General features: G+C 65.5%; 52 protein-coding genes (2 of these 52 cut by a window edge). 13 read left to right on the top strand and 39 right to left on the bottom strand.

Annotated elements, in window-relative coordinates; translation table 11 throughout:
* A protein-coding gene (locus tag GE073_RS09120; protein WP_153783314.1) for an alpha-amylase family protein crosses the window boundary here: on the bottom strand, positions 1-938 show its start. 2,197 nt of this gene lie to the left of the window's left edge; only the first 938 of its 3,135 coding nucleotides appear in the window; its start codon is at positions 936-938; its stop codon lies beyond the left edge, outside the window.
* Between the two features lie 106 nt (positions 939-1,044).
* On the opposite strand from GE073_RS09120, the gene GE073_RS09115 reads away from it, so the two are divergent.
* Positions 1,045-2,112, top strand: coding sequence for a LacI family DNA-binding transcriptional regulator (locus GE073_RS09115; protein ID WP_028599487.1), 1,068 nt, complete (start codon positions 1,045-1,047; stop codon positions 2,110-2,112).
* Between the two features lie 3 nt (positions 2,113-2,115).
* Here GE073_RS09115 and GE073_RS09110 read toward each other — a convergent pair whose 3' ends face one another.
* Positions 2,116-2,769 carry an O-methyltransferase gene (locus tag GE073_RS09110; protein ID WP_101808931.1) on the bottom strand — a complete coding sequence of 218 codons (654 nt, stop codon included), beginning with the start codon at positions 2,767-2,769 and terminating at the stop codon, positions 2,116-2,118.
* Positions 2,770-2,885: 116 nt separating this feature from the next.
* On the opposite strand from GE073_RS09110, the gene GE073_RS09105 reads away from it, so the two are divergent.
* Positions 2,886-4,022: a THUMP domain-containing class I SAM-dependent RNA methyltransferase gene (locus GE073_RS09105; RefSeq protein ID WP_028599485.1), complete on the top strand. Its 1,137-nt coding sequence runs from the start codon at positions 2,886-2,888 to the stop codon at positions 4,020-4,022.
* Between the two features lie 67 nt (positions 4,023-4,089).
* On the opposite strand, the gene GE073_RS09100 is transcribed toward GE073_RS09105, so the two are convergent.
* The 8 genes from GE073_RS09100 to GE073_RS09065 form a co-directional block, all read right to left on the bottom strand.
* Positions 4,090-4,362: a YuzB family protein gene (locus GE073_RS09100; protein WP_228551390.1), complete on the bottom strand. Its 273-nt coding sequence runs from the start codon at positions 4,360-4,362 to the stop codon at positions 4,090-4,092.
* The gene (locus tag GE073_RS09095; RefSeq protein WP_028599483.1) at positions 4,352-4,654 is read right to left on the bottom strand and encodes an iron-sulfur cluster assembly accessory protein; all 303 of its coding nucleotides are present in this window, start codon (positions 4,652-4,654) and stop codon (positions 4,352-4,354) included. Before GE073_RS09095 ends, GE073_RS09100 begins: the two co-directional genes overlap by 11 nt.
* Positions 4,655-4,754: 100 nt before the next feature.
* Entirely contained in the window at positions 4,755-4,994 is a 240-nt protein-coding gene (locus tag GE073_RS09090; protein WP_028599482.1) for a hypothetical protein, read from the bottom strand.
* A gap of 183 nt (positions 4,995-5,177) precedes the next feature.
* On the bottom strand, positions 5,178-6,083 hold the full coding sequence (locus GE073_RS09085; protein WP_052333377.1) for a M14 family metallopeptidase: 906 nt from the start codon (positions 6,081-6,083) through the stop codon (positions 5,178-5,180).
* 88 nt (positions 6,084-6,171) lie between these two features.
* Complete coding sequence (gene racE / locus GE073_RS09080) at positions 6,172-6,981, bottom strand: glutamate racemase (protein WP_028599481.1); 810 nt, start codon at positions 6,979-6,981, stop codon at positions 6,172-6,174.
* A gap of 107 nt (positions 6,982-7,088) precedes the next feature.
* The gene (locus GE073_RS09075) at positions 7,089-8,264 is read right to left on the bottom strand and encodes a sensor histidine kinase (protein ID WP_228551387.1); all 1,176 of its coding nucleotides are present in this window, start codon (positions 8,262-8,264) and stop codon (positions 7,089-7,091) included.
* A complete protein-coding gene (locus GE073_RS09070; RefSeq protein WP_028599480.1) occupies positions 8,261-8,935 on the bottom strand; it encodes a response regulator transcription factor in 675 nt (224 codons plus the stop codon). Before GE073_RS09070 ends, GE073_RS09075 begins: the two co-directional genes overlap by 4 nt.
* A 75-nt stretch (positions 8,936-9,010) precedes the next feature.
* The gene (locus GE073_RS09065; RefSeq protein WP_153783313.1) at positions 9,011-10,315 is read right to left on the bottom strand and encodes an alpha-glucosidase/alpha-galactosidase; all 1,305 of its coding nucleotides are present in this window, start codon (positions 10,313-10,315) and stop codon (positions 9,011-9,013) included.
* A gap of 259 nt (positions 10,316-10,574) precedes the next feature.
* Between GE073_RS09065 and GE073_RS09060 the strand changes: the two genes are divergently transcribed.
* A complete protein-coding gene (locus GE073_RS09060) occupies positions 10,575-11,432 on the top strand; it encodes an AraC family transcriptional regulator (protein ID WP_153783312.1) in 858 nt (285 codons plus the stop codon).
* A gap of 1,643 nt (positions 11,433-13,075) precedes the next feature.
* Here the strand turns inward: GE073_RS09060 and pyk are convergent.
* Positions 13,076-14,497: a pyruvate kinase gene (gene pyk / locus GE073_RS09055; protein WP_228551385.1), complete on the bottom strand. Its 1,422-nt coding sequence runs from the start codon at positions 14,495-14,497 to the stop codon at positions 13,076-13,078.
* A 120-nt stretch (positions 14,498-14,617) separates the two neighbouring features.
* Here pyk and GE073_RS09050 point away from each other — a divergent pair, with 120 nt between their 5' ends.
* Positions 14,618-15,388 carry a helix-turn-helix transcriptional regulator gene (locus GE073_RS09050; RefSeq protein WP_228551383.1) on the top strand — a complete coding sequence of 257 codons (771 nt, stop codon included), beginning with the start codon at positions 14,618-14,620 and terminating at the stop codon, positions 15,386-15,388.
* 217 nt (positions 15,389-15,605) lie between these two features.
* Here GE073_RS09050 and GE073_RS09045 read toward each other — a convergent pair whose 3' ends face one another.
* The 5 genes from GE073_RS09045 to GE073_RS09030 form a co-directional block, all read right to left on the bottom strand.
* Positions 15,606-16,064, bottom strand: a complete 459-nt coding sequence (locus tag GE073_RS09045) for a YtxH domain-containing protein (protein WP_194843329.1) — start codon at positions 16,062-16,064, stop codon at positions 15,606-15,608.
* A gap of 1 nt (position 16,065) precedes the next feature.
* On the bottom strand, positions 16,066-16,575 hold the full coding sequence (locus GE073_RS09040; RefSeq protein ID WP_153783309.1) for a hypothetical protein: 510 nt from the start codon (positions 16,573-16,575) through the stop codon (positions 16,066-16,068).
* Positions 16,576-16,762: 187 nt separating this feature from the next.
* Positions 16,763-17,182: a DUF86 domain-containing protein gene (locus GE073_RS09035; protein ID WP_153783308.1), complete on the bottom strand. Its 420-nt coding sequence runs from the start codon at positions 17,180-17,182 to the stop codon at positions 16,763-16,765.
* A gap of 19 nt (positions 17,183-17,201) precedes the next feature.
* Positions 17,202-17,324 carry a hypothetical protein gene (locus tag GE073_RS25795; protein WP_255309805.1) on the bottom strand — a complete coding sequence of 41 codons (123 nt, stop codon included), beginning with the start codon at positions 17,322-17,324 and terminating at the stop codon, positions 17,202-17,204.
* Positions 17,325-17,351: 27 nt separating this feature from the next.
* On the bottom strand, positions 17,352-17,639 hold the full coding sequence (locus GE073_RS09030) for a Dabb family protein (RefSeq protein WP_028599472.1): 288 nt from the start codon (positions 17,637-17,639) through the stop codon (positions 17,352-17,354).
* A 137-nt stretch (positions 17,640-17,776) separates the two neighbouring features.
* On the opposite strand from GE073_RS09030, the gene GE073_RS09025 reads away from it, so the two are divergent.
* Positions 17,777-18,028: a hypothetical protein gene (locus GE073_RS09025; RefSeq protein ID WP_028599471.1), complete on the top strand. Its 252-nt coding sequence runs from the start codon at positions 17,777-17,779 to the stop codon at positions 18,026-18,028.
* Positions 18,029-18,146: 118 nt separating this feature from the next.
* Here the strand turns inward: GE073_RS09025 and GE073_RS09020 are convergent, their stop codons facing one another.
* The 9 genes from GE073_RS09020 to GE073_RS25025 form a co-directional block, all read right to left on the bottom strand.
* On the bottom strand, positions 18,147-18,833 hold the full coding sequence (locus GE073_RS09020; protein WP_153783307.1) for an ABC transporter ATP-binding protein: 687 nt from the start codon (positions 18,831-18,833) through the stop codon (positions 18,147-18,149).
* Positions 18,830-19,960, bottom strand: a complete 1,131-nt coding sequence (locus GE073_RS09015) for an ABC transporter permease (protein ID WP_153783306.1) — start codon at positions 19,958-19,960, stop codon at positions 18,830-18,832. Before GE073_RS09015 ends, GE073_RS09020 begins: the two co-directional genes overlap by 4 nt.
* A 149-nt stretch (positions 19,961-20,109) precedes the next feature.
* A complete protein-coding gene (locus GE073_RS09010) occupies positions 20,110-20,490 on the bottom strand; it encodes a cupredoxin domain-containing protein (RefSeq protein WP_052333372.1) in 381 nt (126 codons plus the stop codon).
* A gap of 157 nt (positions 20,491-20,647) precedes the next feature.
* Complete coding sequence (locus tag GE073_RS09005) at positions 20,648-21,043, bottom strand: phage holin family protein (protein WP_153783305.1); 396 nt, start codon at positions 21,041-21,043, stop codon at positions 20,648-20,650.
* A gap of 86 nt (positions 21,044-21,129) precedes the next feature.
* Positions 21,130-22,308: a Ger(x)C family spore germination protein gene (locus GE073_RS09000; protein WP_194843328.1), complete on the bottom strand. Its 1,179-nt coding sequence runs from the start codon at positions 22,306-22,308 to the stop codon at positions 21,130-21,132.
* Positions 22,301-23,821: a spore germination protein gene (locus GE073_RS08995; RefSeq protein WP_153783303.1), complete on the bottom strand. Its 1,521-nt coding sequence runs from the start codon at positions 23,819-23,821 to the stop codon at positions 22,301-22,303. The genes GE073_RS09000 and GE073_RS08995 overlap by 8 nt, the downstream gene beginning before the upstream one ends.
* Complete coding sequence (locus tag GE073_RS08990; RefSeq protein ID WP_101808921.1) at positions 23,818-24,933, bottom strand: endospore germination permease; 1,116 nt, start codon at positions 24,931-24,933, stop codon at positions 23,818-23,820. The genes GE073_RS08995 and GE073_RS08990 overlap by 4 nt, the downstream gene beginning before the upstream one ends.
* A 162-nt stretch (positions 24,934-25,095) precedes the next feature.
* Complete coding sequence (locus tag GE073_RS08985) at positions 25,096-25,854, bottom strand: SDR family NAD(P)-dependent oxidoreductase (RefSeq protein ID WP_153783302.1); 759 nt, start codon at positions 25,852-25,854, stop codon at positions 25,096-25,098.
* A gap of 132 nt (positions 25,855-25,986) precedes the next feature.
* The gene (locus tag GE073_RS25025) at positions 25,987-26,133 is read right to left on the bottom strand and encodes a hypothetical protein (RefSeq protein WP_164820197.1); all 147 of its coding nucleotides are present in this window, start codon (positions 26,131-26,133) and stop codon (positions 25,987-25,989) included.
* A gap of 211 nt (positions 26,134-26,344) precedes the next feature.
* On the opposite strand from GE073_RS25025, the gene fabV reads away from it, so the two are divergent.
* Positions 26,345-27,532 (top strand): enoyl-ACP reductase FabV, encoded by a 1,188-nt coding sequence (gene fabV, locus GE073_RS08980; RefSeq protein ID WP_028599464.1) that lies wholly within the window; start codon positions 26,345-26,347, stop codon positions 27,530-27,532.
* Positions 27,533-27,897: 365 nt separating this feature from the next.
* Here fabV and GE073_RS25790 read toward each other — a convergent pair whose 3' ends face one another.
* Together GE073_RS25790 and GE073_RS08970 are read right to left on the bottom strand one after the other, a co-directional pair.
* Entirely contained in the window at positions 27,898-29,691 is a 1,794-nt protein-coding gene (locus GE073_RS25790) for a methyl-accepting chemotaxis protein (protein ID WP_153783301.1), read from the bottom strand.
* A gap of 206 nt (positions 29,692-29,897) precedes the next feature.
* A complete protein-coding gene (locus tag GE073_RS08970) occupies positions 29,898-30,971 on the bottom strand; it encodes an NAD(P)/FAD-dependent oxidoreductase (protein WP_028599461.1) in 1,074 nt (357 codons plus the stop codon).
* Between the two features lie 193 nt (positions 30,972-31,164).
* Between GE073_RS08970 and GE073_RS08965 the strand changes: the two genes are divergently transcribed.
* From GE073_RS08965 to GE073_RS08945, 5 genes are all read left to right on the top strand, one after another.
* Complete coding sequence (locus GE073_RS08965; RefSeq protein ID WP_028599460.1) at positions 31,165-32,130, top strand: iron-hydroxamate ABC transporter substrate-binding protein; 966 nt, start codon at positions 31,165-31,167, stop codon at positions 32,128-32,130.
* A gap of 101 nt (positions 32,131-32,231) precedes the next feature.
* A complete protein-coding gene (locus tag GE073_RS08960) occupies positions 32,232-33,248 on the top strand; it encodes a FecCD family ABC transporter permease (protein WP_101808918.1) in 1,017 nt (338 codons plus the stop codon).
* Positions 33,245-34,264, top strand: coding sequence for a FecCD family ABC transporter permease (locus tag GE073_RS08955; protein WP_028599458.1), 1,020 nt, complete (start codon positions 33,245-33,247; stop codon positions 34,262-34,264). Before GE073_RS08960 ends, GE073_RS08955 begins: the two co-directional genes overlap by 4 nt.
* A 1,247-nt stretch (positions 34,265-35,511) precedes the next feature.
* Positions 35,512-35,898 (top strand): ArsR/SmtB family transcription factor, encoded by a 387-nt coding sequence (locus tag GE073_RS08950; RefSeq protein WP_084136720.1) that lies wholly within the window; start codon positions 35,512-35,514, stop codon positions 35,896-35,898.
* Entirely contained in the window at positions 35,895-37,286 is a 1,392-nt protein-coding gene (locus tag GE073_RS08945; RefSeq protein WP_028597845.1) for an aldehyde dehydrogenase, read from the top strand. Before GE073_RS08950 ends, GE073_RS08945 begins: the two co-directional genes overlap by 4 nt.
* Before the next feature lie 234 nt (positions 37,287-37,520).
* Here the strand turns inward: GE073_RS08945 and GE073_RS08940 are convergent, their stop codons facing one another.
* Both GE073_RS08940 and GE073_RS08935 read right to left on the bottom strand, forming a co-directional pair.
* Positions 37,521-38,414, bottom strand: a complete 894-nt coding sequence (locus GE073_RS08940; protein ID WP_028597844.1) for an AraC family transcriptional regulator — start codon at positions 38,412-38,414, stop codon at positions 37,521-37,523.
* Positions 38,415-38,602: 188 nt separating this feature from the next.
* Positions 38,603-39,733 carry a serine hydrolase domain-containing protein gene (locus GE073_RS08935; protein ID WP_052333007.1) on the bottom strand — a complete coding sequence of 377 codons (1,131 nt, stop codon included), beginning with the start codon at positions 39,731-39,733 and terminating at the stop codon, positions 38,603-38,605.
* A gap of 110 nt (positions 39,734-39,843) precedes the next feature.
* Here GE073_RS08935 and GE073_RS08930 point away from each other — a divergent pair, with 110 nt between their 5' ends.
* A complete protein-coding gene (locus tag GE073_RS08930; protein WP_153783300.1) occupies positions 39,844-40,713 on the top strand; it encodes a protein kinase domain-containing protein in 870 nt (289 codons plus the stop codon).
* A gap of 129 nt (positions 40,714-40,842) precedes the next feature.
* Here GE073_RS08930 and GE073_RS08925 read toward each other — a convergent pair whose 3' ends face one another.
* Both GE073_RS08925 and GE073_RS08920 read right to left on the bottom strand, forming a co-directional pair.
* Positions 40,843-41,034: a hypothetical protein gene (locus tag GE073_RS08925; protein ID WP_028597841.1), complete on the bottom strand. Its 192-nt coding sequence runs from the start codon at positions 41,032-41,034 to the stop codon at positions 40,843-40,845.
* A 52-nt stretch (positions 41,035-41,086) separates the two neighbouring features.
* Positions 41,087-43,783 carry a glycoside hydrolase family 78 protein gene (locus GE073_RS08920; RefSeq protein WP_153783299.1) on the bottom strand — a complete coding sequence of 899 codons (2,697 nt, stop codon included), beginning with the start codon at positions 43,781-43,783 and terminating at the stop codon, positions 41,087-41,089.
* A 155-nt stretch (positions 43,784-43,938) separates the two neighbouring features.
* On the opposite strand from GE073_RS08920, the gene GE073_RS08915 reads away from it, so the two are divergent.
* Positions 43,939-44,892 carry an AraC family transcriptional regulator gene (locus GE073_RS08915; protein ID WP_194843327.1) on the top strand — a complete coding sequence of 318 codons (954 nt, stop codon included), beginning with the start codon at positions 43,939-43,941 and terminating at the stop codon, positions 44,890-44,892.
* On the opposite strand, the gene GE073_RS08910 is transcribed toward GE073_RS08915, so the two are convergent.
* From GE073_RS08910 to GE073_RS08875, 8 genes are all read right to left on the bottom strand, one after another.
* Positions 44,889-46,202, bottom strand: a complete 1,314-nt coding sequence (locus tag GE073_RS08910) for a family 43 glycosylhydrolase (RefSeq protein WP_153783297.1) — start codon at positions 46,200-46,202, stop codon at positions 44,889-44,891. The two genes, GE073_RS08915 and GE073_RS08910, sit on opposite strands and share 4 nt — an antisense overlap.
* Before the next feature lie 38 nt (positions 46,203-46,240).
* Complete coding sequence (locus tag GE073_RS08905; RefSeq protein ID WP_153783296.1) at positions 46,241-48,100, bottom strand: cache domain-containing sensor histidine kinase; 1,860 nt, start codon at positions 48,098-48,100, stop codon at positions 46,241-46,243.
* Complete coding sequence (locus GE073_RS08900; RefSeq protein WP_153783295.1) at positions 48,093-49,730, bottom strand: response regulator; 1,638 nt, start codon at positions 49,728-49,730, stop codon at positions 48,093-48,095. The genes GE073_RS08905 and GE073_RS08900 overlap by 8 nt, the downstream gene beginning before the upstream one ends.
* A gap of 6 nt (positions 49,731-49,736) precedes the next feature.
* A complete protein-coding gene (locus GE073_RS08895) occupies positions 49,737-51,266 on the bottom strand; it encodes a DUF3502 domain-containing protein (protein WP_153783294.1) in 1,530 nt (509 codons plus the stop codon).
* A 231-nt stretch (positions 51,267-51,497) separates the two neighbouring features.
* On the bottom strand, positions 51,498-52,871 hold the full coding sequence (locus GE073_RS08890) for an ABC transporter substrate-binding protein (protein WP_153783293.1): 1,374 nt from the start codon (positions 52,869-52,871) through the stop codon (positions 51,498-51,500).
* 146 nt (positions 52,872-53,017) lie between these two features.
* Entirely contained in the window at positions 53,018-53,995 is a 978-nt protein-coding gene (locus tag GE073_RS08885; protein ID WP_153783292.1) for a carbohydrate ABC transporter permease, read from the bottom strand.
* The gene (locus GE073_RS08880; RefSeq protein ID WP_153783291.1) at positions 53,992-54,888 is read right to left on the bottom strand and encodes a carbohydrate ABC transporter permease; all 897 of its coding nucleotides are present in this window, start codon (positions 54,886-54,888) and stop codon (positions 53,992-53,994) included. Before GE073_RS08880 ends, GE073_RS08885 begins: the two co-directional genes overlap by 4 nt.
* A protein-coding gene (locus GE073_RS08875; RefSeq protein WP_153783290.1) for a DUF5696 domain-containing protein crosses the window boundary here: on the bottom strand, positions 54,885-55,918 show its end. Its footprint extends 1,174 nt past the window's final position; only the last 1,034 of its 2,208 coding nucleotides appear in the window; its start codon lies off the right edge, out of view; its stop codon occupies positions 54,885-54,887. Before GE073_RS08875 ends, GE073_RS08880 begins: the two co-directional genes overlap by 4 nt.

Genomic DNA, 55,918 nt, shown 5'->3' with positions numbered 1-55,918 from the left:
TCCGCCGCGATCGGCAGCGCGACGCGCTCATAGTCGGCCAGCGCGCCCGAGGCAAGCTCGAGCTCGCCTCCAGCCACGACCTCGCGCGCGCCGCCGCGCTCGCGGCTCACCTCGTAGCGGACGCGCCACGCGCCGTCGGCGCGCTCGTTCAGGCGCTGGCGCTGGAACGTCAGCACCGGCTTCTCGCCCGGCTCGTAGCAGGCGTAGTTGGGCTTGAGCCACCACTCCGTCACGCCGCGCGCGGCATAGTCGCCCCAGGCGGCAAGCGCCTCGGCGCCCCTTCCCTCCGCCCAGAACCTCGCCCCGGCCTCGCGGCAGGCGAAGATCCAGCGGCCGCCGGCAAAGTCGCCCTTCGTATTTTCCAGCAGCACGACCGGCGCGCAGCGCTCGCGGCCGTCCTTGTCCTCGCCCGTCAGCAGCGGGTAGATGTGGGCGTCCATCGGGCCTCCCGAGCCGTTCTCGCCCGGATGGTCATGCGAGCGCGTCACATGCAGCGCCAGGCCGTAGGTCGGCGCCCCGTCGAACAGCTCCTCCGCGCCGTCCAGCAGCGGAATCGCGGAAGACGCCTTCCAGCGGACGACCTTGGAGACGTCTGCGCGCAGCGCTTCGTGGATGCCGATCGCCTGATGGTAGTTCGTCTGCTCCAGCTCTTCCTTCCAGCCGCTATCCGTCGCCGCGACCGGAACGCGCAGCGGAATGCCGCCGATCGTCACGAGGCCGCCGCCGCGCTGCAGATGGCCCAGAATCGCCGGCCACGCCGCCTTGGGGAAATAAGGCCCGTGCAGCAGCAGCAGCGCCTCCGGGCGCTCCGTCTCGAGCCGCGCCGCCAGCTCCTCCGCCGTCGCGACGGAGCCGCTCAGCGCCGCGAGCTGCTCCGGCTCGGGGCGAACCCCGGGGAATGGAAAGCCTCCATCGTAAAATGCCAGCCATGTCGCCATGAACCAACTTCCTCTCTATGCAAAAGTTTGGCTTGCTTGAAATCGTTAGGTTTGTTAGGCTAAAAGCATCCGAATTTCAACCAAACTTTAGAGGGTGCATGATGCGATGTCAAGAGGAGGAAAAGTGACGATGCAGCAGATCGCCGATCGGCTGCATGTATCCAAATATACGGTTTCCCAGGCGCTCGCCGGCAAAGGCGGCGTCAGCGAGGCGACCCGCCAGCGGGTCATGGAGACGGCCCGCGCGATGGGCTACGAGGCGCCTTCGTCCCGCCCCCCGCTCGGGGCCGCCGTCTACGACTCGGCTCTCGCCCGGCCGTCGGCCGCCGGCGATGCCGACGGCCGCTACATCGTCGTCTGGATGTCCCGCATCCATCAGGAAGAGCCGATGTACTGGCAGCGCGTGCTCGGCGGCATCCAGGAGGCATGCCGCCTGCACGGCTGGGGCGCCGTCGTGCTCGCGCCCTTTGACGACGGGCATGTCTCCGACATCCTGCCGCCTTACCTCGACCGGACGCGCTGCGTAGGCGGCCTCGCGGTCGGCTCGTTTCCGCTGAAGCAGCTCGCCGCCATGAAGCGCACGGCCCTCCCGGTCGTGCTCGTCGACCATCAGGAGCCGTTCTCCGGACTCGACAGCGTCGCCAACGACAACATCGCGGCGGCGCGCATGATCAGCGGCCTGCTGCTCGACCGCGGCTGCCGCAGCTTCGTCTTCGTCGGGAGCGACCGGTTCTCCGTCAGCTTCCGCGAGCGCTGGCTCGGCTGCCGTTCGGCGCTGGAGCAGACGTTCGCCCAGCGCAAGGACGGCGAGCTGCGCCGCTGGACGATCCCTTATTCGCGCGAATGGATCGACACGCTGCAGGCGCGGCTCTCGCGGACACGCCCGGACGAGCTGCCCGACGCGTTCGTCTGCGCGAACGACGACATCGCCGCCGAGCTGCTCAAGCTGCTGCTGCAGCGCGGCGTTGACGTTCCCGGCCGCTGCCGCGTCGCCGGCATCGACAACATCGAAGGCTCGGCCTGGACGCGTCCGCCGCTGACGACGATGGACCTCGGCAAGGAGCAGCTCGGCCAGCGCGCCGTCGAGGCGCTCGAGCGTCGCATCGCGCGGCCGTCCGCGCCGGTCGAGCGCGTCGGGCTCGTGCCGGAGCTCGTCCTGCGCGCGAGCACCTGACCGTCAGCCCTTCACGCGCATGACGGCCAGCCCGTCATAGGCGGGCAGCAGCGTGCCCGCAAGCCGCGGGTCCTCCGCGAGGCGGCGGTTGAACTCCCGCATCGCGAGCACGGACGGGCCGGTGCGCGCCGGATCGGCGACGCGGCCGCGCAGCAGCGTGTTGTCGGCCACGATGACCGCGCCCGGCTCCGCCAGCTCGATCGCGGCGTCCAGATAGCGCGGGTAGCCGCCTTTGTCCGCATCGATGAAAAAGAAGCCGAAGCGCCGGCCCTCCGCCTTCAGCGCCTCGAGGCTGTCTCCCGCGTCGCCGACCCGGTATTCCGTCCGGCCGCCGAAGCCGGCCGCCTCCAGATGCGCTGCCGCCAGCTCCGCGTATTCCGGGAGCAGCTCCAGCGAGGTCAGCCTGCCGTCCGGAGCGAGCCCGCGCGCCAGGCAGATGCCGCTGTAGCCGCCGAGGGCGCCGATCTCCAGCACCTGGCTCGCTCCGCTCATCGCGACGAGCAGCGTCAGCAGCCGGCCATAGCCGGTCGGCACGGAGATCTCCGGCATGCCGCGCTCGCGGATGCCCTCCAGCACCCGGCGCAGATCGGGATCGGGGGGGAACAGCTCCTCGATGTAGCGCTCCATCTCTTCGGGTCCAAGCAAACGTTCTTTCATGGTTCGTTCCTGCCTTCCTCGTTGTGCTGGATCGGTACGATCGCCTATACTTGATTGTATGATGACAGGCCGGGAGACACAAACGCCCCGGCCGGATATGGAGTGAACGCAAACCGATGCAACAGCTTGAACTGATCGCAACCTCTCCCATGGGCCTCGAGGCGGTCGTCGCCCGGGAGCTCAAGGACCTCGGCTACAGCGAGGCGAAGACCGAAAACGGACGCGTCACCTTCAAAGGCGGCCTGGAGGACATCGCGCGCGCGAACCTGTGGCTGCGCACGTCCGACCGCGTCCTCGTCAAGATGGCCGAGTTCCCCGCCCTCACCTTCGAGGAGCTGTTCGAGGGCGTGCGCGCCATCGACTGGCCGGACTGGATTCCGGAGAACGGAGAATTCCCGGTGAACGGCCGCTCCCAAAAATCGCAGCTGTCGAGCGTGCCCGCCTGCCAGTCGATCGTCAAAAAGGCGGTCGTCGAGCGCATGAAGGACAGCTACGGAACCGAGTGGTTCTCCGAGGACGGCGACCGCTACGTCATCGAGGTGAGCCTGCTGAACGACGTCGCGCTCATCACGCTCGACACGACCGGAGCGAGCCTGCACAAGCGCGGCTACCGCAAGCTCGTGACCGAGGCTCCGCTCAAGGAGACGATGGCCGCGGCGATGGTGCTGCTCAGCCGCTGGAATCCGTCGCGGCCGCTGTACGATCCGTTCTGCGGCTCCGGCACGATCCTGATCGAGGCGGCGATGATCGGCTGGAACGTCGCCCCCGGCCTGCGCCGCGAGTTCAACAGCAGCAGCTGGGACATCATGGGCCAGCGCCGCTGGGAGCTCGCCCGCGAGGAGGCGATGGACGCCGTCCGCGACGACGTCCCGCTCGAGATCGCCGGCTCCGACATCGACCCGGAGGCGATCGAGGTCGCCGAGGCGGCCGTGCGCAAGGCCGGCTTCGCCCGCGACATCAAGCTGCAGACGCTGCCGATCGCGCGCGTGCAGCCGGCCGGCAAGTACGGGTGCATCATTACGAACCCGCCTTACGGCGAGCGGCTCGGCACCGAGAAGGAAGCGGACAAGGTCATCCGGCAGCTCGGCTTCATCGACGCCGTCAAGAAGGACTGGTCCGTCTTCGCCCTCAGCCCGTCCAAGACGTTCGAGCAGAGCTACGGCCGCTCGGCGGACAAGAAGCGCAAGCTGTTCAACGGCCGCATCGAATGCCAGCTGTACCAGTACCTCGGCCCGCTGCCTCCGCGCGGCTAGACCCCGATCCCCAAAAAAACCGGCTCCCGCCGGCAGGACCTGAAGCGTCCCGCCGGCGGCGCCGGTTTTATTTTTTGATATGAGGCTTGACCTTCTCCAGCACCTCGTCCTCGGTCGGGGCGGTCACGTAGCGGCCGTTGACAAAGACGAACGCCCGCTTGCCGCAAGGGCCGCAGTACGACTTGCAGCCGACCTTGATGTCCGCCTCCGGGTCCAGCTTCTGCAGCTTGGGCAGCAGCGTCTTGACGCGGGTGAACTTGCATTTGTCGCAGATGCGGATGTCGTTCAGCGAGGTCGGCTCTTCCGTCCCGAGAGGAGCTTCCAGCGTCTCAGTGGTCACCGTGATTGCCCTTGGCAGGGTTCGTCACGACGAAGCCCTCCTCCGGAGAATACAGGTAGTCGACCTTCACGCCGTCGAGCAGGTCGACGCCTTTTTCGAGCAGCACGTCGATCTCCTTGTCGGTGGAGACGAGCTCGTCCTTGTCGCTGCGCTCGTCGATGCCGAGGCCGTAATGCGCGTGGTCGCCGTGCGCATGCGTAATGTAGACGCGCAGGAACTTTCCTTCGTGCTCGGGCTTGTCCAGCTCCGCCTTGAGGATCTTGGCGGCGTTGCGGGTGATCTTGCAGTTCATCGGGATATCCTCCTTGGGTCTATGTCATCCATCCGCCTGCCGGGCGGGGGAATCTCGTCGATTTTCGTCTCTATCATTTTATAGAAAGCCCGTCGAAACTTCAACCCGCCGGATACTTGCCCTCCATCCAGCGGGTGAAGCCCTCGGCGGCCAGCATCGTGACGGCGATGTCGTCGATCGGCATGAACGGCATGACGTCGGGCAGCACCCAGTACAGCGCGACCGGCACCAGGAACAGCAGCTTGTGGACGGGCTTCACGTCCCGCGAGCGCAGGATCCGGAAGATCCGGGCGAATACATGCTTCCAATGGCGAAGCGAGAGCAGCTTGCGCATCGTCATTCCTCCTCGGTTCAGCTTCGCCGGCGCAGCAGGCTTTTAAACCGGCCTTCCCTTATACGAATAGAGATTCCCCGAGGTTGCGAAAGGAAAAAAGAGAGCCCGCAGGCTCTCCCGTTCCGCGGCGGAAGCCGACATCCAGCCGTCCGGCATGCCGCTATCCACCGCCCGGCGATCCTTTCTCCGCTACCGCGCCGGTCCATCCTCCTCGCGGGCCAGCCGCAGCAGCTCCTCCAGCAGAGGACGCAGACGCGCCACAATGTCGTCCTGCTGCTCCAGCGGCAGCGGGTTCGCGCCGCAGCCGAGCTCGATCGTGAAGCCCGGCCGGCGGAAGCGCTGGATGAACCAGTCCTTGTAGCCGGCGTCGCTGCCCTCCAGCTCGACGGCCGCATAGCCCGAAGCGCGGGCGAGCCGCTCGGCCATGCCCCTCGCGCAGGCCGGCTCCAGCCCCCTGTAGTTCCAGTAGATCTCCTCGCCCTGCGTATGCAAGGCGGCGACGACGTCGAACGACTCCCGCTCCGTCAGCGCCGCCGCCGCGCGCGCCTCGGGCTCGCTGAGCGGGCTTTCGCCCGGGTAGTCGCGCGGTCCCGGTCCCTCCATGCCCCGCCGCCTGCGCTCTTCGTCCCAGTGGGCCGGGAACTGGTCGTTCAGGTCGACGCCGCGGATGTTGGCCTTCCAGCCGCTGAAGTCGGCACTGCCTCTATTCCACTCCAGCAGCTGGCGCCCGTACGGATGCCCTTCCGGCACGCCGCGCAGCGCAAGCTCCACGCCGTCCGGGTTGACCATCGGCAGCAGCCAGAGCGACAGCCCGTCTGCCGGGTCGACGCCGGCGGCGCGCCGCTCGAGCAGCTCCTCGGTCCACCTCATGAGCGCCAGGCTGGTGATCCATTCGTTTGCATGGAACGAAGCGTTCAGATGCACATGCCGGCTCCCGCGGCCGATCCGCAGCAGCTCCAGCCGCTTGCCCATGACGCTCGCGCCCGCCGGCTGGCGCTGCAGCTCCGGATAGCGCAGCTGCAGCGCCGCCAGATCCTCGTCCAGCTCCGCCGGGCCGTACGGCCGCGCCTGCACGATCTTGCCGGTCCTTGCCATGCCGCTCCCCTCCTCCGAATCCGATTAGAGATGTATATGCGGCCGCAAACGCAGCTATCCCCGTCCGCTGCGCGGACGGGGATAGCTCTCAGCCGATCTGCGGGATCTGCCAGACGACCGGCGTCAGCTCGATCTGCTCGCCGAGCCACTGCTGGGCGATGCGCTTGAACAGGCGGGGATCGCCGCTGCAAAAGAACTGATGCACCGGCAGCTCCGGCTGGGAGGCGAGCTTGCCGGTCTCCTGCAGGATCGCGCTCATCTCCCGCGCCGTCTCGCTGTCGGAGCTGATCAGCTTCACGCCCGGCCCCATCACCTCGCCGATCGTGTCGGCGAGGAACGGGTAGTGGGTGCAGCCGAGGATGAGCGTGTCGAGCGGGATCTCCTTGAGCGGCTCCAGCGAGCTGCGGATCGTCTCGAACGTCTGCTCGGAGCGGAAATTGCCCTGCTCCACGAGCGGAACGAACTGCGGGCAGGCGAGGCTGGCCACATGGATGTTCGGGTTGAGGCGCTTGAGCGCTTCCTCGTACGCCTGGCTGCGAACCGTGCCGATCGTGCCGATGATGCCGACGATGCCGGACTTCGTGCTCTTGATCGCGGCCCGCGAGCCGGGATTGATGACGCCGATGACCGGGACGTCGACGCGGCTGCGGATGTGCTCCAGCGCGACGGCCGTCGCCGTGTTGCAGGCGATGATGATCATTTTAGGCTTGAACTGCATCAGATAGGTTACGAGTTCATCCGTGAACCGGACCACTTCCTCCGCTGGCCTCGGTCCGTACGGCGTCCGTGCGGTATCTCCGAAGTAGATGACCTTCTCGCGGGGCAGCTGCCGCATCACCTCGCGCACGACAGTCAGGCCTCCCACTCCGGAATCTAGGATGGCTATCGGTCTTTGCACGTACACACCGCTTTCCTTGAACGAATTGACGTCAGCTATTCGCTAAGACAGCATATGAATCCGGGCTGCCGAACGTACCTTCATCTTAGCGGATTGCTAGAGTCGGTTCAAGCAGGCGGACGCCCATCCGGCGCGGAGGAGCCGTCCCGCGGCGGCAGCCGGACCGGCAGCCGCACGGTCAGCGCCGTGCCGCCCTCCTCGTCGCTGCCGGCCGCGATCGAGCCGCCGTGCAGCTCCACGATCTTGCGGCTGATCGCGAGCCCGAGGCCGCTGCCTCCGCCCTCGCGGGTGCGCGACTTGTCGACCTTGTAGAAGCGCTCGAACAAATGCGGCAGGCTCTCGGGCGGGATCGGCGCGCCCGTGTTGGACACCGTCGCCACCGCTTCGTCGCCTTCGCGGACGAGCGAGATCGAGATGCGCTCCCGCTCCGGCGAGAACTTGACCGCGTTGTGGATGAGATTCGTCCATACCTGGCGCAGCAGGTCCTCGTCCGCCTCGATCTCGAGCGCTCCGGCCTGGACTTCCAGCTCCTGCTCCTTGGCGCTCCAGAGCGGCTCGAGCGACAGCGCGGCCGTGCGCAGCTGGGCGTCGAGGCGAAGCCGCGCCGGGCGGAACGGATGATGCTCGGAGTCGAGCGAGGCCAGGCGCAGCATGTTGTCCGACAGGCGCGAGAGGCGCTCGCTTTCCTCCTCGATGATCGCCAGATAGCGCCGCCGCTGCTCCTGCGGCAGCTGCTCGTCCTGCAGCGCGCGGGCGAAGCCGCGGATCGAGGTGAGCGGCGACTGGATCTCATGCGAGACGTTGGAGATGAAGTCCTGCCGCATCGTCTCCATCCGGCCAAGATCGGCCGCCATGTCGTTGATCCCTTGGACGAGCCGGCTGAACTCGTCGCCGCTGTCATGCGGACGGGGAAGGATGACCTGGACGGTGAAGTCGCCGCGGGCGATGCGGCTCAAGGCGTCGAAGATCGCCTTGAACAGCTCCATGTTGCGCTCGTGCATGAAGCGGCCGACGATCGCCATCGACAATCCGAACAGCAGGAATCCTCCCGCTGTCGCGGACAGATGGGCGATCAGCGGCGGCGGCGTCCAGCCGGAGAGGTCGATGGCATAAAACGAGGCGGTCCAGCAAAGGGCGATCCAGGCCAGCACAGCCGCGACGAGAGCGGCCCGCTTGATCCGCATGCCCCAGCTTGCCGGCTGCCTGGCAGGCGAGCCCCGCCTGGCCATGCCGGATGCAGCGCCTCCGCCGCGCGCCGGGGCGCCGCGCTCCCGTCCACTCACGGCCGCTCCTCCAGCCGGTAGCCGAGGCCGCGGATCGTGCGGATCTCGACGCCCGAGCCGTCCGCCAGCCGGTCGCGCAGCCGCTTGATATGCGTGTCGAGCGTGCGCTCGTCGCCCTCGTAGTCGTAGCCCCATATCTGCTCGAGCAGCTGCTCGCGAGGCAGCGTGCGTCCCGGATAGCTGGCGAGCCGGAACAGCAGCTCGAACTCCTTGCGCGGCAGCGTGTCCTCGCGGCCGCCGATCCGGCAGGTGTACGTCTCGCGGTCGAGCGTGACGGCTCCCGCCTTGACCTGCCTGGAGGAGGCGATCCGGCTGCGCTTGAGCAGCGCCTTGACGCGGGCGACGAGCTCCGGCGGATCGAACGGCTTGACGACATAATCGTCGGTGCCGAGCTCGAAGCCTTTGACCTTATGCATCGTCTCGCCCTTGGCGGTCAGCATGAGCAGCGGCAGCTCCCGGCTGTCCTCGCGCAGCCGCCGGCACAGCTCCCAGCCGTCCATGCCCGGCATCATCAGATCGAGGATGACGAGATCGGCCGGACGATCCTCCAGCCGCGCCAGCGCTTCCGACCCGCTGGCCGCCTCCGTCGTGTCGAAGCCTTCCTTAGCCATGAAATGGACGACCAGCTCGCGGATATGGCGGTCGTCGTCGACGATGAGCAGATGGGGCATGCAGCATTCTCCTTTTTATCTCGCTGATGCCCCTAGTCTACCCCGCCAATGTGAACGGAAGTTGGACTCGCGGAATCAGCGGTACTCCGGCAGCCAGTCTCCGTGCGCCTCGATCAGATCATCGCACAGCGAGACGATGTCGTCCATCGACAGCTCCGCCGACGTATGCGGATCGAGCATCGCCGCGTGGTAGATATGCTCGCGCTTGCGCGTGACGGCCGCTTCGAGCGTCAGCAGCTGCGTGTTGATGTTCGTCCGGTTGAGCGCGGCCAGCTGCGGCGGGAGCGCTTCGACCTGCAACGGCTGGATGCCTCCGCGGTCGACGAGGCAAGGCACCTCGACGCACGCTTCGCGCGGCAGGTTCGGTACGAGCCCGTGCGTGTTCATGACGTTGCCGCCGATTTTGAACGGCACGTCGGTCTCGATCGCTTCCATGATGTAGGAGGCGTATTCATGGGAGCGCTCATGCGCCAGGCCGGCGCTTCCGAGCAGCTCGTCGCGCTGGCGGTTCCAGTTCGCGATCTGCTCCACGCAGCGGCGCGGGTATTCGTCGAGCGGGATGTTGTAGCGGTCGACGAGCTCCGGGTAGCGGCTCTTGATGAAGTACGGATGGTATTCCGCGTTGTGCTCGGACGATTCCGTCACATAGTAGCCGAATTTCAGCATCAGCTCGTAGCGGACCATGTCGTGATGCTTCTCCTTCTGCTTCTCTGCCGCGCGGCGCTTGATCTCCGGATACAGGTCCTCGCCGTCCCGGGTCGCCTCCAGCAGCCACGCCATATGGTTGATGCCTGCGATGCGCGTCTTGACGCCGGTCGGATCAAGGCCGAGGTCCTTGAACAGATGCGGCACGCATACCTGCACGCTGTGGCAGAGGCCGACCGTCCGCACGCCACCGTACGTATTCATATAGTTGGTGAGAACGGCCATCGGATTCGTATAGTTGAGGAAAAGCGCGTCCGGACATACCTCGCGGATGTCGGCGGCGAAGCCCTCCAGCACCGGAATCGTGCGCAGGCTGCGGAAAAGGCCGCCGATGCCGATCGTATCGGCGATCGTCTGGCGCAAGCCGTATTTTTTCGGAATCTCGAAATCGGTCACCGTGCAAGGCTCGTATCCGCCGACCTGGATCGCGTTGATGACGTAGCTCGCGCCGCGCAGCGCCTCCTTGCGGTCCGCGTATACCTTGATCTCGCAGCGGCTGCCGCTCGTCCGCTTGATCGCGCTCAGCAGCTGCTCCGACTCCTTCACCCGCTGCGCGTCGATGTCGAACAGCGCCAGCTCGAATTCCTGCAGCGCCGGCGTCAGCATCACATCGCCCAGCACGTTGCGGACGAATACCGTGCTACCCGCGCCTAGAAACGTAATTTTCCCTTTCATGTTCCTGCCTCCTCGACCTTCATGATTGTCTTGCGGCGGCTTCGGCGGCTCGCTTGCCGACTGAACGCTTCCCGGCTGCGGAAATCATCCTGCGCTAGATCTGAAAGCGATTTCCATTCCCGTGCTGCCTGCCCGCCACTTATCTCGATCATACGGAAGCGGCGCAGCGGCGAGTAGAGCTGGAAGAAGGAAAGGCATGGACATTTGTCTTCATTTTCGGTACGGTATGGGAAAGGAGACTTGCACGGGAGGGAAAAGGATGGAGACGCCCGATCACTATTCGTTTCAAGTATGGGACAATCCAAGCGAGGCGTCCGCCGGCGAGCTGTACGTGCTGTTCAGCGGCCAGGGCAGTCCGCTGCCGGGGCATCGCAACGGTCCCGGCATTCACGACTATGCGCTCATCCACACCGTCTCGAGCGGACGGGGCGTTTTCCGCTGGCGCGACGCCGAGCATCGGCTGGAAGCGGGCGACACGTTCGTCATCTTTCCGGGTGAGCTGTTCTTCTACGAAGCGGACGAGCAGGAGCCGTGGACGTACGAGTGGGTCGCCTTCCGCGGCTATGCCGTGCGGCCCTTGCTGGCTGCGGCGGGACTGGATCCGGCGAGCCCGGTGCTGGCGGGACGAGGCTGCGGCGACGCGCCGCAGCTGTACGGCCGGCTGCGCGACGCGCTAGCCGGCGGCAGCAGCGCCGCCTTGTCCGACCTGGAGGCGGCCGGCTGGCTGCGGCTGCTGCTCTGCGAGCTCGCGCGGTTCCAGCCGGAGCGCATGCGGACGCCCGCCCGCTCCACCGACGCGGCGAGGCGCCAGGTCGATCAGGCGGTCCGCTGGCTGCAGACCCATTATGCGGAGCCCGTCTCGATCCAGGAGCTGGCCCGCCGCCTCGGCTACCACCGCACCCATCTGTCCAAGCTGTTCCGCGCGTTCACCGGCCTTTCGCCGATGCAGTACCTGGGCGAGCTGCGGATGAGCCGGGCCAAGGACCTGCTCGCCACCGACTTGTCGGTCGAGCAGATCGCTTCTTCGTGCGGCTACGCGGACCCGCTCTACTTCTCCCGCCATTTCCGGCGCAGCTTCGGCTTGTCGCCTACCGCTTACCGGCAGGGGCTGGAGTGAGGCCGGAGCCTGAGGACGGTTCGCGGGGCGGGGAGCGGGGCGGGGACCTGCGGACGGTTCGCGGAGCGGGGAGTTGCGACCTGGTAACGCTTCGCAGGGCGGTGAGCGTTGCGGGAACCTGAGGACGGATCGCGGAGCGGATGTTCAACCGCGAACCTGCTTCCGCTTCGCTCCTGGTTGCGAGCGGAAGACCAAGCTGGAACCCGTATCCGCTTCGCGGGGCGGGGACTCGTTCCGATCTCCCTGGAGCCCAAATTCCTTTGATCCCATTCCCCAGCAGGGGTGCAATCCGGCCTCCAAGGGAACCGCTGCCGCTTCTCCACGAGCTCCCCGTCCCGCTTCGCTCTCTGGTTTCGACGATAGGTTCGCTGCCTTCGCTCATCACCGGCTAGCCCTATCACCGATACAATCGGTTAGAAGCTGATGCCGAACCCGCCCCCGCTTCGCTTCGTAAAGACTCGTTCCGATCTCCATGTAACCAGGATTTCTTTGATCGCATTCTCCGGAACCCTCGAAAGCTTCTATAACGAGCTGAACCCCCGGGAAAATCGGGTTCTAGCTGCCCGCAAGCTCGTCTCTCTGCCCTAACCCGAATAAATCGGCTTACAGCGGCTCACTAGCCCGTCTTTCAGGCTCCAACCCGAATAAATCGGGTTGCAGCGGCTCGCCAGCCCGTCTTTCAGGCTCTAACCCGAATAAATCGGCTTACAGCGGCTCGCCAGCCCGTCTTTCAGGCTCTAACCCGAATAAATCGGCTTACAGCGGCTCGCCAGCCCGTCTTTCAGGCTCTAACCCGAATAAATCGGGTTGCAGCGGCTCGCCAGCCCGTCTTTCAGGCTCCAACCGACACGCCTGCCTACCGGAGTTACTTGATTTGACCTCGCATCTCCGACCGGTTCGGCTCCTGCTTGCCTGAGTTACTCGGTTTTTCCGCGCATCTCCGACCAGTTCGGCCCCTGCTTGCCTGAGTTACTCGGTTTTTCCGCGTATCTCCGACCAGTTCGGCCCCTGCTTGCCTGAGTTACTCGGTTTTTCCGCGCATCTCCGACCAGTTCGGCCCCTGCTTGCCCGAGTTACTCGGTTTTTCCGCGCATCTCCGACCGGTTCGGCTCCTGCTTGCCCGAGTTACTCGGTTTTTCCGCGCATCTCCGACCGGTTCGGCCGCGTGCCGAGCGAGCTGCCGTTTCCCAGGTATGCGGGGGACGGCCCACTCTCCCAAAAAATGGGGAGGAGGCGACGCAGGGACAAGGCAAGCGGAGCGAGACGATGCCTTTCGGAGAAGCGGCAGCGGTCCTCTTGGAAGACGGATGGCTTCCGCCTAGGAGGTCGGGCAATCCGGGCATCCGGCTTCCAGTGGAATCGGAGAAAGGCTCGGCTCGCGCAGCGGCCTCTTCGTCCCCAGGGGCTTGCACTCGTTTCGCGAAGCGTATGTTCGTCCCTTGCATACGGCTCGCGCAGCGGCCAATTCTCCCATCCGGATCCCCCAGCGGGCTGTTCGTCCCCGGCAATCGGTCCACGCTGCGGCAGCGCTGCCGCCATGCCAAAAAGCCCTTCCCGACATCCGCTTGCCACGAAGGCTCGCATCCGTCGAAAAGGGCTTTCCAGCTTGCGCTGCAAGGGTAGCCGGTAGCGGAGCGGCCGGCTTACACTTGCATGATTTTGATCAGGTTCGTGGCGCCGGCCTTGCCGACCGGCACGCCGCTGGAGATGACGACGAAGTCGCCGTCCTGCAGCAGGCCCGTCTTGCGTCCGCCGTCGACGGCCGACTCGAACATCGCGTCGGTCGACTCGGCGCGCTCGCCGAGCACCGGGATGACGCCGCGCAGCAGGCATAGCTTGGCGATCGTCGTCGGCTCCGGCGTGATCGCGATGATCGGAGCTTTTGGACGGTACTTGGACACCATGCGGGCCGTGAAGCCCGATTCCGTCGGCGTCAGGATCGCCTTGGCGTCGAGGTCAAGCGAGGATCCGACCGCCGCTTGGCTGATCACCTCGGTCGTCGTCGTCGCATGCAGCACCTGGCGCGTGCGGAACTGCAGGCGGTGATCGGCGAGCGATTCGGTCTTGGCGGCGATCGACGCCATGCGGCGCACCGACTCGACCGGATACTTGCCCGCCGCCGTCTCGCCGGACAGCATGATGCAGTCCGTGCCCTGGATGACGGCGTTCGCGACGTCGCTCACCTCGGCGCGCGTCGGCCGCGGGTTGACTTGCATCGACTCCAGCATATGGGTCGCGACGATGACCGGCTTGCCGGCCAGATTGCATTTGTGGATCATCTCTTCCTGCAGCGCCGGCACGTCCTCGACCGGAATCTCGACGCCGAGATCGCCGCGCGCGACCATGATGCCGTCCGACACCTCGATGATCGCGTCGAGGTTCTCGACGCCCTCGTCGTTCTCGATCTTGGAGATGATCTGGATGTGGCCCGCCCCATGCTCCTCGAGAATTTGGCGGATCTCCATGATGTCCTCGGCCTTGCGGACGAACGAGGCGGCGATGATGTCGACCTGCTCGCGGATGCCGAAATGGATATGCTTCACGTCGCGCTCCGTCACGCCCGGCAGGCGGGTGCGAACGCCGGGCAGGTTGACGCCCTTGCGCGGCTTGAGCGCGCCGCCGCTGACGATGCGGCAGCGGATGTCCGTGCCGCCGGATTCCAGCACGGACAGCTCGATCAGGCCGTCGTCGATCAGGATCGTGCTGCCTTCGGACACATCCTCCGGCAATCCGGCATAGTTGACCGAGATGCGCGAAGCGTCGCCTTCGAGCTCGACGGTCGTAAGCGTCAGCTCTCCGCCGGGAACGAGCGTCACATAAGGCTCCTTCAGCTTGCCGATCCGCACCTCAGGGCCTTTGATGTCCATCAGCACCGGCACGACGGCGCCGGATGCTTGCGATGCCTCCCGCACGGCGCGGATGCGCGCGGCATGATCCTCCAGTTCTCCGTGCGCCATGTTGATGCGCGCTACGTTCATGCCGGCCTCCATCAGTTGGACGAGCACTTCCGGCGATTCGCTCGCGGGGCCGAGCGTACAGACGATTTTCGTTTTGCGTAGAGTCACAGCGATAGCCTCCTCATCTTCTGCCCCTATTGTACCTCTCTCTTCGCCAAGATTCGACATCCTATAGTATAATAAAAAACCTATAGTACGATTTTTAGGACGAGAAGTGGAGGCGGCAAGATGGAGTGGACGATCAGAAGGCTGCAAGGGAAGCTGGAGGGCATGACGCTGGCGGCAGGCTCCGGCATCGGTCTGCTGCTGCTGGTGGCGTACGGAAGCCTGTCCTTGCGATTGGACGCTGGCGGAAAGGAGCTGGAGCTGAAGCGCGGCGATATCGCCTATGCGCCGCCAGGCTCGCGCCCCTCGCTTCAAGCGGGGAACGGCAGGATGCAGGAGCTGTTCGTGCTTGGCATCGAGGCGGGCAGTCCCTCCTTGCGGGAGCTCGGCTTGCCCGCGGAAGGAGCCTCGCTGCGGACGCAGCGGCTCGATTGGATGATGGGCCGGCTGCGGACGCTGCTTGAGGAAGACGGCGACCGCGAGCCCGGCTACCGGGTGCGCGGCGAAGGCATCGCACTCGAGATCGCCGCGCTCTGGAGCCGCGAGGCGCGGGCCGGGCGGCCTGCGGCTGTCGCTGCGCGCCATCTGGAGCGGATGAAAGCCTTTATCCAGGACAACTATCGGGAGAAGATCACCAAGGAAGACCTCGGACGCTGCATCGGACGCACGCCCAATTACGCCGCCACGCTGTTCCGCCGGGGAACCGGGCAGACGATCAGCGGGTACGTCCATGCCCAGCGCATGCGGACGGCCGTGTACATGCTGTCGGAATCGCTTCTGACGATAGAAGAAATAGCCGATTATCTCGGCTATGGGGAGGTTTCGTATTTTCAGCGGATGTTCCGGCGCGCGTACGGCATGCCGCCTTCCCGCTATTCCGGCCGCTCGGACTAGCCTGGACCGCCGCTGCCGGGCAACACGACCCGCCTGGCGCGAGAGCGAAGCTCCAACCGTGAGATATGGCTCATGCTCCAACCATTCGCTATCCTGCATGCTCCAACCATTCATTATCGCGCATGCTGCCGCCGGCAAAGACGAAGCTCCGCCGCCTCCCGAAACGACAGCAGCCGGAGCCGGAAGGCTTCCGGTCCGGCTCCGCTCCCGCGCTCGCTCAGATCTTGATGTCTTCGTCGGTTTCGGCTTCGGCTTCTTCTTCGCTCCAAAGCTCCGTCGCCTGCAGTCCGTCGGTCAGCTCCTCGATCGAATCGGCCGCTTCAACTGCGGACGAATCAGCGCTCGTCGAGGCGATGGAGACGATCGGCTCCTCCGTCTTGCGCTCCCAGAACTTGATGCCGGAAGCCAGATGATCGGCCGTGTGGATCGCCTTCTCCTTCAGCACGGCGGCGCTATCGGCCGTGTGCCGCGCCGCTTCGGCCGCCGAGCTGCCGATCCGCGAGCCGATCTCGCCCGCCTTGTCGGCGGCGCGAGCCGCGCGCTCGCCGATGTCGCTCCGCAGCTCGCTGCCGGACTTCGGCGCGAACAGCAGCGCGGTCACCGAGCCGATGACGCCTCCGGCCAGAGCTCCGAGCAGGAAGCCCCCGCCGCGTTTCTTCGTTTGCCATTTGACCATGTCAATCTCTCCTTTCGTCATTAGGGTTCCCTTGTTCCCCGCCGGAACATGCAGGCGATCTGAATCGGGAAGCCGCCGAGCGCACGTACATCCAGCCCTCGAGCGCGGCATCGGCGATGGCGATCGCTTCCTCGAGCTGCGGCCGGTACTTTCCGGCCGCCGAGCGGGCTCTAGCCGCCGCCGCTTCTGCGGTGCCGACCGCCTGCTCGGCGATTCGCCGGGCAGCCGATCCGGCCGTATCCGCCGCTGCCTGCAGCGAACCGGCCGCTTCCGCCAGCGGAGCCAGCCTCTCGAGCTGCCGTCCGGCCAGGACGGCCGCCTGCTCCGCCCTGCCCACGAGCCCGCGCAGCTCGCCGGCCAGCTGCGCCGTTTCGCCAAGCGCCTGCGACGAAGCCCGCTCCAGCTCCGCCGCCGTCTCGGCCAGCCGCCGCATCAGCGCCCGCGCCTGCCACGCGGCCGCGGCCGTCGACAGGCATAGCAGCGCCGCGCAGCCCGCATACCACCATTCCATCCAGCCTCGCCTCCCGCTGCATCTGTTGCCGGACCGGGCGGGAGCCCAGTTCCTGCTTTCAGTAGATGCGGCATAGGCGCCGAGTGACACAAAAAAATCGGGCTGCCCGTAAAAGAAGGGCCCGCCCGATCCTGCGAAAAAAAGCCGCATCGGCGGTCCCGCAGGACGCCGATGCGGCTGGATGCCGCTACTGCTCTTTTTGCAAATACGCTTCGACCTGCTCATTGAACTGCCGCAGCCAGCCGGCGAGCTCCGCCGTGAACGGATGCCGCTCGCCGCGCGGCCAGCTGAAAAACTCCTGCACGAGCGGACGGCGCAGCGCCGTCAACTGCTTGAGCCGCTCGGCCAGCTCCGCGTCCAGCACCTCTTCGCCGCCGATGATCTCGATGATGTCGCTGTAGCTGCTCGCCTCGCGCATGATGTAGCCGTCGATCAGGCAGCTGCCGACGTCGGTCACCGTCTCGATCGCCAGGTGGAGCAGCCGCTCCTGCGCGAGTCCGTGGAGCGTCGAGCCGTTCCAGGATGCCGCGAGCTCGTCGAGCGCGTCCGCCAGCTCCGGTATTCCATCCAGCCGCAGCCGGATGTCCTGCACGTTCACATAATACATGAAGCGCCTCCGTGAATGCTTATTTCTTCTTTTTGCCGCGACGCTTCAGCCAGACGATCATGATGACGCTGCTGATGACGACGACAAAAAGATAGGTGATCATCATATAGAAGTCTTCCCCGAGCGACTGCTGCTCTTCCATGAATGAATGCTTCCTCCCCGGCTCCGCTTAGGATTCGTAATCGACGGCGACAGACGATTCCCGCGCCTCGTTCATATGGCGGATGACATCCTGATGGACCGGATGGACCTGATACTCGCCCAGCGCCTCGAGAGAGTCGAACTTCGTCACGAGCGCGATGTCGTAGGAGCGCTCCGAGTGGACGACGTCCTTGCCGACCTCCAGATGGCGGAGAACCTCGATCTTGCCCTCCATGGCGCGCAGGACGGCCGCCGTGGCCTCGACGCTCTCGGGAGAGCGGTCCTTCAGGCGGAAAAAGACGATATGAGTCAACATTGCCGCGTATCCTCCAATCCAGTTGTGCCCGCAGGCGGAAGGGCCTTGTCCGCCGTCTGCATGTCCGGCGCCCTTTTGACCCATAATAACGCAAGCCGTACGATTCGGCAATGCCGGCGGAAGGGAGCTTTGCCCATATGCGCTATCCGGTCACGCTTGCTGCGACTGCCCTCGGCCTGATCCTGTGCCTGTTCAGCTCGACGGGCTACGACCCCCATAATGTGTTCTTCTTCATGTTCAGTCCGGTCGCCTGGATATCCGACGTGTTCTACGACATCCACAAGACGCCGGTCATCGTCATGTACGCCTTGACGGTGCTGTGCTACGCCGTCATCGGCTATGCCTGCGATCGGCTGATCGCGGCTGGCCGCAGGCGCAGGCGCGTCTGAAGCCGCATCGGCGGCCCCCCCCCATGGACGCCGCGCTCCGCGCGCGAAGCAGCCCGGCAGCGAAGCTCCTCCTCTAAAAGAGGAGCGCGCCGCCGGGCTGCCGCCGTTTCCGCCGCCGTCAGGCCGGCTTCAGCCTGCCCGCGTCCAGCACGAGCACCCGGTCGCAAAACGAGAGCACCCGCTCGTCATGCGTCACGACGACGCCCGCCTTGCTGCGCGCCTTCACCTCTGCGCGCAGCATCTCCATGACATCCGCGCCGCGCGGCGCGTCGAGGCTCGCCGTCGGCTCGTCCGCGAGGATGACCTCGGGCCCGTTCATCCAGGCCCGGGCGATCGCCGCCCGTTGCTTCTCCCCTCCCGACAGCCGCTCCGGATACGCCTTGCGCCAGCCGCCGAGGCCGAGCCGCTCCAGCAGCTCCCGCGAGCGCGCCGCCGCCTCCGCCCGCGGCATGCCGGCAAGCCTGGCGACGAGCAGCAGCTGCTCCTCCACCTTCAAGTAAGGGATCAGGTTCGCCGATTGAAAGATGAAGCCGAGCTTGCCGAGACGCAGCTGCGCGAGCCGCATCGCGTCCATGCCGGACAGCGGCTGCCCGTCGATGCGCACCTCGCCGCCGTCCGGCGACAGCAGCGCCCCCGCGATCGACAGGAACGTGCTCTTGCCGGAGCCGGACGGCCCGGTCACCGCGACCAGCTCGCCCTCCCCCACCTCGAGTGACAGCCCGTCCAAAATCGTCCTTTCCTTCTCCCCGTCCGTGAACGCATGCGTGATTCCGTCCAGCACGAGCTTCGCCTTCGTCCTGTTCATGCCGTTGTCCTCCCTATCGCTTCCAGCGCATCGGCGCGGGCTACTTTGACGATCGATACGAGCGAGCCGGCGGCCGATGTCGCCAGGAACAAGCCGCAGGTGGCGAGCAGCGTCATCTCGTCCAGCCGGAACGGCAGCGAGGCCGGCAGCACGGCGCAAAAGCCCGCGATCAGCAGCAGGCTCGCGGCCAGGCTCGCCGCCGCCAGCAGCAGCACCTGCCCCGCGACGCTGCGCGCCAGATAACCGGTGCCGGCGCCGATCGCCTTGAGGATGCCGAACTGGCCGAGCTTCTGGAGCGTCATGACATAAAAGAACACCGCCAGCACAAACGCCGAGATGACATAGAGGAACGCGATCATCATCGACAGCGAGCCTTGCTCCGCCGAGTAGCCTGGGATCGCCTCGATCACCTGGCGCTTGCTCAGCAGCGCCGTGTCCGGCAGCTCTGCCGCGATCGCCTCCAGCCGCTGCGCGTCGCCCTGCAAGGCGATCGCATTGTACGGCGCCGAGCCCGCCGGCTCGCCGCCGCCGCTGGCAGCTCCGCCGAGGACCGGCCGAGCCAGCTCCGCCCATTCGGCCGGACTGACGAACAGCGCCGGCGTATGGCTGAACGATTCGTCCTGCGTGAAGCCGACGATTTCCCAGCTCCGTCCGCTGGCCGTATCGGTCAGCACCCCGCCGATGCGCGCCCCCGCAGCCTTCAGCTGCGCGTCCGCCATGGCCTTGCCCGTATCGCCCGGCGCAAGCGCAGCGCCCTCTACCACCGGCGGAGCGAGCCAGCCCTCCGGATCGACGGCGAGCACCGCCGCGTCGGCCTTGCCGGCTCCGTCGACCTCGACCGCAGCCATCCGCACGCCGAGCGCCTCCGACTTGCCTTCCCCAGCCAGCTCGCGAATCCGCTCCGCCTGCGGGGCGGCCAGCTCCGAGCGCGCCAGCCGATGCTCGGCATCCGCCGACAGCAGAAATGCGTCCGCCGGCATGTTGACGACCGAGGACGCGTTCGCGTAGCTCAGTCCTTTGGCCAGCCCCGTCACGAACAGCACGAGAAAGGACACCAGAATCAATATCGCCGCCATCAGCGCGTACCTCAGCTTCGCATGCCTCATTTCCCGAAGCGCCAAAAACATCCTTCATCGCCTCCTTGTCTCGATGCATTCAGCTTAGGGACGGCGTATGAACGGAGCGTGAACCGCTGGTTACATCGGCGATGGCGCACGAAGCGCGCAAAAAAAAGCGCCCCCCGAAGGGAGCGCTTGATCCGGCGGCGCGGTGCGGATTATTCGACGACGAGCGTCGATTTCATGTCGGCATGGCCGATGCCGCACATGACCGAGCAGTGCATTTCATAACGGCCGGGCTTGTCGAAGGTCACTTCCTGCTCCATCGTATCGCCTTGAAGGTCGATGCCGAGCTCCTCGATGCCGAGTCCGTGGATGCCGCTCTTGTTATGCAGCACCAGCTTGTACTTCTGGCCGGCTTTGACGACGTATTCCTGCTTGTCGAAGACAAAATCGTTGGAGGCGGTCACCTTGAGCAGCTCCACGCCTTCAGGCAGATCCGCCGTCTCGTCCTTCGGTCCTTCCGGCAGGCCGAGCGTAAGCATGTAGATGCCGACGCCAGCGGTAATGACGAGCAGAATTGACATAATCCATTTCATGAGGTTCTTGCTCCCCTTTGTGCATTGATGAGAATCCAGTTTTGTCCATAGCTATTTCTTACTATAACGAATAAAGGGGGTCCATCACAAGCTTCAACCGCTTCCATGCGGACATCGAGGGCGAGATTTTGACAATTCATTGAACATTCCGTGTCGTTCAGTCGTCCTTGCGGCGAAAGATTTCGATTGCCGACCGCAGCTTTTCCGGCAGCGGCAGCCCGATGCGTCCGCAGTTCTCCACGATGGACAGCAGCTCGTTGCCGATGTAGAAATAGATCGCGGCGCCCATCACCGCGCTTCCGCCGCCGAGCAGCTCGTCGATCCGATGCGCGATCAGAATGATGAGCAGCGTCAGTCCTTTGCGCGCGAGTCCCCAGGAGCCGACGATGCTGCTCAGCCCCCGCCGCTCCTTGAGCGAAGCGGAGATTCCGGTGATATAGTCCACCGCCATGCAGACGAGCAGCAGCGTCAGCGACTCGTGCCAGATGCCGAAGGCAAAGCTGACGATCGAGCCGATGACGGCGGCGAGCGGCACGGCCAGTCCGTCTTTCATGGCGCATTCCTCCTCTATCGGGTTCGATAGAACAGTTTATGCGCCGTCTTGTCCTGCGGACTGTTTGTCCGCCTGCACGCCGCAGGTCAGCTGAGGTTGAATTTGCCCGTGTGGATGAGCTCCAGCTTCACTACCGCCTCGAGCTGGCCGGGCTTCGGAATCCATTCCCGCCCGCTGTTGAGCTGCTTCCAGACGTGATACTGGTCGCGGTACAGCTTCTCTCCAAGCAGCAGCACGTCCACTCCGGCGGCGCAGCCTTTGCGGAACGTGTCCATGATCTCGCTTCGGATCGCCTCCTCCACTTGCCGCGTGATCTCCTGCTCGTCCAGATTGCCGTCCAGCTCGACGACATGGCCCTTCAAGCTCACCTCCATCCTGAAATGCGGTTCCCCATCGGATACGTCCATGCTGACGCGCGGCCGGGAGCGGTTGATGCTTACGCTCGCGTTCGGCTGGCCCTGCTTGTCCCCGTCTCCCCCGTCCTCTTCCGATTTCGTATTCACCACATACTGCAGGAAGGAAGGATCGATCCAGCGGAAGCCCTCCGTGTCTTCCAGCGGCAGGAACCGCTTGAACTTGCGGTGGTTGAATGCGAACAGCCCGTCGTACGCCTGCACCTTCAGCTCCCGGTCGGACTGCAGCCAATTGCCTTTGTCGAGCTTCAGGGAAGGAAGCATCGCCGTGAAGCCTTCCTCGTCGAGGAAGCGGACGAGCTCCTGCATGCTGATCGGCCGGATATAGCTGCTCTGCGCGTACTGGCTGCTCGGGTTGTACAGCACGCTGAGCAGCGGCGAGGAGCCGAAGAACGATTCCGTCTGGAGCAGCTCGGCGATCGGCCCCCGCGTGCCGAAGACGAGCGTCGTATAGCGGGAAGCCCGCTGGCGGTTGTTCGCGTCGAGAATGTCGCTCATCAGCGGCAGCGCCCGCTCGTGGACGATCATCGCCTTCAGGTGCTCCATATTGAGGACGAACTGGCTCGTCCGCTGCAGGTTGCCCATCGCGGTCAGCAGCGTCTTTCCTTTGGCGGTTCCCACCCATACGTTGCCGTTGCCGGGACCCGCGCCTTTCTGCTTGGCGATCGCCTTGAACTGGATCAGCTGCGTGTAGACGACATACTGGCCGTCGACGTAGTCGACTCCGAGCGCCGACACGTACCCTTGATCGGTCATGTCGATCTCGTCCCAGCATCCCTGAAGCAGCAGCGCCGGCAGCAGCGCCGCGACGAGCCGGAGCCAGGCGGCGCGGGAGGCGCGCCGGCTAGTCATGGCTTCCGCCTCCGCCTTGCAGCCTGCGCTTCTTCCACGGCAGCTGCAGGAAGCTCGGCAGCATGTTCTTGAATTCCATCGTCGCGAGCGGAGCCATGTAGGGGCGGCCGAACGACTCCAGCGAGCACACATGGACGACGATCGCCAGCAGGCTGATGAAAAAGCCGAACATGCCGAGCACGGAGGCCGCGGCGAGCACGGCGTAACGCAGCACCGTGACCGTCCCGTTCAGCGTCTGGTTGACGAGCGAGAACGTCGCGACGGCGGTGACGGCGGCGACGACGAGCATCGTCGGCGACGTGAGGCCGGCTTCGATCGCCGCGTTGCCGACGATCAGCCCGCCGACGACCGACACGGTCTGCCCGACCGCCCGCGGCAGCCGCACCCCAGCCTCGCGGAACAGCTCGAACATCGTCAGCATGAGGAACATTTCCATCGTGCTCGAGAACGGCAGTCCGCTGCGCGAAGTGGAGATCGTCGCCAGCAGGTTGAACGGGATCTGGTCCGTGTTGAACGAGCAGAGCGCGATCCAGAAGCCGGGAGCGAACAGGCTGAGGAACAGCCCGATGAAGCGCAGCGTCCGCTCCAGGGAGACATAGAAGTACGGCATGTGCAGGTCTTCGGGCGACTTGAGGAGGAAGGCGAGATCCGCCGGCGCGATGACGCAGGCAGGATTGCCGTCGACGAGGATCGCGATGCGCCCGGCCATCAGCGACGAGGCGACGAAGTCAGGGCGTCCGCTGTAGTGGACGAGCGGGAACATCTTTCCCTTGCCGTCGGAGACAAGCGCCTCGATCTGCGTGCTGCTCTCGATGGAGACGACCGAATCGGCGATGTTCTCCAGCCTGCGCCGCGCGCTCTCGACGATCGCCGGCTCGGCGAGGCTCGCCATGAACAGAAGCGCGATCTGCGTGCGGGACTCGCTTCCCGCCGTCAGCAGGTCGATCTGCAGGTCCGGCGTCTTCAGCCGCCGGCGCACGAGGCTGATGTTCTGCTGGATGTTCTCGACAAAGCCGTCGCGCGGCCCTTTGAGCGATACTTCCATGACCGACTCGTCAGGCTGCCGGACCGACAGGTTGGCGATGTCCGACAGGTAGATCCGCTGCTCCTCTCCCTCGCCGGCGAGGATAAGCACCGCTCCGCTGAACAGAGCCTCGAACAGGTTCTGGACTTCGTCCGCCGGATCGAAATGGAGCAGCTTCGTGTCCGAGCCGGCTACGATCCGGCCGCCATGCTGCCTGAGCTCGCTCAGCACGGACAGCTGGAACAGCGTGGAGTCGATGAGGTTCGGACAATACAGCAGCACGACATCCTTCTGCCCGCCTTGCTCGGTCATCAGCCCCGAATCCAGCATCTCGACGTCGCCGCAGCCTTCCAGCTTGTCCAGCAGCTCTTCCTTCGTCCAGCGGCGGCGCCGGACGCCGTCCCGCTCCCGGGACCGGTCCTGGCCGCTGCCGCGCGCGCGGCCGATCGAGAACGCCGACCGGCTGCCCGATTTTCCTTGTTGGGTCATGTCTGTCCTCCTTTGCTTCCGCCAGCCGGCTTCGAACGGCTGCTTCGCGCCAGCGCCGCCACGAGCCAGCTGCCCAGGCTGACCAGCAGCAGCAGCAGTCCGGATGCCGGGAAATAATACACCATCAGCTCGCGATACGGAATCATATGGTCCGTGACCAGCTGGGCCAGCGGGGTCAGCGCTGCGAACAGCAGCCAGCCGTACGCCGCCTTCGCCTTGGGCCGCCGGATCCCGAGCAGCTCCTGGACGAGATAGAGGCTGATCGCGATGCGGATGAGCGACCCGGACAGCCACTGGTAGACCGCGAAGAAGTCGAGATGCTCGATGTACTTGCCGATCTGGACAAGTCGCCACTGCGAGAAGGCCGGATAGCGCATCTTGGCCGCCTCGGTCGGCCCGAACTGCGTGATCGCTCCAAGCAGCGGCCCCATCGTCAGCAGCACGAGCGCCACCATGAGCAGGAGGAGCTGCCACAAGGCGAACTTCTGCCGGATATGGTGCTGATACAGCACGAGGATGTAGATCTCGACGAGAGAGCAGCCCGCAAGCAGCGCCCCGTGCCACACCGGGGTGAATCCCTGCACGAGGAACGGCTTGAGGAACTGGTAGTCCTTATGCGGCATGTTCGCTCCCATGACGAAGTCTCCGAACAAGACGACGAACGGCAGCAGGACGCATGAGGCGAAAGCGATCGTCCGCAGCCCTTTGGAGACGGCATAAAGCGAGACGCCGAGCAGGCAGATCGCGAACATGAAATTGGGCGTAGCCGGCAGATAGGTCGACTTGCTCCAGGAAATGGTGTCGATGAGCGAATTGAATGCGGTTGCCAGCAGCACGACAAGCACCGGCAGCTTCAGCGCCCATGAGCCGGCCTTGCCGAGCGTCCGCTCCGCCGCCGACCAGAACGGCTCGCGCAGCCGCTTCATCGTGCCGTAGACAGGCAGGCATATCCACAGGACGCCGAGCACGCAGGCGAGCAGCGGACTGATCCAGCTGTCGCGGCCGGCGACACGAAGGATAATGGGCAAGATCAGGACGTGATTGACGAGTCCGACCGACAGCACGAGAATGAACACGGCCGGCAAGCGGCCGATCTGGTTCGCGGCCTGCATGCGATCCCCTCCTTTTGGGGTTAGATTATCCCTCTATCGGCAGGAATATCCAAAAGCGAGGCCGGCAGGCTTCAATTCAAAAAGCCTTCCCGCTCCGGCAGCGCCGGGCGGGAAGGCTTTTGAATGATGCGGCCAGGCCGCGGACTCGGCGAAGAGCCGAGCCTATTCGGCATAGATCATCTTGCGCGTCATGCCGCCGTCGACCGTAATGTTCTCGCCGGTGACGAAATCGTTGGCCGAATCGGTCAGATAGAAGCAGGCGCGGGCGATGTCGTCCGGACGTCCGACGCGGCCGGACGGATGCTGCTCATGGTCGCGGACGCTCAGCTTGGCCGTGTCGCCGGTCTCGATCCAGCCGGGGCTGACCGAGTTGACCCGGATGCCGTGCGGAGCAAGCGAGAGCGCGAGCGCATGCGTCAGCGCGAGGATGCCGCCCTTGGACGCCGCGTACGCTTCCGAGTCGGGCTCGGACATGAACGCCCGCGTCGAGGCGATGTTCACGATCCGTCCCCGCACGCCCTTCTCCCGCATCAGAACGGCCGCCTCGCGGCTGCACAGGAACGTGCCGCGCAGATTCGTATCCAGCACGACGTCCCATTCCTCCACCTCCAGCTCCCAGAGGGGCTTGAAGGCGCTGATGCCGGCGTTGTTCACCAGCACGTCGGCCGCGCCCCAGCTTTCCCGGACGCGCCCGAACAGCTCCTTCACTGCTTCCGGGCGGCTCAGATCCGCCTCATGGACCTGCGCTTTTCCGCCTGCCGCCTCGATCAGCCGCAGCGTCTGCTCCAGCCCTTCGCGGCTGCGGTCGACGAGCAGCACCTCGTCCCCTTTGCCGGCATAGGCTTGAGCGAGCGCCCGGCCGATGCCGGAGCCCGCTCCCGTGATGATCGTCCTGTCCGTCTCCGTCCGCCTGCTCTCCATCGCTCTCATCCTTTCGCTTCGGGCCGGCCGCCAAGCCGCCCGGGGTATCTACCTCTATACCCCGCTGCCCTCCGGATCTATCGGCCGGCATCCGGCCGAGCGTCCGGGGCCTAGGCCCGTCCTGCCTCCATTTTAACCGGTCGAGGGCTGGTTCGGAACATGTCCCTTCTGATTGCGGTTCTCGTCGCTGCCGGCAGCGGCCCGATTTTCCGCTTCCTTGGACCGCTGCGCCAGCGACTGCTGCTTGCTGTCGAGGCTGATCTTGCCGCCTTTGGCCATTTTCCATCCGCCTCCTTCCGCGGGCTTGATCCGGCGGTCCCCGCAGGGCCGCCGCGCCGCATCCGGTAGCTTGCCCCTCCCTCCGCTTCTCCATCAGGCGCGTCCGCAAGGTTTCCCTTTTCCCCTGAATCCCTTACAATGAAAGTCGGATGCCGGCATCCGCCGCTTCCGAACCATTCGATCCCGCCGCTAGGAGAAAGGATGCCTGATCATGATCATCAAACCGAGAACACGCGGCTTCATCTGCACGACCGCGCATCCGGAAGGCTGCGCGCGCCAGGTCCGCGAGCAGATCGAGTACATACAGCAGCAGCCCCGCTTGGAAGGACCCAAGCGCGCCCTCGTGCTTGGCGCGTCGACCGGCTACGGCCTGTCCGCCCGCATCGCCCTCGCTTTCGGCGCCGGCGCGGCGACCGTCGGCGTCTTCCGTCCGTCCGCCGCGACGGACAAGCGCACCGCATCTCCCGGCTGGTACAACTCCGCCGCCTTCGAGCGCGAGGCCGCCGAGGCCGGCCTGACGTCCATCAGCGTCACGGGCGACGCCTTCGCCGACGAGACCAAGGACAAGGTCATCGAGACGATCCGCGAGGAGCTCGGCCAGGTCGACCTCGTCGTCTACAGCGTAGCCGCTCCGCGCCGCACCGATCCCGACACCGGAGAGACGTTCTCCTCCACGCTCAAGCCGATCGGCGATCCGTATACGAACAAGACCGTCAACTTCCACACCGGCGAAGTGAGCGAGGTGACGATCGAGCCGGCCGAGGACGACGACATCCGGCAGACGGTCGCCGTCATGGGCGGCGCCGACTGGCAGCGCTGGATCACCCGCCTGCAGCAGGCCGGCGTGCTCGCCGAAGGCGCCGTCACGATCGCCTACTCCTACATCGGCTCCTCGATTACGCAGGCGATCTACCGGGAAGGCACGATCGGCAAGGCCAAGGACGATCTCGAGGCGACCGCGCTGGAGCTCCAGCGGCAGCTCGCTCCGCTCGGCGGACGCGCCTACGTCAGCGTGAGCAAGGCGCTCGTCACCCAGTCCAGCTCGGCGATCCCGGTCGTGCCGCTGTACGTGTCGGCGCTGTACAAGGTCATGAAGGACAAAGGCCTGCACGAGAATACGATCCAGCAGACGGCGCGCCTGTTCGAGCTGCTGTATGCGGATGGCGGCACCCCGCTCGACGAGAAGGGCCGCATTCGCATCGACGACTGGGAGCTGCGCGCAGACGTGCAGGACGAGGTCGCGCGCATCTGGGCCGAGGTCGACAGCTCCAACATCGACGAGCGGACCGATCTCGAAGGCTACCGCAAGGAGTTTTTCCAGCTGTTCGGCTTTGAAACGGCCGGCGTCGACTACGAGCAGGACGCCGATCCCATCGTCGACATCCCGTCGGCCCGCTGAGCGTTGCCCGGCGCCGATCCCATCGTCGACATCCCGTCGGCCCGCTGAGCGTTGCCCGGCGCCGATTCTATCGTCGACATCCCGTCGGCGCGCTGAGCGGCGCCCGGCGCCGATCCTATCGTCGACATCCCCTCGGCGCGCTGAGCGGCGCCCGGCGCCGATCCCATCGTCGAGATTCCTTCGGCCCGCTGAGCGCGGTCGGAGCTTAAGAAGAAGCAGCCCGTCCTGGGAGCCAGGAACGGGCTGCTTTTAGGTTTGCCGCGAGCTGCAAGGAACCGGCGGATGGAGCGTCCGGCCAAGCCGGAGCGTGCGCGGGCCCGCGCACGCCTTATCCGTCAGCGGCGGGGTCCGCTCCCTGCCTGCGCTCATGCCGCCGCTTCGCCGTCTCCGTCCGGCCGAGCCCGCCCTCCGTCAGGCTTCGCCTCCTCGCCCTCCTCCTCGCGCAGCAGGAATAGGCGGATATCCGCCGCCAGCCGCTCCGACAGCTCATGCACGTCCGCCGCCTGGCGGGCCATCCGGCGGATCTCCTCGTCCTGCATCGTGCCCGACGCGAGCACCTGCTGCGCCGCCGCGGCCGCGCTATCGGCGATGCCCGACACCTGGGCGGCGAGCTGCCGAAGTCCGCCGCAAGCGTCGCGCGTGCGGTCCACCTGGGCATGCACCTCGTCGATGCTCTTGCTGATGCGGGTCATCGACCCGCCGATCGCCTCGAAGCTGCCGAGCGTCGCCGCGACCTGCTCCTGCTGCTCCAGGAGCAGGCTGCGGCTGCCTTCCATCGAGGAGCGGAATTGCTCCATGCCCTGCTGCAGCCGGCCGATCAGCCCTCCGATGACCGTCGTCGACTCCTTCGTCTGGTTCGACAGCCGCCTGACCTCCTCGGCGATGACGGCAAATCCCTTGCCGTACGCCCCCGCCTGCGCCGCTTCGATGGAGGCGTTCAGCGCCAGCACATGCGTCTGCGAAGAAAGCTCGATCATCGACTTCGTAATGCCGGAGATTTGGCTCGAGAATCCGCTCAGCCGCTCCAGCTCCTCAAACATGCAGGCGATGCTCTCCTCGGTCTGCCGCGACGTCTCCCGCAGCCGGCCGACCGTCTCCTGTCCGCGCCGCGTATCGCCCTCCGCCGTGCCGCGCAGCTTCAGCATCCCGTCGGCCAGGCCCGCGATCGCCTCCACATCCGCGCCCAGCCCGTCCATCAGCCGGCTCGTCTCCTCGGACAGCTCGCTCTGGCTCTCCGCGCCGGCGGCGATGTCCCGGATCGAGCGCAGGATCTCCTCGTTCGCCGCTGCCGTCACGTCGGCGGACACACGGAATGCGCCCGACCGGCTCTCCAGCGAAGCGGCCACGGCGCGGCTCCGCTGCAGCATTCCGTGCACCCGGTCGACCATCACGTCGAACTGACGGCTCAGCCGGCCGAGCTCGTCCGTCCGCGAGGAGCCGATCCGCTCCCGCAGATCGCCCTCGGCGAGCCTTCCGACGGCCCGCTCCAGCTGTCCGACGCTCGCGCGGAACGAGCGGACGAGCAGGAACGCGACGACCACGGTAAGCGTGATGACCGCCAGCGCGGCAGCGCCCGACATCGTCAGCGTGTCCTGCAGCCGCTCGAACGAGAGCGCCTGGGCGGCGCCCGCATTGCGGTCGGCGGCCGCGCTCAGCCGGCTGCTGATGTCGAGCATCGTCACGTTTTCCGCGGCGGTGCGGGTATGGAGCAGATCCATCTGCTCCAGCAGCTCCAGCGGATCGGCATTTTCATCCAGGAGCAGCGCGGCCATCTTCTCCACCTCGCCGGCGTAATGGCCGGACTTCGTCCGCAGCGCCTCGAGATCCTCCTGCGCGGCGGTGCTGCCGGAGAAGTCCAGCCGACTCAGCTCCGTCTCCATCGCCTGATGGACCGTGCGGAACGGCTCGATGCGCTCCGCGTCGTTCTCCCGCTTCAGCTCGCCCTCCAAACGATCCAGCTCCTGCAGGAACTGGCTGATCTTCGCGGTCGACAGCCGCTTGTCCATCTCCCGCTTCTGCTCGGTCATCGAGCTGCGGACCTGGCTGATCCGCTCGAATTGATAGACGGCGAGGCCGACCAGCAGCAGCGAGACGATCGCGAAGCTCGCGATCAGCCTCGTCTGCATGTCCGACCAGCCGCTTCCCCTGAAAATGCGCATTCTGTCTTCCTCCTCCGAAGTCCCGCTTGCATTCGAGTGGCTCAAGTCTACGGAAGGACGATTAAAACCAGCCGGTCGAATCGTCAACGGAGCGTTAAACAAAGGAAGGAGCAGGAAGTCGCTATCGACTTATCGCAGAGTAGAAGCGCGCGAAAAAGGCCGTCCGCATGCGGATGCGGACGGCCTTGATGACGGCGAAGCGGCGTTCAGCTGTTCAGCAGCTGCTTGACGATTTCTTTGTTGCGGCTGCTGAACACGTCGTTGTGCGAGGAAACCATGGCGTAGCTGTCGGCATCGGGATTCAGATGCATCTTGGCCCGGTTGACGGCGTTGGCCGCGTCCTGGAACGTGCCGGCGATGAGATGGAGCTTGCCTTCCTGCATGAGGATGTCTCCCGCGGCGTAAAGCCCCGGCACCGAGGACTCGCCGCTGCCGTTGCCCGCGATGTAGAAGCTGTCGATGCGCTTGAGGTCCAGCGGGCTGTTGTCGAGCAGCGAGCTGTCGCGCTCGTAGCCGTGGTTGATGACGACCTCCTCGACCTCCACCTCCGCGATCTCGCCCGTTGCGATATGGGTCAGCTCGACCTTGCCGATGCGGTCCGATCCGGGCTCCGCAAGCAAGCGCGTGATCGACGTCTGGAACAGGCATTTCGCCGAGCTGCCGAGCAGCTGGGCGACCTTGGCCTCATGGCCGGTGAGCGATTCCTTGCGGTGCACGACGTACACCTGGCGGGCGACGGCGACCAGCTCGTTGGCCCAGTCGACGGCCGAGTTGCCCCCGCCGGAGACGAGCACGACCTTGTCCTTGAACTGCTTGAGCGACTTGACCGTATAGTGGAGGTTCGACACCTCGAAGCGGTCCGCTCCCTCGATCTGCAGCCGCTGCGGATTGAGGATGCCGCCGCCGACGGCCACGATGACCGTGCGCGAGCGGTGGATCCGGCCCGAAGACCCTTCGAGCAGAAAGATTCCTTCCTCGTCCTTCACGATGCGCTCGATCTTCTCCCCGAGCACGACCTCCGGATCGAAAGTCAGCCCCTGCTGCACGAGCTGCTCGATCAGCTGCGCGCCTGGCACGGGCGTCAGCCCGCCGACATCCCAGATGATCTTTTCCGGGTAGATGTGGATCTTGCCTCCCAAGCGAGGCTGATACTCGACGATCTTGGTCCGCAGCCCTCTCAGTCCGCTATAAAAGGCGGAATAGAGCCCGGCCGGCCCTCCGCCGATAATGGTCGTATCGAACAGCTCCTCGGTTTCCCGACCTTCGCGATTCCCGTTCAATCCGGTTCCCCCCGCTCCATTGATTATCATTCTCATTTACTTTACCGTCTTTTTTCTCCCTTGGCAACGCCCGCTTCGGCAAGGCGGTTTTCTCGCGCCATCTTCGACTCCAGGCTTGACAGATCCCGCGGACAGCTCTATAGTGAAGAACGTCATTGATAATCATTATCATTCATTTAGGGAGAGATCATCGTTGAAAAAGATATGCCTGCCGCTCATCCTGTCGCTCCTCCTTCTCTTGACTGCATGCGGCGGTCAGAAAAGCTCCAACGCCGGCACGAACGAAGGCGCCGCCGGAGCTGAAAATGCCGCTGCGGCGAATGCGAACGGCTCCGCAGCCGCGACGGAAGGAACGATTACATACGAGTCCGAGAACGGACCGATCGAAGTGCCGGCGAACCCGCAGCGCGTCATCGTCGTCGCCTCTTATGCGGGCAATGTCATGGCTCTCGGCGTGCCGCTCGTCGGCGTCGACAGCTGGTCCAAGATGAATCCGCGCTACCAGGACCATCTGGCCGGCGTCGAGGAGATCAGCGAGGAGAACATCGAGAAGATCATCGAGCTCGATCCCGATCTGATCATCGGCTTGTCCACCACCAAAAACCTCGACAAGCTCAAGGAAATCGCCCCTACCGTGACCTACACCTACGGCAAGGTCGACTACCTGACGCAGCAGCTGGAGATCGGCAAGCTGCTGAACAAGGAGAAGGAAGCCCAGGCATGGATCGACGACTTCAAGGCTCGCGCCGCAGAGGCCGGCGAGCAGATCCGCGCCAAGATCGGCGACAAGACGGTTTCCGTCATCGAGAGCTACGACAAGCAGCTGTACGTGTTCGGCGACAACTGGGGCCGCGGCACCGAGGTCCTTTATCAGGCGATGAAGCTGAACATGCCGGAGAAGGTCAAGGAGATGGCGCTTCAGGACGGGTACTACGCCCTTTCCGCCGAAGTGCTTCCGGAATATGCCGGTGACTACCTGATCATCAGCAAATACCTCGACCAGGAGAACGCGTTCCAGCAGACGGAGTCGTACAAGAACATCCCGGCGGTGAAGAACGGCCAAGTGTTCGAAGCGAACGCCAAGGAGTTCTACTTCAACGATCCGATCACGCTCGACTACCAGCTCGACTTCTTCAAATCCCATTTCCTCGGCAACTGACCAAGGATGATCCGACTGGAACTCTTGCTCGTTCAAGGGTTCCTTTCGCTGTTTAGCCGACCGGCTCGAACCGCCGGACGATCGATCAAGGAGGTTCCCCCATGCAGCAACCATTGTCCCGGCGAAGAGGCGCTTATTTCGGCTGGAAGCTCGCGGCCTCGCTCGTCGCTCTCGCCTTTTGCTTCTTCTTCGCCCTCACCTTCGGCGCGGCCGACACCAGCTTCCGCGACGTGCTGATGGCCCTGTTCACTTCCTCCTCGGAAAAGGCCGTCCTCACCATCCGCGAGCTGCGCCTGCCGCGCGAGCTGGCCGCCATGGCGGTCGGCTCCGCGCTCGCCGTAGCCGGCGCGGTCATGCAGGGCATGACGCGCAATCCGCTCGCCGATCCCGGCCTGCTCGGCCTGACGGCCGGAGCGAACCTGATGCTCGCGCTGACGATCGCGCTGTTTCCGAACATCGGCTACATCGGCATCATGATCGGCTGCTTCATCGGCTCGACGGCCGCCGCTCTGCTCGTCTTCGGCATCAGCGCCTCCCGCAGCAACCGCTTCTCGCCGCTGCGCATCGTGCTCGCCGGCGCCGCGATCTCCGCGCTGCTGTTCGCAGCCTCCGACGCGGTCAGCCTGCACTTCAAGATCTCGCAGCAGGTCAACCTGTGGAACGCCGGCGGCGTCATCGGCACGACCTGGAAGCAGCTCGCCCTCGTCACGCCGTTCATCGGAGCCGGCATCCTGGGGGCGCTGCTCCTATCCCGCCAGCTCACCGTGCTCAGCATGAGCGAGGAAGTCTCGACCGGCCTCGGCCAAAATACCGCGCTCGCGAAGACGCTGCTGTTCGTCGTCGTCGTGCTGCTCACCGGCGCCGCGGTGGCGCTCGTCGGCAATATGGCCTTCGTCGGACTGCTCGTGCCGCATGTCGCGCGCGCGATCGTCGGTCCGGACTACCGCTTCGTGCTGCCGGTGTCGGCTGTCGGCGGAGCCGCGCTGCTGCTGCTCGCCGATACGTTCGCGCGCACGGTCAACTCGCCGTATGAGACGTCGCTCACGGCGATCGTCGCCATGCTCGGCCTGCCGTTCTTCCTCTGGATCGTCAATCGGAAAGGAGGCGCGTTCCGATGATCGAATCGCTCGCGCGCCGGCGGCAGCGCATCGCGCTGATCGTCCTGCTGCTGCTCGTCGCCGTCACGATGCTCGTCAGCGCCAGCTGGGGCTATTCCAATCTCGGCATCAAACGGGTGCTGCCCGTCCTGTTCGGCGACGGCTCGCGCAAGGAGGAGTTCGTGCTCTTCTCGATCCGCCTGCCGCGCATCGCCATCACCTTCCTGGCCGGCGTCGGCCTCGCCCTCTCCGGCGCGATCCTGCAGCGGGTGACGCGCAACGACCTTGCCGATCCGGGCATCATCGGCATCAACACCGGCGCCGGCCTCGGCGTCGCCGTATTTTTCCTGTTCGCCCCGATTGAGCCGGGCAGCTTCGTCTATCTGCTCACGCTGGTCGCCTTCGCCAGCGCGATGCTGACCGCTTTTTTCATCTACCTGTTCTCGTATCGCAAGGGCGAAGGACTGAATCCGGTCCGGCTCGTGCTCATCGGCGTCGGCTTCTCGCTGTCCATCTCCGGCATCATGACGGTCGTCATCTCCTCGGTCTCCGACCGCGAGAAGGTCGACTTCATCGCCAAATGGCTGTCCGGCAGCATCTGGGGCACCGATTGGGTGTTCATCTGGGCGCTGCTGCCGTGGCTGCTGCTGCTCATCCCGTTCACGCTGTACAAAGCGAACCAGCTCAACCTGCTTGAGCTGAGCGAGCCGGTCGCCGTCGGCATCGGCCTGCCGGTGCAGAAGGAGCGCATCTGGCTGCTCATCGCGGCCGTCGCGCTCGCCGCCTCCTCCGTCTCCGTGACAGGCGGCATCAGCTTCATCGGGCTCATGGCGCCGCATATCGCCAAGGCGCTCGTCGGCCCGCGCAACCAGCTGTCGCTGCCGATCGCGATGCTGATCGGAGGCTGGCTGCTGCTCGCCGCCGACACGATCGGCCGCAATCTAGCGGACCCGAACGGCGTGCCCGCCGGCGTCGTCGCCGCTTTCATCGGCGCGCCTTACTTCGTCTACCTGCTGCTTCGGCGGACGACTTCCTAGTCCGGAGCTGAAGCTGCTGCGCTCCGGGTACGACAATTCCAGTTCGGCTGGCCGCTGCTGCGCTCCGGGTACGGCAATTCCAGTTCGGCTGGCCGCTGGCTGCGCTCCGGGTACGGAACCTCTTTCCGATTCCGCTGAAGCCCAGATTCCTCTGATCTCCCTTCCCGAAACGGAAGGAATCCGGCCTTCAAGGGAACCGCTCCCGCTTCTCCAAGAGGTTTCCGTCCCCTCCGCTCCTGCTGAACGCCCCACACCATCTAGTAAATGCCCTGAAGAGAGCGGACTTTGTAGCCGCTCTCTTTTCGTATGTACATCTCGCAAGGTTTTCCGCGCGTAGAGCGCCGCGTCGCGTCGGCTTCGCTGGCTACGCACAGTTTTTCCGCGCGTAGGGCGCCGCGTCGCGACTCCTGCTCCGGCTACGCACAGTTTTTCCGCGCGTAGAGCGCCGCGTCGCGTCGCCTTCGCTGGCTACGCACAGTTTTTCCGCGCGTAGGGCGCCGCGTCGCGACTCCTGCTCCGGCTACGCACAGTTTTTCCGCGCGTAGAGCGCCGCGTCGTGTCGGCTTCACTGGCTACGCACAGTTTTTCCGCGCGTAGGGCGCCGCGTCGCGACTCCTGGGCCAGCTACGCACGGTTTTTCCACGCGTGTAGCGCCGCGTCGCGACTCCTGCGCTGGCTACGCACGGTTTTTCCACGCGTAGAGCGCCGCGTCGCGTCGGCTTCGCTGGCTACGCACAGTTTTTCCGCGCGTAGGGCGCCGCGTCGCGACTCCTGCTCCGGCTACGCACAGTTTTTCCGCACGTAGAGCGCCGCGTCGCGACTCCTGCTCCGGCTACGCACAGTTTTTCCGCGCGTAGAGCGCCGCGTCGCGTCGGCTTCACTGGCTACGCACAGTTTTTCCGCGCGTAGGGCGCCGCGTCGCGACTCCTGGGCCAGCTACGCACAGTTTTTCCGCGCGTAGGGCGCCGCGTCGCGACTCCTGCGCTGGCTACGCACAGTTTTTCCGCGCGTAGAGCGCCCCGCCGCTCCTTCAAGCGCACCGTGCCCATCACGTATAGCTCAGCAACTCGGTTTTTCCGCGCAACTCCCCCGGTCAGACTCCTTTTCAGCCGCTCGTAAGAGCGGCTCCCCTGCACTTCAGGCGGAGAGTAGCGACTCCGTCAGCCATCCGCTATACTAAAATGGTCGAAGAGTTTAAACGCATCAACGTATAAGCCTGACTTTCTCTACCTTAAGGAGGCTCTGCCATGGGCAAGCTCGCCATTCAGCTGTTCCGCCAGTGCCTGCCGGTGTTCCAGACGCTGTCCGATCCGCATCGGCAGGACATCCTGCTGCATCTCCACGAAAACGGCCCGCTGTCCGTAAGCGATCTGACCGCGCGGCTCAGCTTGAGCCGGCCCGCCGTGTCCCATCATCTCAAGCTGCTGCTGCAAGCCGGCCTGCTCGCCTGCGAGCAGCAGGGCACGCAGCGGATCTACTCGCTGCGGCTCGAAGAGCCTGCCGCCCTGCTGCGCGAGCTGCTGGAGACGGTCGAGCGCGAATGCCTGGCTCCCGGAGCCGGCGGCGCATCCGTTCCGCCAGCTCGATCCCCCAACGCATCCGACACCCCATCCGACAAGGAGGAACGATCATGAAGCCCGTCACCCCTGCCGAGGTCGCGGCGATGCTCGCCGAGCACAAGCGCTTTTTCGATACTGGCGCCACCCGCCCGATCGACTGGCGAATCGAGCAGTTGCATCGGCTCGCCGCCGCGCTCCGCAAGTTCGAGCAGCCGTTGCTCGATGCCGTGTTCAAGGATCTGCACAAAGGCCCTGCCGAAGCATATATGAGCGAAATCGGCTTCACGCTCGCCAGCATCAAGGACACCGCCAAAAAGCTGCGCCGCTGGGCGAAGCCGGAGCGGACCGGGAGCAAGCTGTTCCAGTTCCCCGCCCGCAGCCGCATCTACCGCGAGCCGTACGGCACCGCGCTCATCATCGGGCCGTTCAACTATCCGATCCAGCTGCTCGTGGAGCCGCTCGTCGGCGCCATCGCGGCCGGCAACTGCGCCGTGCTCAAGCCGTCCGAGAACACGCCCCATGTCTCCGCCGTCATCCGCGACATGATCGCCGTTACGTTCGAGCCGGGCTTCGTCCGGGTCGTGGAGGGCGAGCGTGAGACGACGACGGCGCTGATCGAGTCGCCGTTCGACTACATCTTCTTCACCGGCAGCGTGCCGGTCGGACGCATCGTCATGCAGGCCGCGGCCAAAAATCTCGTGCCGGTCACGCTGGAGCTCGGCGGCAAGAGCCCGGTCATCGTCGACCGCACCGCGGATCTGAAGATCTCCGCCCGGCGCATCATGTGGGGCAAGCTGATGAACGCCGGCCAGACCTGCGTCGCTCCGGACTACATTCTCGCCGAAAAGGAGATCAAGGAGGAGCTAATCCGCCAGATGCGCGAGGCGGTCCGCGACTTCTACGGCGACGATCCGTCCCGCGCCGAGTTCGGCCGGATCGTGAACGAGCGCCAGTTCGACCGGCTGGCGGACATCCTGGAGCGCGATCGCGAGAGCATCGTCTTCGGCGGCAGGATCGACCGCGCGACGCTGTACATCGAGCCGACTGTGCTGAACGCAGACTTCCACCACTCGGCGGCGATGGAGGAAGAGCTGTTCGGACCGGTGCTGCCAATCATCGGCATCGACAGCGTCGACGAGGCGATCCGCCTCGTGAACGGCAAGCCGAAGCCACTGGCGCTGTATCTTTTCACCAAGGACGACGAAGCCGTGGAGAAGGTCATCGCGCGCTGCTCGTTCGGCGGCGGCACCGTGAACGACACGATGATGCATCTGATCAACCCGGAGCTGCCCTTCGGCGGCGTCGGACCTTCCGGCATCGGGGCGTATCACGGGCGGCACAGCTTCGAGCTGTTCTCCCACCGCAAGAGCGTCGTGCGCCGCAGCTTCCGGTTCGCGAGCAGCCTCACGTTCCCGCCGTACACGCCCGAGAAGATGAACATGATCCGAAAATTCCTCGGCTAGGCCGCCGAAACGGCGGCGGATCGCCGAAACGGCGGCGGATCGCCGAAACGGCGGCGGATCGCCGAAACGGCGGCGGATCGCCGAAAAGACCGGAGCGGGCGCTCCGGTCTTCTTTTCGTCTGCAAGAGGGCCAAGTGGCCGAATAGCCGACAAGGAAAGCGGCTGCCCCTCGCCCGCCTGCCTATGCCTACGCCTTGCCTTCCCGCCGAGCCGCGCGGCTTTCCCGCCGCCCGCTCAGCCCCGCGCCTCTGCCGGCCGTCGCACCGGGATCCAGATCTCGCTGCGATAGTCCGGCTTGGACGTGTCCGCGGACTCGTTCCAAAGCATCTCCGGTCCCGGGACAAGCTCATAGCCCGAGGACGGGAACCACTCGGAGTAGATCCGTCCCCAGACGTTTTGCAGCGCGGCCGGGAACGCACCGACCGCCTCGAACACCGCCCATGTCGACGAAGCCACCTCCAGCGTCTGCCAGCCTGCCGGCGCGCTCCTTGTCGTGGCCGCTCCGATATGATGGTCGAGCTCGCCCTTCTCCTCCATGCGCTCCTCGGAAAAATTCGTCGATGCGCTGACGAGTCCGGACGGCTCGCCGTCACTGAGAGCCTTCAGCTCGGCGACGCCTTCCGGAGTCAAGCTGCCCCACATCTCCTGAATCGCCGGATTGACGCCTTCAAATTGAATCGGCACCCGCCGGCCGAGGCCGACGATCCGAAACGCTCCTTTTTCAACTATCCGCACCTTCATCTCCATGCCGCCTCTCAAGCTCAAGTGAAAGGTCATCCTCGGAAACGCCTTCAGCTGGACGCCGCCCGAGCGCGCCTCGCTCGGCGTCGCTCCGTGCTGCGCCTGGAACGCGCGCGCGAAGGCGTCCGGCGACGCATAGCCGTGCTTGACGGCGACGTCGATGACCTTGGCCCCCCGCTGCCGCAGCTCATCCGCGGCCAGCGTCAGCCGCCTGCGGCGGATGTACTCCGCAAGCGGGACTCCCGACAAGTAAGAGAACATGCGCTTGAAGTGATGCTCCGAGCAGAGCGCGATCCGCGCCGTCCGCGCCAGGTCGATCTGTTCGCCGGCGAAGAGGCGTTCCTCCAGATCGTCGAGCGCCAGGTTCCAGGCTTCCAGCATGCCGATGGACCTCCTTTCCTTTCCCTAGGATAGCGACTGCAAGACGAGAGCGCCCGACCGGCACGGTTCCGAAAAAGTCGGATCGGGACGCTCGGACGAAGGCGCCGCCAGCGCCGCATAAAGGGTGGAGCCGGATGCGGATCGGCGTCGGAGCGCTTGCGCCGGCTCCGGAGCCGGCGCAAGCGCTTCGACGCTCAGCCGGGCAGCTCGTCGGCGAGCCGGCAGGCGGCGTCGTGGAACTCGCGCCGCAGCGGACCGAGGTCGACGCCGCGCCCGAAATGGACGCGGTTCGTCAGCAGCACGACGGCGAGGCCGCGCTCCGGATCGACCATGAGGCTCGTTCCGGTGAAGCCGGTATGGCCGAACGCGCTGCCGCTCGCCAGCGAGCCGAAGCAGTCCGCCTTGTCGCCGCGCAGCACCCAGCCGAGGCCGCGCCGCTCCTCGTCCCGCCCGGACGTCTGCAGCCGCAGCGCCTCGCGGCGGATCGGCTCCGGCAGCACCTCCGCCGCGGCAGCTGCGCTCGCCAATGCGTCGCCGGAAGCAGCGGCTCCGGCCGGCGGCTCACCCAGCCACATCGCGGCATAGCGCAGCAGATCCTGCGCCGTCGAGAACATGCCCGCATGGCCAGCGACGCCTCCGAGCGCGCGAGCGTTCTCGTCATGCACGACGCCTTGCCAGAAGCGGCCGCTCGCGGCATCGCGCTCGGTCGGCGCGCATACTGGCCGCTCCTCCGCGCGCAGGCCGTAGGAGGTCCGCTCCATTCCGAGCGGCTCCCAGACGAGACTCCGGACCGCCTCGTCCAGCGGCAGGCCGGCCGCCCGCGAGGCCAGCTCGCCGAGCAGCAGGAAGCCGATGTCGCTATAGACGGCCGACGTCCCCGGCTCCGCGCGCAGGTCGCGGGCCGCGATCCGGCGGAGCGCCTCCGCCAGCGGCGCCGGCGGCGAGTGCAGGTTCTCGCTGGACGGCAGCCCGGAGGTGTGGGCGAGCAGCTGGCGGATCGTCACGCCGCAGGACGGTCCGGCGGCGAGCTCCGGCAGCAGCCGGCTAGCCGGCTCGTCCAGCCGGAGGCGTCCCTCTGCCGCGAGCCGCAGCGTCAGCGGCAGCGTCGCGGCCACTTTCGTCAGCGAAGCGCAGTCGTAAAGCGTATCCGCTCCGACCGGCCGGGCGTCCGCCGGCTCGGACGAAGTCGCCCCGACCGCGACGCTCCAGCTTGCTCCGCGGACATGAACGGCGGCCGCGGCTCCCGGCGTCCATTTCCGCTCCACCGCCTCGCGAAGCGGCTTCAGCAGCCGCTCCAAAACAGCGTCTTCCGATTTTTCCGACATAGGCGATTCCTCCTTTTGCTTGCCTCCATTGTACCGGATCCTCGCGGACGGCAGAACCCTTTTCGGCTGAGAGACGTATAGAAAGCATTCCAGCATGGCCGGGAGGTACGATGAACCGATTGCTTCTGCAAGGAAAAAGACTGCTCGCCGACTGGCTCGACCGTCCGCTGCGCGGCGGCGTCATCGTCGGCCGCCGCTATCGGATCGACGAGCTGCTCGGCATCGGCAGCTACGGCCTGACCTATCGCTGCACCGACCTGCTGCGCGGCCGCCCGGCCGCTCTCAAGCAGGCCAAGCCGAGCAAAGGCGCGGCCGCCCGCGAGCTGCTCCGCCGGGAAGCCGGCATGCTGGAGCGGCTGGACCATCCGGCTATTCCGCGCGCGCTCGCGCTGCTGGAGGAGCGGGGGCAGCTGTTTCTCGCGAGCGAGCTGGCTGCGGGGGTGACGCTCGAGGATTGGATCTTCGAGCAGGGACGGACATTCTCCGAAGCGGAGGCGCTTCGGCTCGTCCGCAGCCTAGCGGAGATCGTCGGCCATGTCCACAAGAGCGGCTATGTCCATCTGGACGTGCGTATCCCGAATGTATTGGCCAAATTATCCAGCAGCGAATTCGGAGCGCCAAACAGCGCAGCGCGGGCCGGATTCGCCAGCGGAGTCAGCCTCTCCCTCATCGACTTCGGGCTCGCCCGCCGCATCGGCGAGCCTCCGCTCGCGCTCGCCTCCGCGGACGAGCATGACCGGCGCCGCGCTCCGGCCGAGCCGGCTTCCGACCTGCATGATCTCGGCGAGCTGCTGCTGTTCCTGCTTTACTCCTCCTACGAGCCCGCGCCCGGCGCTCCCGAGCGAGGCTGGGAAGAGGAGCTTGAGCTGACCCCGCAGGCGCGCCGGCTGCTCCGCCGATTGCTCGGCTCCGATGGCCCGCCGCTAAGCGGCGTGCCGGAGCTGCTGGAGGAGCTGGACCGGATGCTCGCGGCTCGCTGAACGCAGCGGACGATAACGGCCGCTCAAGCCGGCGCCGCCCGCCCGATCGGACAAAAAGACCGGCCCGAACCCCCGCATCGCGGAGATTCGGGCCGGCCTTCTTGGATCGCCGATCGGCGGGCGGCCTCCTCAGCTTGAGCTATGCTTGCGGCCCTTGTAGTAGCCGTGGCCGCGGCCATGCCCGTACTTGCGGTCCGAGGAGCTGTAGCGCTTATGGCTGTAGCCCCTGCGGCCGCTGCTCGAGCTGTAGCGCTTGTAGCCGCCGTAAGGCTTCCGATGACGGGACGAGCCGAGCAGCCGTTCCAGCAGACGTCGGATCATAAATCATTCCTCCTCGCTTTTTCCCGTTCTACGAAGAAAAAGCGGCTTGGTTTCAGACGGCTGCCTGCGCGCCGGCGGCTCGCGTCTCGAAGCGGTACGTGCCGGAGCCGAGCCGAAGCTCCAGACCTTCGTCCGCTTGAACGACCTCCGATACGCCCTCGGCCTCTCGCACCGGCCGGCCGGATTCGGTCGATCCTTCCTCCTCCGCGCCCGGCAAGCACACGCGCGCGGTGGCGCCCGCCGGCACCTCGAACTCGTAGGCGAAGCCGCCGTCCGGCCGGCGCGACCAGGCGGAGCGGATCGGACCGTACGGCGAGTCGAGCTCCGCTTCGGCGAACGAAAGCGTGCCGCCCGGCACCGGGCGGAGGCGGATGCTCCGGTAGCCCGGTCCGCTTTCGTCCGCGTCGATGCCCGCCACCGAGCCGAACAGCCAGTCGCCGACCGCTCCGTAGGCGTAATGGTTGTACGAGTTCATGTCCCGGCTCCAGAAGCTGCCGTCCGGCTTGATGCCGTCCCAATGCTCCCAGATCGTCGTCGCTCCCTTGGTGACCGGATACAGCCACGACGGATATTCGCGGCGCTCCAGCAGGCGGTAGGCCAGCTCGGCATGGCCGAAGCGGGTCAGCACATAGCAAAGGTAAGGCGTGCCGACAAACCCGGTCGTCAGCTGATGGCCGCTCTCCTCGACGAGCGCGGCGAGCCGGTCCGCCGCTTGCTGCCGCTGGCCGGGCTCCAGCAGGTCGAACATGAGCGCCAGCGCATAGGAGGTCTGCGTCGGCGCCGCGAGCCGGCCGCTCGGGGTGACGAACTCCTTGCGGAAAGCAGACTCGACCTGCTCCCGCAGCTTGCCGTATCCGGCGGCATCGTCCGCCTTGCCGATGACGGCGGCCGACTTGGCGAGCAGGCCGGCGGCATGCGCGTAAAACGCGGTCGCGATCAGATCGCGCGGCGTCGCCCCGACATAGCTGTTCTCCTTGGCGTCGAGACCGAGCCAGTCCCCGAAATGAAAGCCGGTATTCCATAAGAACTCGTCCTCGCCTTGAGCGCGGATATACTCGACCCAAGCCTTCATGCTGGCGTACTGCTCCTCCAGCACCCGCTTGTCGCCGTAGCGCTCGTACAGCACCCACGGAACGATGACGGCAGCGTCTCCCCAAGCCGCCGAGCTCGCGCCGACGCCCGGCACATCCGGCACGACGAACGGCACGCCGCCGTCCGGCAGCTGGTCCGCCGCCAGATCGCGCAGCCACTTGGCGAAAAACGGCAGCACGTCGCGGTTGTACGTCGACGCTCGCACGAACGCCTGCGCGTCGCCGGTCCAGCCGAGGCGCTCGTCGCGCTGCGGGCAGTCGGTCGGGATGTCGACGAAGTTGCCGAGCTGACCCCAGACGATATTGTCGACGAGCTTGTTCACGAGCGGATCGGAGCAGCGGAACCGGCCTGCCGGCCGCAGATCGCTCGTGATGACGCACCCGATGAAGCGGCCCGGAATCTGCTCCGGCGCGACGCCCTCGACCTTGACGTAGCGGAAGCCCTGGAACGTGAAGCTCGGCTCGAACGTCTCTTCCCCTTCGCCGGAGCAGATGTACGTCACCAGCTGCTTCGCGGAGCGCAGGTTGTCGGTATAGAAATTGCCGGCCGCATCCAGCACCTCGGCATGGCTCAGCGTGACGGCGGCTCCGGCTTTCCCGCGGACGGTGAAGCGGACCCAGCCGACCATGTTCTGGCCCATGTCCAGCACTGTCTCGCCGCTCGGCGTCGTCAGCACCGAGACCGGCACGATCGTATCGACGACGCGCACCGGCTCGCTCTCCTGCGCGACGAGCCGCCCGGCGGCAGGCTCGATCGGCGCGGCCGCCGTCCAGTCCGCGTCGTCGTAGCCGGGCAGCGCCCAGCCTTTCTTTTCCCGCCTCGCGTCATAGCGCTCTCCGTCGTAAATCTCCGAAGCGCGGATCGCGCCGTCGCTCCCTTTCCAGCTGCCGTCCGTGCCGATCGTCTCCTCGGTGCCGTCGGCATACCGGATGCGCAGCAGCGCCAGCGCCGCGCGCTCGCGGCCGTAGATCGGCCATTCGCCCCAGCCGATCCTCCCCTTGTACCAGCCGTCGCCAAGCAGGATGCCGAGAGCGTTGCCGCCCGAGCGGAGCTTTTTCGTCACATCGTACGTCTGGTACTGCAGCCGCTTGGCGTAGCTGGTCCAGCCGGGATGCAGGCAGGCGTCGTCGGCCGGCTCGCCGTTCACGAGCAGCCGGTACATGCCGAGCGCCGTCGCATAGATCCGGGCCGAGGCGACCGGCCGCTCGAGCCGGAACTCGCGGCGCAGGCAGGCGGCCGGCTCCTTGCCTTCCTCGTCGGCCGGCAGCGGATGCGAGATCCAGCGCGCTCCGCTCCACGGAGCATCGCCGAGCAGGGCGGTCTCGAAGCGCGCCGGCTCGCTCCACGGCGACTCCTCGCCGTCGACTCCCCAAGCCTTGACTCGCCAGACATAAGCCGTGCAGGCTTGCAGCGCCGCTCCTTCGCACCGCGCATGCAGCGTGGAGCCGCCCTCTTGGCGGCCGCTGTCCCAGACGAGGTCCTTGTCCGCGAACTCCTCCCCTCCAGCCGCAGCCGCGACCTGGATGCGCCAAGCCTGCTGCAGCCAGCCCCTGCGCTCCGATTTGATTTTCCAGCTGAAGGACGGGCTCGGATCGTCGATGCCGAGCGGGTCGATGCGGTTGTTGCAGGTCAATCCATGCACGTCGATGATGGCCATTGAATTCTCTCCCCTTTTAGGCAGCGCTTACTTGCTACCGTCAGCTTACCTCGCTGCCAGCCGCTCTCCCATAGCTGATCCGGACGAAAAACCATGGTAAAATGGACATAACCATCGACCATTCTATAGCTGCCGATGCCGAAAGGAGGCCGCGCATGAAGCGAAGCCGGCTTACGATGAAAGCGAGCGAGCTGTTCCGTCCGGGGTACCGGATTTTCGTCAACCGGATCGAGGAGCGGTTCGAGACCGCCCTGCACGAGCATGACTTCATCGAGCTGAACTATGTGGCCGAAGGAACCGGCTACCAGTATTTGGGCGGCACCGCCCATCCGGCGGGACGCGGCGACTTCTACGCGCTGCCGGTCGGCGCGTCCCATGTGTTCCGTCCCTACTCGGCGGACAAAAGCCGGCGGCTCGTCGTGTACAACGTCGTATTCCAGCCCGAGCTGCTGGAGGAGATCGCTGCCGCCTCGCCGGAGCTCCGCCTGCTGGAGCGCTGGCGGGACATCGAGGCCGGTCCGCCGGGGGCCGGCCATATCCGCGACGCGCGCCTGAAGCTCGAGCCGCTGTTCGAGCGGCTGCACGAGGAGCATGCCTCGCCGCGCGCCGGCACGCCCGCCATGCTGTCCGCGCTGCTGACGCTGCTGCTCATCGAGTGGCTGCGGCTGCGGGAAGCGGACGCGAGCGGCGGATCCGGACAGGAGCCTTCTCCGATCCATGCGTTCGCCGAGACGATCGAGCAGGTGCGCGAGCAGGCGCTCGGCCCGATCACGCTGCATGAGGCGGCAGAGCGGTCCGGCATGAGCGAGCGGCATTTTCAGCGTCTGTTCCGGCGCCATGCCGGCCAGACGTTCCATCGGTTCGTGCAGCGCCAGCGGATCGCCGCCGCCAGCGAGCTGCTGCGAGCGACGGAGCACAAGCTCGACACGATCGCCGGCATGGTCGGCTATCGGGACATCGCATCGTTCAGCCGCGTGTTCAAGCAGATCGAGGGCGAGACGCCGGGGCGGTACCGTGCCAAGGCGCTCGGCAACGCAAGCAAGCCCTCCCCTGAAAGGGAAGGGCCTGCAAGGCCGCAATCGCGGAGCCGCGCAAGCGCAGCGCCCTAGGCGTCCAGCAGCTCCACCGCCAGTCCGGCGATCCGCATGTCGCCGCAGCCGCCCTCCAGCCGAATCTCGTTGGACGCGCCTGGCCGCAGCGGCACCGTCAAGCCGGTCTCGCCCTCGAACCGCTCCGCCCCGCCTGTGGACAAGGCGTTGAGCAGCGACCAATCCTCGCCGTTCACGATCAGCCGCAGCTTGGCGAGACGCTCGGACGACGCATAGATCACCCGTACGGCTGCCCGGCCGCCGCGCCCGCCGTCAACGCCGTCAAACACGGCTGCCGCGCCCGTCGCCTCCAGTCCGCCGGCCGCGCCAAAGCTTTCGGACTCCAGGCGCGCCCCGCCTTCAAGGCGGGCATCCGCTGCCGGATACAGCCGCCGCGGCCGCTCCGGCTCCGCCGTATCGCCGACGCGAGCCACGCCCTCGGCGGTCTGCTCGACCGTGCGGATCGAGCCGTCCGCTTCGAATTCCAGCCGGTCGATGCACATGCTGCGCAGGTTGCCTTGGTCCGAGACGGCTTGATTATGGTAGAACAAATACCATTCGCCCTTGAACTCGGCGACCGAGCCGTGCGTCGTGGAGCAGCCCGTCGGCTCGAGGAAGATTCCCCGGTACGTCCACGGTCCGAGCGGCGAGGCGCTTGTGGCGTAGCGCATGCGATTGTTGTCCTCCAGGTTGTCGGCGTACGTCAGGTAATAAAGACCTCCGCGCTTGAATACCCAGGCCGCCTCATGAAAGTCCACCAGTCCTTCCATGTCCGTCATTCCGCCCCGGATGGACATCATGTCCTCCCCGAGCTCGCCGCCCTGGCAGCGTCCTCCGCCTCCGTAGTAGAAGTAATGCTTTCCATCCTCGTCCTCGAACACGCAAGGGTCGATCATGGCGAAGCCGCCGAGGCCATCCATGAAGCCCTGGTCCTGGAATCCGCGCGCCGGCTCGGCGCTCGTCGCCACGCCGATCTTCCATGTGCCGTTCCAGTCCGTGCCGCTCGGATGCGGATAATAGAAATAATAGACGCCGTTCTTGAATGCGGCGTCGGGCGCCCACATGAAGCCGCCCTCCGGACGTCCCCAGGCGACGTCGTCGGAGCGCAGAATCTCGCCCTCGTCGGTCCAGTCGACCAGATTGGCGGAGGAGAACACATGGTAGCGGTCCATTCGGTCGCAGCCCCGGGCCGGGTCCATGTCATGCGAAGCATAGATATAGAGGCGACCGTCCCCCCACGCATGGGCGGAAGGGTCGGCGGTGTAGATGGACGTCACGATCGGATTGCCTGCCGTCTTGCGGCCGGTTTTGGCTTGCAGGTACAGGTTCATGGGCAGAGTGCCTCCTCGAAGGGGGTGATAGGTCCATCTTACCCTTCCGTCTCGTCCGTCCGGTAGGAGGCATCCTTGGCGTTTGCAGGGCGGTTTTGGCTTGTCCCGCCTTCCGGCCGCTCTGCGCCCGCATCGTCGGGAGGCAGAGCCGGGTGGCGGATCACGATGCGCGTGCCCTGCTCCCCGCTCTCGATCTGCAGCCGGTAGTCCGGTCCGAAATACAGCTTCAGCCGCTCGTTCACGTTGCGCAGCCCGACGCCGGTGCGGCGGCCGCGAGCCGGTGCGGGCTCTTCGCTGGCCAGCGCCTGGAGCACCGAATCCGGGATGCCTCGGCCGTTGTCGGCGATCTCGATTCGCAGGTCCTCTCCGTCCATCCTGCCGGTCAGCACCACCTTGCCGCGGTCGATGTTCTCGCGGATGCTGTGCTGGATCGCGTTTTCGACGAGCGGCTGCAGCAGCAGCCGGATGAGCGGCTGCTCCAGCATGCGCTCGTCGAAGAAATAAGCTACGCGCAGCGGCCGGCCCAGGCGTGCCTGCTCGATCTGCACATACGCCTTGACCTGCTCCAGCTCCCGTCCGACGGTCGTCAGCTCTTTGCCTTGATTGAGGCTGAGCCGCAGCAGGTTGCCGAGCGCCGACACCATCTCCCCGATATCGGTCTGGCCGTGATTTTCCGCCTTCCAGCGGATCGATTCCAGCGTATTGTACAGGAAGTGCGGGTTGATCTGATGGCTGAGCACCTGGAACTCCAGCTCTTTCTTGTTGCGCTCGGCAAGCGTGGACTGCTCGATCAGCGACTCGATCCGCCGCAGGATGCGGTTGAAGCCGCGATACAGCCAGCCGATTTCGTCCTGGCGGCTTTGATGCGGGATGTGCAGGCCGAATTCGCCGTCCTCAAGCTTGCGCATGAGGCGGACGAGCTGGAAGATCGGCTGCGTGAACGATACGGTGATATAGGCGACGACGCCGACCGAGCAGACGAGATAAGCGGCCAGGAAAAAGACGAGCAGCCGGTTCAGGTCGGACACCGGCTTCGTCAGCGCCTTCATCGGCGTCAGGCTGACCAGCGTCCACGGCAGGCTGTCCATGTTGACGAACGTCGCGAGCTGATCCTCTCCATGCAGCGGAATCGTCATCTCGCCCTCGGTCTCCACCTGGCGCCTCTGCTCCAGCTCGGCGGAGGGAAGCGGCTGTCCGGTCCATTCGCTGCGCGACGAGTCGAACAGAATATCCCCCTGCTCTCCGAGCAAGAGAAAGCGCTGTCCTTCCAAGCGCTTGGTCGGCGAGAAAAAGCGGCTCAGATGGCTCTCGGACAGATCGGTCGCGACGATGCCGCGCGGCGTACGGTCATGCAGGCCGGTAAAGGTTTTGACGTAAACGAGCAGCGGACTCGAACCGGGGCCGCTGCCGAGAGACAGATGCCATGTCGGCACGACGCCCAGCCTGGCGCGCCCGAACCACGCTTCCCGCTCCACGCCGGCCGGCGCGCCAAGCGTGCGCATATAGGTCGGGTAGGCTTCCGTCGGCAACGGAAACACCCGCACCTGAAGCGCATCGATCTGCTTTTTCCGCTGATAGACGAGATTGAGCAGGTCAACCGCGACCGCCTCCTCCTCGCCTCCCTCGTCCGGCGGCTCGGCCAGCATCGCCTGCAGCGCTCCGTCGCCGATCAGGTCGTTCACCTGATCGTTGAGCTGGTTCAGGTACGCCTCCACGTTGCGCTTCGTCTGCTCCAAATAATCCATCGAGAACGTCGCGTTGGCGTTTTGGATGCCTTCCACGGACTTCGTATAAGCATAGGAGGCAAACAGCAGGAACGGCACGATCGTGATCGCGAAAAAAAGGAAGATCATCTTATTGCGGAACGAGGAGGCCAGCTTCAGCGAGCCCTTAATCATCCAGGATGCCTCTCTGGCGGCGGTATTCCTTCGGCGTCAGCCCGAGCTGCTTTTTGAACAGCTTGGTGAAATGCACCGGGTCCTTGTAGCCGACCGAATAGGACACCTGGTAGATCTTGAAGCGGACATCGGCGAGCAGCTCCTTGGCTCGGGCAAGCCTCGTCTCGGTCAGCTCCTCGAGGAACGTGCGCCCCTTTTCCTTCTTGAACAGCTTGCTCAGCCAGACGGGCGTCACGTGAACCTCGTCCGCGACAGCCTGCAGCGTGAGTCCGTCCGCATAGCGGGTGCGGATGATCCGCTCCGCCTCCTGCACGATCTGGCTCGCCTGCGCCGACGTCCGCCGCAGGTCGCGCGCCGCTCGCAGCAGCGCCTCCTCCGCATGCTCGCGCAGCGACTGCACGTTGTCGTAGCGCTCCAGCCGCTCCCACAGCGCGATCGGGTCCTTTTCCCAGGAGCGGTCGCTCCAGCCCGCTGCCGCCGCGAGCCGGTAGACGTCCATCAGCCAATGGAAGACGGCCTGCTGGATGTCCTTGAGTCCGTCCCGTTCCCAGGATTTGACCATGGCCGAGAAGCCTTCCATAGCCGCATGGATGTCCTCGTCGGAGCCGTAGCGCAGCAGGTCGGCGGCATCGGACGGCTCCTGGATCGAGAGCGTCTCCTCCGCCTCGACCTCTTCCTCGGACCGTTCCGTGAACACCCGCCCGCCGCCGTAAGCCGCCTTTTTGTCCAAATAGTCCCTGCATTCGGAATAGATCGGGTGCAGATGCGCCCAGTCGCGCGGAACCGACGACAGCGATAGGCTGGCCCCGACCTTGATGAACCTCCGGATGCGCAGCAGGCATTCTTCGGCGACGGCGAGCGCCCGCTCGGGCAGCCCGTCGTCGGGACAGGCCAGCAAGGCCGCCCAGCGGCCGTCCGAATCCGGAAACAGCACCGTCTGGCCCGGATACTCCTCGGCAAGCGTCTGACTGACGACATTGCCAATGCCGAAGCGGATCAAGTCCGCTTCCCCCGGGTAGCGGCTGGAGGCGGCAACAGCCTTCAGGTCATCCGCCTCCGCGAGCAGCATCAGGAGCGGCGTCCGCTCCATCCAGTCGAGCTGCAGCGCCTGAAGCCGATGCTGCACGCGCGTCTGCCGATACGGGTCGTAGCCGCTCTCCGCGAGCTCCCGCAGCACCTCGTCGCGCAGCTTGGGTAAGGCGAGCCGCATCTGATCGCTCAGCTGCGAGCGGCTCGTCCGATCGGCCCGCTCGGCGGCGATCGTATCGGCGGCCCGCCGCACGATCCGTCCAAGCTCGTCCTTGCTGATCGGCTTGAGGATATAGTCCATCGCCTGCAGCTGCATGCCCTGCTTGACGAGCTCGAAGTCGTCGTAGCCGCTGACGAGGATCGCCTTCCACTCATAATCCGGCACGGAGCGCAGGGCGTCCAGCAGCTCGAGGCCGGACATGCGGTTCATCTTGATGTCGGTCACGATCAGATCGGGGCGGCGCGCCACCGCGAGCTCCAGCGCCTCGTCGCCGTCTCCGGCCGCCAGCACCTCCGTCATGCCGTATTCCTCCCAAGGGATCTGCCGGCGCAGCCCTTCCCGGATCTCATATTCGTCGTCTACGATCAGCACGCTCAGCACGCGAGATCACCCTCCGTTCGTTCGGTCTTCGAGATAGCGGTCGATCTGCCGCTGCACGTCGGCCAGGATGCGGGCCTTGCCGGCGCGATCCTGCCGGCCGCGATACGTCCGGACTGCCTCCTCCGGATCGCCGGCCATGCCGTATTCGATGCGCTTGCCGAGCTCCTCGTAAGCCTGGTCCCGCTTCGCCAGCTCCGAGAAAATGAGGTCGTCGCTGAAGAACAGCCCCGCCACCGGCGAGTCGATGTTCGTCGGCAGCTCGGCGAAGCGGGTCTCTTCTTCCCAGAAGCCTTGCGGGTACGTCGCCGTCGGCCGCATGAAGGCGGGCTTCCAGAATGCCCATTGGCCGTCCCAGTCCATGTAGTTGCTCGTGGCGAACTGCATCTGGCTCGGATAGACCGCCTTGCCGCCCTCCAGCAAATACGTTTTGCCCTCGATGCCGTAGATGACGAGATCGTACAGCGTCCGGTCCGTCTCCAGCAGGTCAAGGAAGCGCAGCACGCGGTCGGCATGCTCCGAGTTGCGGTTGATCGCGACGACGTTGGCCGTGGGCGAGCGGTTGACGTATCGCTTGTCGGGATAGAGCAGCGACATCTGCTGAGCATACGAAGGATCGGTGAAGCCGGGATCGGCGGCGAACGCCCACTCGTGGGACGTGATCGTGAACAGCATCTTGCCGCCGCGCCATTGGTCGGCGGCGCTCTCCTTGTCGATGAGCGCGTCGCGGTTCAGGATGTTGCCCTCATACCATCTCCGGCTCATCCTCGCCGCCTCCAGATAAAACGGCTGGTCCTCGATGGCCCTCACCGTACGGTTCGAATCGCCGAGGTAGAAGCCGAGGTTGTGGAAGCCGAGATCGACCCATTCCTCCCTCACCGTGTAGATCGGCAGCGGCGAGGTGCGCGTCAGCTTGGCCTCGGGATAAGCCTCCCGCAGCTCATGCAGCAGGCGGTCGACATCCTCGATCGTCCGGACCGAGTCCGGCTCGCGCGAGATGCCCGCCTTCCGCGCCAGATCGGAGCGCCAGCCGGCATAGAAGCGCTGGTTCATCTTGACCGTCCACGGAAGCGCGACGATCTCCCCGTCCACCGTCGCGGAGCCGAGCGTGCCCTGATCCTTGTACTTCGCGTACAGGTTCGGAGCATAGCGCGGCAGCAGGTCGTTCAGCGGCAGGTAGGAGCCGCGCGCGGCCATCTGCTGGTACGAGGTGTCGGAGTCGAAGTTGAGGTCCCAGCGGTCTCCAGCGGCCGCCATCACCAGCAGCTTGCCGGGCATGTCCGGCCACGGGATGAACTGGATGTCGAACTTCACGTTCAGCCCTTTCGCCTTCACGTAGTCGCTGACCGCCGCCCACACCTCGTCGGTTGCGGCTTTTTTGTCCCCTCCGAAATAAAACTTCAGCGTCGCCTCCGGCTCGCTCGGAACGGCGTTCCTGCTTTCCGGCTCGCGGCCGTTCATCCAATAAAAGAAAAGGCCCGCCGCCAGCAGCAGCAGGCCCGCCATCGCCAGCGCGATTCGGCGCTTGATCGCGGACATCGCCTTATGCCCCCCTGGGCCGCTCCGCAAGCGCCCTCCATCAAGTATGCGCTTACATCTTAAGGGCCGTTTCCCCTCATCATAAGCTTCCCCCGCGGATCGGGCAATGGGAGGATATTGGCTCTTGCAGGGCGATCTTGGCCAAGGCTTAGACCATGCTCGCCAAAAAGGGGCCGGCCCGAAAGCACTCGGCTCTCGGTCAGCCCCTTTTCATCCGGAAGGCAGTCCAGTTTATTGAAGCGAGGCCCGCAGCTCCGCTGTCTTTTTGTTCCAGGCCTCGGTCTCGGGAATCAGGTCGTTGATGTCGCGGTCGCCGAAGATGATATCGTTCATGATATTGTTGTAGTTGTACTCGTTCCAGCCGGGCACGGTCAGTCCGGGCTGGACCTTCGCGTTCTCGCGGGCCATCTTGACCGCCTCGATGTTCTTGCCCTCCCAAATCGGGGCCTGGTCATAATATGCGGTCAGCTCGGCATCGACGACCGAGGCGTTCGCGCCCTGGTCGATCTTCCACTTTTGCGCCTCCGGCGTGAACTGGAAGCTGAGCCAGAGGAACGCCTCCTCCTTGTGCTTGGAGCCGGACAGCAGCGCGAGCGGACCATAGATGGAGTAGCCGGGCTGGCTGACCTTCCCTTTCGGAAACGGCAGCACGTCCCACTCGAACGAAGCCTTCTCCTTCAACGTCGGCAGCACCCAGTCGCCGCCGATGGCAAAGCCGGTCTTGCCGTTGATGAACTCCTTCGTCACGTTGCCGGTCGCGTTCGCGTCGGCCTCGCTCTGCATCGAGCCGTCCTTGGTGACGAACTCCCGCAGCCACTTCGCGTCGTTCATGACATCCGGCGTGCTGAGCAGGCTCTGCGTCAGATCCTCGTTCATGTAGTGCAGGTTGGCCGCATGGCCGTCCGCGATCGCTTTCGTGCTGAGCAGGCGCATTTGGATCTCCGGCTGGGTCGTCACGCCGTACTCGCCCGCATCTGGATCGGTGATCGTCTTGGCGATCTCGCGGAAGTCATCGTAGGTCCAGTCGTTGCCCGGCATGTCGACGCCGTGCTTGGCGAGCAGGTCCTTGTTCACGAGCACCCACATCGGCACGTCGACCATCGGTACGGCGAGCTTTTTGTTCTTGAACGTCATCGTGTCGAAAAAGCCTTCCGGGAACGTCGCGTTTTTGAAGATGTCGCTTTTGTCGATGTAGGGTCCCAGGTCCTCGATCAGCCCGTTCTGCTCGAACGTGATCAGGTCGGTGTCGATCTCCGTCACGTCGGCCGGCGTCCCCGCCGCCTCCTGCGCCGCGATGATCTCCAGGATCGGCTGCGAGTTGACCGGAATCTGCTCGATCGTGATCCACGGGTACTTCTGATGGAACAGCTCGTACAGCTCGTTGTACGAATCCTTCCAGGAGATGAAGCGGAGGGTGACCGGCTCATGCTCCTCGCCGGCCCCGCCTCCTCCCCCCGGCGACGGCTCGGCGGCAGCGGCGCTCGGCGCCGGGCTGTCGGAGGCGGCGGGAGCGTTCGCTCCGTTTCCTCCGCTGCAGCCGGCCAGGATGACCGACAGGGCAAGCGCCGTGCCGAGCGCGGATTTGATCGTGGATGTCCTTTTCATGGTTGTTTCCTCCCCATAGTAATGATGATGATGGATCGTTCCCGGGCGCCGCTTGCGGCGATCCCCGGGCCAGGCGGCCGTCCGCGGCGGACGGAGCGCATTCCCCCTCTCCAGGCGGCTCGGCGCATGGCCGGCCCGCGTATCCGCTACTCGACGAGACCCGTTCGCTCGATGCCGGCGACGAACCAGCGCTGAAGCACCATGAAGATCAGCAGCGGGGGCAGGATGATGAGGAACGCCGCCGCCATCTTGGTGCCTTCCGTAACGGGGTTGGTGATGAAATGCGTATTGCCGAGCAGCGACGGATTGAGCACGTCCTCGAGGTTGTCGAGGCGGATCGACAGCGGCGTGAAGCCCTGCGCGAGGAACATCGACGGCTCGTAGTACATGTTCCAGTACCAGATGAACGAGAACAGGAACACGACGAGGCAAGCCGAGCGGGCCAGCGGCAGCATGATGCGGAAGAACAGCCGCAGCGTGCCGGCGCCGTCCAGCTTCGCCGCCTCCTCCAGGCTGGCCGGCTGCGCATGGAAGAACTGGCGGAAGATGAGGATGAACAGCGCCGCCTTGAGCCCCTGTCCGAACAGCGCCGGCACGAGGAAGACGAAGATCGTGTTCAGCAGCCCGAGCTTGCTGAAGATGACGTACAGCGGAATGAGGATGACCTGCGGCGGGATGAGGAACGTCAGGATGATCAGAGCCGTGACCAGCCCCTTGAACGGCACGGCCAGCCGCGCGAGCGCATAGCCGGTCATGGCGCAGACGATGACCTGCACGAGCGAGCAGCTGACCGCGATCAGCGCCGTATTGCGCAGCGCCTCCGGGTAACGCAGCCCCTCGACCGCCTTCGCCAGGTTGTCCCAGGTGATGCGGCGGGGAATCCATTTGACGGTCGGGTCGAGCAGGTCGCTCATGTCCTTGAGCGTCGTGCTGACCATGTACAGCAGCGGCTGCAAGTACAGATAGGCGACAATCGAGAGCAGCGCGTAGATAACTGCCTTGGCGAGCAGGCCGTCGGAGAAGCTGCGCCCGAGCACGAGCATCCGCGCTTTCTGGACGCGCCTGCCCCGCAGGCCGCCCCTCGCCGGAGCGCCGCTCTTTCGCAGCGGTGGATGGGCGCTCATGCGCGTTTCCTCCTTTGGTTCATGCTTCGGCCGAGGAAGCCCATCACGAGGGCGATCAGGACGAAGATGAAGGCGAAATAGATCCAGGCGAGCGCGCTGGCGTAGCCGTAGCCCGTCTCGACCTTGAACATGTTCTCGCGGATATGCTTCAGCACCGGGTTGAGCGGGAACGTGAACAGGTCGATGATCGTGTACAGCGCGTTGAGGCTGATGAACGGCATGCTGGCCGGAAGGGTGATCTTCCAGAAGCTGTCCCAAGGCGACGCTCCGTCGATGCGGACCGCCTCGTAGATAGAGGCCGGCACGGTCTGGAACCCCGCGATGAAGATCAGGATCTGCACGCCGGAATACCACAGGATGAGCACGACCCGTCCGAGCACCTCCATGACCGTCCGTCCCAGCTCGCCTCCGACGTAGCGGCGGACGAGCGGCTCGAGGTTGTACTGGTCGAGGAATGGGATGTCGCCCGCCCCCTGGACGAACAGCTCCGAGAGCACTTGGCCGGTCGCGAAGATGACGGGCAGGAAGAACAGCGCGCGATAGAGGAAGCGTCCGGGAAAGCGCTGGTTCAGCAGCAGCGAGATGAGCAGCGCGAAGATGACGATGACCGGAACCATCAGCAGCATCTGCTGGAAGTAGGTGATGAGCTCGATCGGAAAGACGTTGTCCTTCACGAAGGCGTCCCGGAAGTTGCCGAATCCGGTCCAGTCGTACTTGAACCCGCCCGGCACGACCGCGACCTTGTGCAGCGACAAGAACATCGACCAGCCGACCGGAACCGCGACGAACGCGCAGAAGCCGATCGCCCAGGGCAGCAGGAACAGCAGGCCGATGCCGTAGCGCCGGGCGGCATGCTTCAGGGCCAGCCTTTTTCGGAGCGCGGCTTCGCTCATGCTCCCCCTCCTTTCTCGATGGCATAGTCTCCTGCCGCATAGTCGACGACGACCCTCGTGCCGTCCTCGTAGGTCGTCTCATACCGCTCCGGACCGAGCTTCTGATGCCCGACGATGCGCAGCGCGAGCACGCCGGCCAGCTCGTCGAAGCGGGCGTACTCCTGGGCGATCCGCTCCTCCCACTTGTCGAAGCGGCTGCTGTACAGGAAGTCCGACGGCGTCTCCTTCAGCTTGCGGGAATCGTCATGCGTGACGAAAAACGAGGGCAGGGCGCCGTACTCGATCGCCCTCAGGAACTCCCGGACGTCGTCGTCGCGCAGGTTGGCCGGACCGAACGAATACGGAACGTACCCGTGCAGCGCGATCGGGTAGAACGGCACCGTCTCGTCGATCATGAAGTCATGGCTCGAGTCGGAGGGCAGCTCCAGGATCGCGTCGACATGGCCGAGCGCGTACGCGTTGCCTCGCTTGACCGACGCCGAGCCGAGCTGGCGCCGCGCATAGTCGAGCATGCCGCCGTATACTTCGGCCGTGAAGGCGCGCGACCGGATGCCGTCCGCCTCATAATCGTTGAATATTGTATCGCCCAGCCCGCCGTATACGATGCCGCTCGCGCCGAGCTCGCGCAGCCGGTCGACCGTATCCGCGGCCGCAGCCGCCGAGAAGGCGGGCTTGGCGAGGAACCAGCCTTCATCCGTGAACGCCGTGCCGTCGATCGCCCGCACGGCATCGTTTTTGCCGCTCGCGCCCGAGGCTTCGTCCACCCAGAGGAAATCCTCGTAGAAGTCGACCTTCGTGCCGAGCGCCTCCATGTCCGCCAGGAAGGAGCGGGCGGCGTCCTCCCCTCCCAGCGCCGGCTCGATCGGGAAGCGCTTCTCCGTGTCGTAGTCGCCCCGGTTCTGCCAGCCGTAGTAGACGATGCGGGCGGCGGCTACCCCCTTCTCGCGCAGCGACCGCATCATACCGGCGGCCTGGCCGAACGTCGTGGCGGCGACATAGCGGATTCGGCCGAACGCCTTTTCGTAGTTGC

This window comes from Paenibacillus sp. B01, assembly GCF_009649995.1.
GTDB classification, from domain to species: domain Bacteria; phylum Bacillota; class Bacilli; order Paenibacillales; family Paenibacillaceae; genus Paenibacillus_O; species Paenibacillus_O pasadenensis.
Note: the sequence above shows the minus strand (reverse complement) of the source record. Positions and strands in the feature narration are given on the sequence as shown.

What these genes read in the sequence shown, in the direction of transcription:
- GE073_RS09115 (WP_028599487.1), top strand. Translation starts at nt 1,045, where the DNA reads ATGTCAAGAGGAGGAAAAGTGACGATGCAGCAGATCGCCGATCGGCTG.
- GE073_RS09110 (WP_101808931.1), bottom strand. Translation starts at nt 2,769, where the DNA reads ATGAAAGAACGTTTGCTTGGACCCGAAGAGATGGAGCGCTACATCGAG.
- GE073_RS09105 (WP_028599485.1), top strand. Translation starts at nt 2,886, where the DNA reads ATGCAACAGCTTGAACTGATCGCAACCTCTCCCATGGGCCTCGAGGCG.
- GE073_RS09095 (WP_028599483.1), bottom strand. Translation starts at nt 4,654, where the DNA reads ATGAACTGCAAGATCACCCGCAACGCCGCCAAGATCCTCAAGGCGGAG.
- GE073_RS09090 (WP_028599482.1), bottom strand. Translation starts at nt 4,994, where the DNA reads ATGACGATGCGCAAGCTGCTCTCGCTTCGCCATTGGAAGCATGTATTC.
- GE073_RS09085 (WP_052333377.1), bottom strand. Translation starts at nt 6,083, where the DNA reads ATGGCAAGGACCGGCAAGATCGTGCAGGCGCGGCCGTACGGCCCGGCG.
- GE073_RS09070 (WP_028599480.1), bottom strand. Translation starts at nt 8,935, where the DNA reads ATGCCCCATCTGCTCATCGTCGACGACGACCGCCATATCCGCGAGCTG.
- GE073_RS09065 (WP_153783313.1), bottom strand. Translation starts at nt 10,315, where the DNA reads ATGAAAGGGAAAATTACGTTTCTAGGCGCGGGTAGCACGGTATTCGTC.
- GE073_RS09060 (WP_153783312.1), top strand. Translation starts at nt 10,575, where the DNA reads ATGGAGACGCCCGATCACTATTCGTTTCAAGTATGGGACAATCCAAGC.
- GE073_RS09050 (WP_228551383.1), top strand. Translation starts at nt 14,618, where the DNA reads ATGGAGTGGACGATCAGAAGGCTGCAAGGGAAGCTGGAGGGCATGACG.
- GE073_RS09045 (WP_194843329.1), bottom strand. Translation starts at nt 16,064, where the DNA reads ATGGTCAAATGGCAAACGAAGAAACGCGGCGGGGGCTTCCTGCTCGGA.
- GE073_RS09040 (WP_153783309.1), bottom strand. Translation starts at nt 16,575, where the DNA reads ATGGAATGGTGGTATGCGGGCTGCGCGGCGCTGCTATGCCTGTCGACG.
- GE073_RS09035 (WP_153783308.1), bottom strand. Translation starts at nt 17,182, where the DNA reads ATGTATTATGTGAACGTGCAGGACATCCGGCTGCGGCTGGATGGAATA.
- GE073_RS25795 (WP_255309805.1), bottom strand. Translation starts at nt 17,324, where the DNA reads ATGGAAGAGCAGCAGTCGCTCGGGGAAGACTTCTATATGATGATCACC.
- GE073_RS09030 (WP_028599472.1), bottom strand. Translation starts at nt 17,639, where the DNA reads ATGTTGACTCATATCGTCTTTTTCCGCCTGAAGGACCGCTCTCCCGAG.
- GE073_RS09025 (WP_028599471.1), top strand. Translation starts at nt 17,777, where the DNA reads ATGCGCTATCCGGTCACGCTTGCTGCGACTGCCCTCGGCCTGATCCTG.
- GE073_RS09020 (WP_153783307.1), bottom strand. Translation starts at nt 18,833, where the DNA reads ATGAACAGGACGAAGGCGAAGCTCGTGCTGGACGGAATCACGCATGCG.
- GE073_RS09015 (WP_153783306.1), bottom strand. Translation starts at nt 19,960, where the DNA reads ATGTTTTTGGCGCTTCGGGAAATGAGGCATGCGAAGCTGAGGTACGCG.
- GE073_RS09010 (WP_052333372.1), bottom strand. Translation starts at nt 20,490, where the DNA reads ATGAAATGGATTATGTCAATTCTGCTCGTCATTACCGCTGGCGTCGGC.
- GE073_RS09005 (WP_153783305.1), bottom strand. Translation starts at nt 21,043, where the DNA reads ATGAAAGACGGACTGGCCGTGCCGCTCGCCGCCGTCATCGGCTCGATC.
- GE073_RS09000 (WP_194843328.1), bottom strand. Translation starts at nt 22,308, where the DNA reads ATGACTAGCCGGCGCGCCTCCCGCGCCGCCTGGCTCCGGCTCGTCGCG.
- GE073_RS08995 (WP_153783303.1), bottom strand. Translation starts at nt 23,821, where the DNA reads ATGACCCAACAAGGAAAATCGGGCAGCCGGTCGGCGTTCTCGATCGGC.
- GE073_RS08990 (WP_101808921.1), bottom strand. Translation starts at nt 24,933, where the DNA reads ATGCAGGCCGCGAACCAGATCGGCCGCTTGCCGGCCGTGTTCATTCTC.
- GE073_RS08985 (WP_153783302.1), bottom strand. Translation starts at nt 25,854, where the DNA reads ATGGAGAGCAGGCGGACGGAGACGGACAGGACGATCATCACGGGAGCG.
- GE073_RS25025 (WP_164820197.1), bottom strand. Translation starts at nt 26,133, where the DNA reads ATGGCCAAAGGCGGCAAGATCAGCCTCGACAGCAAGCAGCAGTCGCTG.
- fabV (WP_028599464.1), top strand. Translation starts at nt 26,345, where the DNA reads ATGATCATCAAACCGAGAACACGCGGCTTCATCTGCACGACCGCGCAT.
- GE073_RS25790 (WP_153783301.1), bottom strand. Translation starts at nt 29,691, where the DNA reads ATGCGCATTTTCAGGGGAAGCGGCTGGTCGGACATGCAGACGAGGCTG.
- GE073_RS08960 (WP_101808918.1), top strand. Translation starts at nt 32,232, where the DNA reads ATGCAGCAACCATTGTCCCGGCGAAGAGGCGCTTATTTCGGCTGGAAG.
- GE073_RS08955 (WP_028599458.1), top strand. Translation starts at nt 33,245, where the DNA reads ATGATCGAATCGCTCGCGCGCCGGCGGCAGCGCATCGCGCTGATCGTC.
- GE073_RS08950 (WP_084136720.1), top strand. Translation starts at nt 35,512, where the DNA reads ATGGGCAAGCTCGCCATTCAGCTGTTCCGCCAGTGCCTGCCGGTGTTC.
- GE073_RS08945 (WP_028597845.1), top strand. Translation starts at nt 35,895, where the DNA reads ATGAAGCCCGTCACCCCTGCCGAGGTCGCGGCGATGCTCGCCGAGCAC.
- GE073_RS08935 (WP_052333007.1), bottom strand. Translation starts at nt 39,733, where the DNA reads ATGTCGGAAAAATCGGAAGACGCTGTTTTGGAGCGGCTGCTGAAGCCG.
- GE073_RS08930 (WP_153783300.1), top strand. Translation starts at nt 39,844, where the DNA reads ATGAACCGATTGCTTCTGCAAGGAAAAAGACTGCTCGCCGACTGGCTC.
- GE073_RS08925 (WP_028597841.1), bottom strand. Translation starts at nt 41,034, where the DNA reads ATGATCCGACGTCTGCTGGAACGGCTGCTCGGCTCGTCCCGTCATCGG.
- GE073_RS08920 (WP_153783299.1), bottom strand. Translation starts at nt 43,783, where the DNA reads ATGGCCATCATCGACGTGCATGGATTGACCTGCAACAACCGCATCGAC.
- GE073_RS08915 (WP_194843327.1), top strand. Translation starts at nt 43,939, where the DNA reads ATGAAGCGAAGCCGGCTTACGATGAAAGCGAGCGAGCTGTTCCGTCCG.
- GE073_RS08910 (WP_153783297.1), bottom strand. Translation starts at nt 46,202, where the DNA reads ATGAACCTGTACCTGCAAGCCAAAACCGGCCGCAAGACGGCAGGCAAT.
- GE073_RS08905 (WP_153783296.1), bottom strand. Translation starts at nt 48,100, where the DNA reads ATGATTAAGGGCTCGCTGAAGCTGGCCTCCTCGTTCCGCAATAAGATG.
- GE073_RS08895 (WP_153783294.1), bottom strand. Translation starts at nt 51,266, where the DNA reads ATGTCCGCGATCAAGCGCCGAATCGCGCTGGCGATGGCGGGCCTGCTG.
- GE073_RS08890 (WP_153783293.1), bottom strand. Translation starts at nt 52,871, where the DNA reads ATGAAAAGGACATCCACGATCAAATCCGCGCTCGGCACGGCGCTTGCC.
- GE073_RS08885 (WP_153783292.1), bottom strand. Translation starts at nt 53,995, where the DNA reads ATGAGCGCCCATCCACCGCTGCGAAAGAGCGGCGCTCCGGCGAGGGGC.
- GE073_RS08880 (WP_153783291.1), bottom strand. Translation starts at nt 54,888, where the DNA reads ATGAGCGAAGCCGCGCTCCGAAAAAGGCTGGCCCTGAAGCATGCCGCC.